Source organism: Enterococcus sp. LJL99 (genome assembly GCF_054871725.1).
Map to the genome: position 1 here is coordinate 1 of NZ_JBTXLT010000017.1, position 48,522 is coordinate 48,522.

General features: G+C 33.8%; 46 protein-coding genes. 6 read left to right on the plus strand and 40 right to left on the minus strand.

Annotated elements, in window-relative coordinates:
• Nucleotides 1–202 precede the first annotated feature (202 nt).
• Together ACYSNW_RS16815 and ACYSNW_RS16820 are read left to right on the plus strand one after the other, a co-directional pair.
• Nucleotides 203–1,525: a Y-family DNA polymerase gene (locus tag ACYSNW_RS16815; RefSeq protein WP_461746473.1), complete on the plus strand. Its 1,323-nt coding sequence runs from the start codon at nucleotides 203–205 to the stop codon at nucleotides 1,523–1,525.
• A 5-nt stretch (nucleotides 1,526–1,530) separates the two neighbouring features.
• Nucleotides 1,531–1,911 (plus strand): hypothetical protein, encoded by a 381-nt coding sequence (locus ACYSNW_RS16820; RefSeq protein ID WP_461746474.1) that lies wholly within the window; start codon nucleotides 1,531–1,533, stop codon nucleotides 1,909–1,911.
• A 73-nt stretch (nucleotides 1,912–1,984) separates the two neighbouring features.
• Here ACYSNW_RS16820 and ACYSNW_RS16825 read toward each other — a convergent pair whose 3' ends face one another.
• Nucleotides 1,985–2,908, minus strand: coding sequence for a protein kinase domain-containing protein (locus ACYSNW_RS16825; RefSeq protein WP_461746476.1), 924 nt, complete (start codon nucleotides 2,906–2,908; stop codon nucleotides 1,985–1,987).
• Nucleotides 2,909–4,097: 1,189 nt separating this feature from the next.
• On the opposite strand from ACYSNW_RS16825, the gene ACYSNW_RS16830 reads away from it, so the two are divergent.
• Nucleotides 4,098–4,478 carry a DUF1093 domain-containing protein gene (locus tag ACYSNW_RS16830; protein WP_461746478.1) on the plus strand — a complete coding sequence of 127 codons (381 nt, stop codon included), beginning with the start codon at nucleotides 4,098–4,100 and terminating at the stop codon, nucleotides 4,476–4,478.
• Between the two features lie 142 nt (nucleotides 4,479–4,620).
• On the opposite strand, the gene ACYSNW_RS16835 is transcribed toward ACYSNW_RS16830, so the two are convergent.
• Both ACYSNW_RS16835 and ACYSNW_RS16840 read right to left on the minus strand, forming a co-directional pair.
• Nucleotides 4,621–5,367 (minus strand): LytR/AlgR family response regulator transcription factor, encoded by a 747-nt coding sequence (locus ACYSNW_RS16835; protein ID WP_461746480.1) that lies wholly within the window; start codon nucleotides 5,365–5,367, stop codon nucleotides 4,621–4,623.
• A 65-nt stretch (nucleotides 5,368–5,432) separates the two neighbouring features.
• Entirely contained in the window at nucleotides 5,433–6,803 is a 1,371-nt protein-coding gene (locus tag ACYSNW_RS16840) for a sensor histidine kinase (protein WP_461746481.1), read from the minus strand.
• A 255-nt stretch (nucleotides 6,804–7,058) separates the two neighbouring features.
• On the opposite strand from ACYSNW_RS16840, the gene ACYSNW_RS16845 reads away from it, so the two are divergent.
• Nucleotides 7,059–7,910, plus strand: coding sequence for a MurR/RpiR family transcriptional regulator (locus ACYSNW_RS16845; protein ID WP_461746483.1), 852 nt, complete (start codon nucleotides 7,059–7,061; stop codon nucleotides 7,908–7,910).
• A 147-nt stretch (nucleotides 7,911–8,057) separates the two neighbouring features.
• Here ACYSNW_RS16845 and manA read toward each other — a convergent pair whose 3' ends face one another.
• The 10 genes from manA to licT all read right to left on the minus strand — a co-directional run bounded on the left by manA (nucleotide 8,058) and on the right by licT (nucleotide 20,074).
• Nucleotides 8,058–9,035: a mannose-6-phosphate isomerase, class I gene (gene manA / locus ACYSNW_RS16850; protein ID WP_461746485.1), complete on the minus strand. Its 978-nt coding sequence runs from the start codon at nucleotides 9,033–9,035 to the stop codon at nucleotides 8,058–8,060.
• Nucleotides 9,036–9,097: 62 nt separating this feature from the next.
• Entirely contained in the window at nucleotides 9,098–10,117 is a 1,020-nt protein-coding gene (locus ACYSNW_RS16855; RefSeq protein WP_461746487.1) for a serine hydrolase domain-containing protein, read from the minus strand.
• 322 nt (nucleotides 10,118–10,439) lie between these two features.
• Nucleotides 10,440–11,261 (minus strand): CppA C-terminal domain-containing protein, encoded by an 822-nt coding sequence (locus ACYSNW_RS16860; protein WP_461746489.1) that lies wholly within the window; start codon nucleotides 11,259–11,261, stop codon nucleotides 10,440–10,442.
• Nucleotides 11,262–11,416: 155 nt separating this feature from the next.
• Nucleotides 11,417–12,652 carry an ABC transporter permease gene (locus tag ACYSNW_RS16865; RefSeq protein ID WP_461746491.1) on the minus strand — a complete coding sequence of 412 codons (1,236 nt, stop codon included), beginning with the start codon at nucleotides 12,650–12,652 and terminating at the stop codon, nucleotides 11,417–11,419.
• Entirely contained in the window at nucleotides 12,649–13,359 is a 711-nt protein-coding gene (locus tag ACYSNW_RS16870) for an ABC transporter ATP-binding protein (RefSeq protein WP_461746493.1), read from the minus strand. Before ACYSNW_RS16870 ends, ACYSNW_RS16865 begins: the two co-directional genes overlap by 4 nt.
• 13 nt (nucleotides 13,360–13,372) lie before the next feature.
• Nucleotides 13,373–14,518, minus strand: a complete 1,146-nt coding sequence (locus ACYSNW_RS16875) for an efflux RND transporter periplasmic adaptor subunit (protein WP_461746495.1) — start codon at nucleotides 14,516–14,518, stop codon at nucleotides 13,373–13,375.
• Nucleotides 14,519–14,837: 319 nt separating this feature from the next.
• Entirely contained in the window at nucleotides 14,838–15,407 is a 570-nt protein-coding gene (locus tag ACYSNW_RS16880) for a guanylate kinase (RefSeq protein WP_461746497.1), read from the minus strand.
• A gap of 141 nt (nucleotides 15,408–15,548) precedes the next feature.
• Nucleotides 15,549–16,988, minus strand: a complete 1,440-nt coding sequence (locus tag ACYSNW_RS16885) for a glycoside hydrolase family 1 protein (protein ID WP_461746546.1) — start codon at nucleotides 16,986–16,988, stop codon at nucleotides 15,549–15,551.
• Between the two features lie 172 nt (nucleotides 16,989–17,160).
• The gene (locus ACYSNW_RS16890; protein WP_461746499.1) at nucleotides 17,161–19,050 is read right to left on the minus strand and encodes a beta-glucoside-specific PTS transporter subunit IIABC; all 1,890 of its coding nucleotides are present in this window, start codon (nucleotides 19,048–19,050) and stop codon (nucleotides 17,161–17,163) included.
• A 187-nt stretch (nucleotides 19,051–19,237) separates the two neighbouring features.
• Complete coding sequence (gene licT / locus ACYSNW_RS16895; RefSeq protein ID WP_461746500.1) at nucleotides 19,238–20,074, minus strand: BglG family transcription antiterminator LicT; 837 nt, start codon at nucleotides 20,072–20,074, stop codon at nucleotides 19,238–19,240.
• A 419-nt stretch (nucleotides 20,075–20,493) separates the two neighbouring features.
• Between licT and ACYSNW_RS16900 the strand changes: the two genes are divergently transcribed.
• Complete coding sequence (locus ACYSNW_RS16900) at nucleotides 20,494–21,114, plus strand: FMN-dependent NADH-azoreductase (protein ID WP_461746502.1); 621 nt, start codon at nucleotides 20,494–20,496, stop codon at nucleotides 21,112–21,114.
• 117 nt (nucleotides 21,115–21,231) lie between these two features.
• On the opposite strand, the gene ACYSNW_RS16905 is transcribed toward ACYSNW_RS16900, so the two are convergent.
• From ACYSNW_RS16905 to ACYSNW_RS17010, 22 genes are all read right to left on the minus strand, one after another.
• Entirely contained in the window at nucleotides 21,232–22,407 is a 1,176-nt protein-coding gene (locus tag ACYSNW_RS16905) for an AI-2E family transporter (protein ID WP_461746504.1), read from the minus strand.
• Between the two features lie 4 nt (nucleotides 22,408–22,411).
• Nucleotides 22,412–22,774, minus strand: coding sequence for a PTS glucitol/sorbitol transporter subunit IIA (locus ACYSNW_RS16910; RefSeq protein ID WP_461746506.1), 363 nt, complete (start codon nucleotides 22,772–22,774; stop codon nucleotides 22,412–22,414).
• A 316-nt stretch (nucleotides 22,775–23,090) separates the two neighbouring features.
• Nucleotides 23,091–23,267: a DNA-directed RNA polymerase subunit beta gene (locus ACYSNW_RS16915; protein WP_461746507.1), complete on the minus strand. Its 177-nt coding sequence runs from the start codon at nucleotides 23,265–23,267 to the stop codon at nucleotides 23,091–23,093.
• Nucleotides 23,268–23,280: 13 nt separating this feature from the next.
• Entirely contained in the window at nucleotides 23,281–24,582 is a 1,302-nt protein-coding gene (murA, locus tag ACYSNW_RS16920; protein WP_461746508.1) for a UDP-N-acetylglucosamine 1-carboxyvinyltransferase, read from the minus strand.
• A 105-nt stretch (nucleotides 24,583–24,687) separates the two neighbouring features.
• Nucleotides 24,688–24,924, minus strand: coding sequence for a DUF1146 family protein (locus tag ACYSNW_RS16925; RefSeq protein WP_461746509.1), 237 nt, complete (start codon nucleotides 24,922–24,924; stop codon nucleotides 24,688–24,690).
• Between the two features lie 266 nt (nucleotides 24,925–25,190).
• A complete protein-coding gene (locus tag ACYSNW_RS16930; protein WP_461746510.1) occupies nucleotides 25,191–25,610 on the minus strand; it encodes a F0F1 ATP synthase subunit epsilon in 420 nt (139 codons plus the stop codon).
• Between the two features lie 15 nt (nucleotides 25,611–25,625).
• Entirely contained in the window at nucleotides 25,626–27,032 is a 1,407-nt protein-coding gene (gene atpD, locus ACYSNW_RS16935; protein WP_461746512.1) for a F0F1 ATP synthase subunit beta, read from the minus strand.
• A 225-nt stretch (nucleotides 27,033–27,257) separates the two neighbouring features.
• Nucleotides 27,258–28,166: a F0F1 ATP synthase subunit gamma gene (locus ACYSNW_RS16940; protein WP_461746513.1), complete on the minus strand. Its 909-nt coding sequence runs from the start codon at nucleotides 28,164–28,166 to the stop codon at nucleotides 27,258–27,260.
• A 14-nt stretch (nucleotides 28,167–28,180) separates the two neighbouring features.
• Complete coding sequence (gene atpA / locus ACYSNW_RS16945; protein ID WP_461746514.1) at nucleotides 28,181–29,731, minus strand: F0F1 ATP synthase subunit alpha; 1,551 nt, start codon at nucleotides 29,729–29,731, stop codon at nucleotides 28,181–28,183.
• 27 nt (nucleotides 29,732–29,758) lie between these two features.
• Nucleotides 29,759–30,301 carry an ATP synthase F1 subunit delta gene (gene atpH, locus ACYSNW_RS16950; RefSeq protein WP_461746516.1) on the minus strand — a complete coding sequence of 181 codons (543 nt, stop codon included), beginning with the start codon at nucleotides 30,299–30,301 and terminating at the stop codon, nucleotides 29,759–29,761.
• Entirely contained in the window at nucleotides 30,288–30,815 is a 528-nt protein-coding gene (gene atpF / locus ACYSNW_RS16955) for a F0F1 ATP synthase subunit B (RefSeq protein WP_461746517.1), read from the minus strand. Before atpF ends, atpH begins: the two co-directional genes overlap by 14 nt.
• 225 nt (nucleotides 30,816–31,040) lie before the next feature.
• Nucleotides 31,041–31,262 (minus strand): F0F1 ATP synthase subunit C, encoded by a 222-nt coding sequence (gene atpE / locus ACYSNW_RS16960; RefSeq protein WP_461746519.1) that lies wholly within the window; start codon nucleotides 31,260–31,262, stop codon nucleotides 31,041–31,043.
• Between the two features lie 37 nt (nucleotides 31,263–31,299).
• Complete coding sequence (gene atpB / locus ACYSNW_RS16965) at nucleotides 31,300–32,016, minus strand: F0F1 ATP synthase subunit A (RefSeq protein WP_461746520.1); 717 nt, start codon at nucleotides 32,014–32,016, stop codon at nucleotides 31,300–31,302.
• A 390-nt stretch (nucleotides 32,017–32,406) separates the two neighbouring features.
• Nucleotides 32,407–32,871, minus strand: a complete 465-nt coding sequence (smpB, locus tag ACYSNW_RS16970; RefSeq protein ID WP_461746522.1) for an SsrA-binding protein SmpB — start codon at nucleotides 32,869–32,871, stop codon at nucleotides 32,407–32,409.
• Nucleotides 32,872–32,892: 21 nt separating this feature from the next.
• Nucleotides 32,893–35,244, minus strand: a complete 2,352-nt coding sequence (gene rnr, locus ACYSNW_RS16975; RefSeq protein ID WP_461746524.1) for a ribonuclease R — start codon at nucleotides 35,242–35,244, stop codon at nucleotides 32,893–32,895.
• Nucleotides 35,244–36,017 (minus strand): alpha/beta hydrolase, encoded by a 774-nt coding sequence (locus ACYSNW_RS16980; protein ID WP_461746526.1) that lies wholly within the window; start codon nucleotides 36,015–36,017, stop codon nucleotides 35,244–35,246. The genes rnr and ACYSNW_RS16980 overlap by 1 nt, the downstream gene beginning before the upstream one ends.
• 223 nt (nucleotides 36,018–36,240) lie before the next feature.
• Nucleotides 36,241–36,477 (minus strand): preprotein translocase subunit SecG, encoded by a 237-nt coding sequence (secG, locus tag ACYSNW_RS16985; RefSeq protein WP_461746528.1) that lies wholly within the window; start codon nucleotides 36,475–36,477, stop codon nucleotides 36,241–36,243.
• Between the two features lie 181 nt (nucleotides 36,478–36,658).
• Entirely contained in the window at nucleotides 36,659–39,127 is a 2,469-nt protein-coding gene (locus ACYSNW_RS16990) for a cation-translocating P-type ATPase (protein WP_461746529.1), read from the minus strand.
• Nucleotides 39,128–39,345: 218 nt separating this feature from the next.
• Nucleotides 39,346–40,173 carry an ammonia-dependent NAD(+) synthetase gene (nadE, locus tag ACYSNW_RS16995; protein WP_461746531.1) on the minus strand — a complete coding sequence of 276 codons (828 nt, stop codon included), beginning with the start codon at nucleotides 40,171–40,173 and terminating at the stop codon, nucleotides 39,346–39,348.
• A gap of 14 nt (nucleotides 40,174–40,187) precedes the next feature.
• Nucleotides 40,188–41,660, minus strand: coding sequence for a nicotinate phosphoribosyltransferase (locus ACYSNW_RS17000; protein WP_461746533.1), 1,473 nt, complete (start codon nucleotides 41,658–41,660; stop codon nucleotides 40,188–40,190).
• Between the two features lie 84 nt (nucleotides 41,661–41,744).
• Nucleotides 41,745–42,152: a GtrA family protein gene (locus tag ACYSNW_RS17005; protein ID WP_461746548.1), complete on the minus strand. Its 408-nt coding sequence runs from the start codon at nucleotides 42,150–42,152 to the stop codon at nucleotides 41,745–41,747.
• Nucleotides 42,153–42,399: 247 nt separating this feature from the next.
• On the minus strand, nucleotides 42,400–42,756 hold the full coding sequence (locus ACYSNW_RS17010) for a DUF1827 family protein (RefSeq protein WP_461746535.1): 357 nt from the start codon (nucleotides 42,754–42,756) through the stop codon (nucleotides 42,400–42,402).
• 218 nt (nucleotides 42,757–42,974) lie between these two features.
• On the opposite strand from ACYSNW_RS17010, the gene ACYSNW_RS17015 reads away from it, so the two are divergent.
• Nucleotides 42,975–43,733 carry a MerR family transcriptional regulator gene (locus tag ACYSNW_RS17015; protein WP_461746537.1) on the plus strand — a complete coding sequence of 253 codons (759 nt, stop codon included), beginning with the start codon at nucleotides 42,975–42,977 and terminating at the stop codon, nucleotides 43,731–43,733.
• A 54-nt stretch (nucleotides 43,734–43,787) separates the two neighbouring features.
• Here ACYSNW_RS17015 and ACYSNW_RS17020 read toward each other — a convergent pair whose 3' ends face one another.
• The 5 genes from ACYSNW_RS17020 to ACYSNW_RS17040 form a co-directional block, all read right to left on the minus strand.
• Nucleotides 43,788–44,423, minus strand: a complete 636-nt coding sequence (locus ACYSNW_RS17020; RefSeq protein ID WP_461746539.1) for a hypothetical protein — start codon at nucleotides 44,421–44,423, stop codon at nucleotides 43,788–43,790.
• Between the two features lie 109 nt (nucleotides 44,424–44,532).
• The gene (locus tag ACYSNW_RS17025) at nucleotides 44,533–45,384 is read right to left on the minus strand and encodes an HAD-IIB family hydrolase (protein WP_461746541.1); all 852 of its coding nucleotides are present in this window, start codon (nucleotides 45,382–45,384) and stop codon (nucleotides 44,533–44,535) included.
• Between the two features lie 95 nt (nucleotides 45,385–45,479).
• Nucleotides 45,480–46,007, minus strand: coding sequence for a GNAT family N-acetyltransferase (locus ACYSNW_RS17030; protein ID WP_461746542.1), 528 nt, complete (start codon nucleotides 46,005–46,007; stop codon nucleotides 45,480–45,482).
• 812 nt (nucleotides 46,008–46,819) lie between these two features.
• Nucleotides 46,820–47,824 (minus strand): linear amide C-N hydrolase, encoded by a 1,005-nt coding sequence (locus ACYSNW_RS17035; protein ID WP_461746544.1) that lies wholly within the window; start codon nucleotides 47,822–47,824, stop codon nucleotides 46,820–46,822.
• A gap of 114 nt (nucleotides 47,825–47,938) precedes the next feature.
• The coding region (locus ACYSNW_RS17040) for a DUF308 domain-containing protein (protein ID WP_461746545.1) at nucleotides 47,939–48,522 on the minus strand (584 nt) is incomplete at its 5' end.

The window sequence follows — 48,522 nt, forward strand, 5'->3', positions numbered from 1 at the left end:
GTAGTTTCTCCATTTTCATTTTGTATAGTGAATCCTTCTATTTTCCATTTTATCAAAGAATACAATTAGAAAAAAGAAGGTTTAAGAGAAGCAATTACAAATGTTGCACTTAATTAGACAATTCTAGTAGACAAACAGAACAAATGTTCGTATAATAAAATCAACTTCCGAAGATACCTTTTTAGTTTAGGAGTGATCATAAATGAAATTTGATTATACTAGAGAAAAAAAGCGCGCTATTCTTTGTATTGATGTAAAATCTTTTTATGCATCTGTAGAGTGCGTGCAACGAGGATTAGATCCACTAGAAACGATGTTAGTCGTCATGAGCCGGGCAGAAAATACTGGGGGATTAGTTTTAGCAGCTTCCCCAAAAGCCAAAGAAGTTCTTGGTATTTCTAACGTGACTCGAAAATATGATTTACCGAACCATCCCGAATTAAAAATAGTCTCACCACGAATGCAATTGTACATTGAACAAAATGCCCTGATTCAGGATATCTACCGTCAATATGTTACCGAACAAGATTTACTTATTTATTCAATCGATGAATCTTTTTTAGATGTCACAGCCAGTACAAGTTTGTTCGCTGCAACTACATATGATTTAGCCTTACAAATTCGTGATCGAATCAAAAAAGAAACCGGTCTTGTCGTTACAATCGGAATTGGGGACAACCCACTACTTGCGAAATTAGCGTTAGACATCGAAGCTAAACATGCAAATGATTTTATTAGTGAATGGCATTATGAGGATGTTCCAACGAAAGTCTGGTCGATTGAGCCCATCACTGAAATGTGGGGAATCGGTCATCGGACAGCAAAACGTTTAGATCGTTTAGGCATTCGAACCGTTTATGAGTTGGCTCAAGCGGACGATGCACTTTTGAAAGATCAGATTGGCATCATTGGGCAACAGCTTCGCGCGCATGCTTGGGGAATTGATCGTAGTAAACTTTCTGATACTTATACTCCTGCTGAAAAATCTTATGGAAATAGTCAAATTCTTCCTTATGATTATCAACAGCAACAGGCGATTGAAATTGTCATTCGAGAGATGGCAGACCAAGTAGCTGCTCGCTTAAGAAGACATCATACTCAAACACAATGCGTTAGTCTATTTATTGGGTATTCCAAAAACTACAGAGATCATATTGGTAAACGTGGCTTTCATCAACAATTAAAAATCCCTTCCACAAACAATAGCCAACAACTTATAGATTATTGTTTACTCCTCTTTAGGAAAAACTGGGCGCATCAAGATGTTCGTCATGTGGGCATTTCTTATTCCCGTTTGATTCATTCAAACAATGTTCAACTAGATCTTTTTCAAGAACCAGAAAAACAACTAAATCAAGAAAAATTGGACGTATTGATTGATGCGATTCGAAATAAGTATGGCTATACCGCACTTGTCCATGCAACTTCATTGATGCAAGGCGGAACAGCAATTGAACGGTCTTCATTAGTTGGCGGACATGCTGGCGGAATGGATGGTTTGCAAAATTATACTAAGAAAGAGTGAATACGATGGAAGAAAAACAAGAATTATTTGACCCTTATTTTTCAGATTATCAAGATCGTGGGATTCAAAAATGGAATGGGTTTTATTTATCTGAGCATACCTTTTCTATCAATCAAATAAAAAAAGAACAGGAAATCATTCCTCAAAAACAAAAAATGACCGAAAACGAAATTGGGCAATTACTTGAATTTGCTTTCAACAATCGTAAACAATTAGTTGTTCAACTTGAAATGACTGATTTAAATGGTCATTATTTTAAAGATACAATTGGATTTATTGAAGGATTTGATGAACTAGGATTGATGATTGGACAAACCAAGGTCCATTATGATGAAATTCGCAACATTGAACTTTTATCAAGTAAAAAATGGAGCGATGTTACTTAATTGATTACACAAAAAATGATCTGAATGCGGTTGAAATTACGACTATTTCCAACCGCATTCAGATCATTATTAGCTATTCAAGTTCTAGTGACCAAGCCTGCTCAAAATCAACAATCGTTTGAAAGCGCTCATTAGGATTTCGCGAAACAGCCTTCAATATACTATCATACAATCTCGGCGCAAGTAGCCAATCTTTTTTCTCTAACGGGATAAATTGTTGTTTTTCATACATTTTACCGATTAATTCAATTGGATAATTGCCAAACAAAGTAAACAGCAATGCGCCAAGAATAAATACATTCGTCCGCGTATCAATCTGAGCATTTAGTTGATATTCTTCTGGTGCTTTCATTCGGGCACTGCCCCAATAGTCAGCACCAATACTATTTTTTACGGGCATTTCTCTAAAAAAGTCAATATCACAAATTGTCAGTTCATCTTTTTCAAAATTATAAAGTAAACTACCATCATAAAAATCAACGACTACATAATTATTCGATTCCACAAACTTGAGAAAAGCGATTAACTGTTCGGCTACTTTTTCTTTTTTGCCTAGTGCCAATTGTCGAAACTTCATTTTAGGTGTTTGAACTTCAGGATGTGAATCATAATAGACAAAATTCCAATGATCGAATAAACATTTCCCTTCCACCCAATCAAAAACCAGATAAAAAAGATTCCCAAAAGATCCAGAAGAAACGAAATTAATTACCCATTCACAGGCTAAATCTTTATAAATTTTAACTGCTTTTTTCAGTGTTTTGACCGCTTCTATTGGTTCACAAACTGATTCTAATGTTTTAGCACCCGCAACTTTAATAAAATATTTCTCACCAGCAGCATTTTCAACACCAAAACTGATATTACCAGAGTCAGTTTGATCAAATACACAAAATACTTGCCCAAAATAATTTAAGAACGAAAAATCCGTCCATTCCTTCAAGCTAAATTTTACTGCATCTATTTCCATTTCAACTAAAAAATCTGTTTCATTCATTTTTCCTATCTCCTAATCATCGATTAGTCGATTAATTATTTAATGAAGTCGTTCCTCACCGACCAAGAAGAATCGCTTCAATTGTTTTTTACTCATGACATACCACTCCTTTGCTCCATTTATTGGCACTTAGCTTAGCATTAAAGAAAGGAACGCCTTAGCACCAATAGTTTAAACACATTATAACAAAATCTCACCAAACCATGTTTCTATTTTAAAAAAATTAAAATAAATCATTCTCTCCAGCCATTTAACAAATCCGCAAGATTTCAAAGGTAAAATTTACTGATTTTCATACTTTATTCACAATTACTCTTTATAGTTAAAGATGAGGTGAAAATGATGAAACCATACTTTCTTATTGTTTTGCTTTTGTTTGTTGGATTATTTATCTATTTATTGGGGTTCGTATTATTAGCAAAATACCCTGAAAAAAAATATAAAAAGTATTGGATGATTAGCTTGGTCTTCCTCGCCTCTATCCTACTCTTTTTTATTGTGTACTTATTAATTGGTTAAATAAATTATTTTTTGTCAAGAAACGAGCAAAAAATTTAACAATTCTTGAATAACAGACATAATTTTATCTTATTTTTTATTAAAATTACATTCTATAGACAAAACTATTTCAAAAAATAGGTCTATACTGATTAATAGTTAAGGCGTTTAAAAACTCTTTAACTGCTTAATCGATTCCTGTATTAAAACTCATTCTTTTAACAACACTAATCGATTAAGCAACTTTCCTGAATGACTAGTTAGAGTATTGTAACTTAGTACTAACAAAAGAGAACTTTTGCACATAGCTATTTTCATAAAAATTGATTCTTTTCGAAAAAGAAATAATTTTTTTACCTCTAGCAACTCTTTCAGGATTGCTTTTAAAAATCCTAAAAAAATAAACAAGCAATTTAAAATTAAATAACGAGTAAAAGTAAAGATAACTTTTTTTGAAAAAGCGATTTATCACAGAAGATTTGAACAACCCTTTCTGTGCTAGATGGCTTATTTATCTATTTATTCGCCTCTTCCGATTTCTTATCGTAGCTATCATTTTCTTGATTCCTTTCGTAACCTTCTATCGTCTTTCAACTTTGTTTTTCACCTTACAATAACGTTAGACAAATCAATGTTGCTATCTTTCATTTTTTGTTATGATTTCACTATCAAGTTGAAAGGAATGATTGTAATGAAAAAAATAATAGGATTAATTTTTCTAGCACTTATTGTAGTTGGAGGAATCGCAGGATATAAATATTACGCAGATACTTATAAATCGACTGTTGCTTATGCTCAAGTCCCAGCGACTGTTCCTGAAGAAGTTCAAACGAAAGATATGAATGGAAAAGATGTTGACGGTTTGCATTCTTATCATTACGATTTTACCTTTGTAAAAGAAGATGGCGAAATTCAAAAAGAATCTTATGATGTGACAGGAGAAAATCCAACGCCACTTGAGCCAAATACTTATGTTAAAGTGGAACTAAGTAAAAAAAGAGTCACTAAAGGACCTACAACGGTTTCTGAAACTTCTATTCCAAAAGATCTTTTACAAAAACTAGGCGCATAAATATAGTTTTCAGTACTTCCCCTTACCTTAGCTTTACATAATCAAATATTTCTCAACTTAATCTTATTCATCATCCCCCAAAATAGTATCTAACAAAAATGACTCGAACGTGGCATACATATGCACGATTCGAGTCTTTTTTTTAAAAACAGGTTAACGTTTCTTTTAGTATCTTTTTCATCCTTCTAGATACTAAGCAGGACTGCCCGGTTGTCAATTCTAATATATTTTGCTTCAAATTATAACGAGTGATATATGCTTGATTGACCAAAAAAGAACGATGGCTTCTAATAAAACCTGTGGAAAGGACTTCTTCCAATTTTTGCAAATTATCGACTATTTCAAGAGTTTGTGTTTTTGTATGGATAATCACCATATGACTCCGATTAGATGTTTCAATAAAAATAATTTCAGAGACTGATAAACGAATAATTTCATCGCCGAATTTTACTACTAATAGTTCTTCTTCATTCGTTAAATCAGGATTCGCTAACTCTCGTTCCATAATACTTGCTAAACAACTAGCGATTCTCTCAGTAATTTTTTCTGGTTGATCTTTAACAATATAATCCATTGCTTCTAAACGATATTTAAATGTTTCAAAAGCTAATTCTTCAAAGGTAGTAATAAAAATAATAAATCCTCGGGGATCGCGACGACGAATTTCTTTTCCCAACTCAAAACCATTCAATTTTGATCCAATAAGATTCACATCTAAAAAATAAATACTACTAGAATGATCAATCGATGCTGCTAAAAGCTCCTCACTATTTTTAGCTTTCAACTCAATCATTAACGGATGATCATAGTGATCAATCGCATGTTTAATAATACTGTTTATTTGCTCTCTGTAAATTAATTCGTCATCACAAAGATAAATTTTTTTCATTTTACCCTCCTTAAAGTAAAGTTTTTTTGAAATCGTTTTAAAATCAAAGTGCGTTAAACCATTCATTAATTTATTTGCATTTTCAAGACTTGTTGAAATTGGTTATCTGAAATAACTGTTTTATTTAAGACATTAGGATATTTGGATAGAATTTTTTGATAGCTACTCAGACCGACTCCTCGATTTTCTCCTTTTGTAGAATACCCTTCTTTTAAGAGTTTTGTCACTTCTTTCTGCTCGGTTAAATGATTTTTAACCAAAATAGTAACAGTGGAATCCTCACAATAAGCTAGAAAATAAACAGTTCTCTCTTTCGTTGCCGCCTCTTCTTCCATCGCATTATCCAACAAAATTCCTAAACAACGAACAAGGTCTTCTGTATCAATATTAAAAGTTGAAATCGAATCTAGTATTTCAACTTGAAATTTAATTTTTCGCTGTTCCATTTGTAACATTTTAGTCAATAACAAACTTTTCACTTCAATCACTTGAATATTATTTAAAAATCCTAATTGTTTGATATTGTAACTGACATTTTTATCAAAAGATAAGAACTTTTCTTCAAGTAAAGCCTGCGCTGCTTCAATGTTTCCTTCTTTCAACTGTAAATAAAAACTAGATAAAATATTTTTATAGTCGTGCTGAAAATGACGAATATCTTGCTGGATATCCTCTAAAACTTTGTTATATGATTGTTGTTGAATCAGCATCGTTTCGGTAGCTTTAAGTCTTTCTTGATATAGTCGAAGATAGCTAAGAAAGGCCAAAGTTACGCCAAAAATCAGACCAAATAGTGCATATACAGCAAATAAAAAAACAACTAAATTCATTTGCTTAAATAGGATAGTATAATAATTTAAAAAATAACCAATCAGAATACCCGTCATCGAAACCGCACTTAAAAAAGTAACCCAACTGACTGTTGTTGTTTGAAACAGATGTTGCATAATTCTTCTTCCTCGTTTACTTCGTAAAAAATGATTTAATAATAAACAAAGACAAACTTGCGTTCCGTAAGCACAAAAAGAGAGGATTAAAGTTTGTTCTAAGGTTTGTAAATCATAGAACGTCAATCCCATCTGATTCAAAACAATCATGTTCACAATATCACTAAATATCGTAAACGATAAATGCAATCCCGTTAGCAACAGACATGTACTAACAATTTTAAAAAAAAATAAATTTGATTTTCGCCAAATCATAGGACTAACAATAAACAAAATAATCAAAATAAAGGAAATTTTTTCAATTACAAAGCTTCCCAAAATAAAAACACAAAAACAATTCCACAAACAAAGAAGCCCTGCACTCAGTAAAAGTTTCCAACGTTTTGTTTTTATATCTAAAGCTGTATAAAAATTATAAAAATAAGCACAAAAAATCAACCACAATGGTAAAATATTGCTAAGATAGTAAACCATCAATTTGATTGCCATCCCTCCTCCACCTAATCATTATGCCATAACTAACTAATCAAATTCAAATGAAATTTAAACTTTTTCCATTTTAAAATAACTTAAAGATAATTAATTAAGTCTAATTGAATTGTATAAAAATAATAATAATAATAAAAAAGTTGATTCTCATATTTTGCTTCTCTGCTACTGCTATTATTTATTCTTTTCTCTCTTTTCAAAATTAGTTATAATTTAAGTTAAGCATCGTAATTTTAACAGAAAAGGACTAGAAAAATGAATTTTGCTCTGAAATTAAAGCACCTGACCAATCTAACCGCCAGCGAGCAATCGTTAGTTGACTACATTTTAGCTTCACCAGAAAAAGTAATTCGCTACTCACCAAAAGAATTGGCAGAACATTCTTTTGTGTCTATTTCAACGATATATCGTCTAATCAATAAATTAGATCTTGATGGACTGAATGATTTGAAATTAGCACTAGTCAATGATTTAAATGAACACAGCTCAATGAATATTATTGATATTGACTATCCCATTTCGTCAGAAGACAATAATTATGCTATTATGAGAAATTTAGAGTCTGTCTACGAACAAACCGTTCAGTCAACAATCGATAGTAATGCACTTGACTCTTTATCCAAAAATACAAAACTTTTATACGAAGCAAGTTCAATCGCTCTTTACACCACAGCTGCTAATATCTATTTTGCCAAAAATTTCCAGTTTCAAATGCAAGAAATCGGTCGTGATATTCTTGTGCCGGTTGATGATTACAGTCAAAACCTAACTGCAGCAAATACAACATCCAGTGATTTAGCTATTATCATTTCTTACGAGGGTAGAGGAACAAATGTTAAAAAAATAATGCAAATATTGAAAAAAAACCAATGTAAAATCATTCTAATTACGTCTAAAACAAGTCCTTTATTAAAAGAAAACGTGGATGGACTTTTTCTATTCCCGTCCCTTGAAAACCATTATAATAAGATTTCTTCGTTTTCAACAAGAACCTCTTTACTTTATTTACTTGATGCGTTTTACTTAAGTTATTTTAATCAAAATTATGACCATCATCTTGCCTATAAACTAGCAAACTATCAAAAATTAAATCCAGAATTAAGATAATGATTTTTAAATAATTAAGGTGTTTGCAAAAGCAATGTCTAAGAAAATAAGCAATAAATCACAAAAAATTAAACTGTGATTTATTGCTTATTTATTTTAACTTCCTACTTTTCTTTCGCCTAAATTCTCTAGAAAGTAAAAAACAATTTAATTTGCTTCTGAACCGGGTTCAGAAGCAATAATTGTTAAGTCTCCTTCAACACGCCATTTTTGAATATCAGACGGTAAAATAAAACTTGTTCCCATCACTAAATCATAACTTTCTGATTCAGTCGGCATTTCACCTTCAATTATTAATTTGCCTGCGCCATCAACGACTGTCGCTAATGTATAAGGTGCCCCTTTTTTCAGGTTTAAAATCCCTTTAACTTGCCATTCATAAACATTGAAAAAGGCAGTTTTCAAGTAGGTAATAACGCTTGATTGTCCTTGATTTTGTTGTTGAATAGATAACTCTGCTTTTTGTGCAGGAACCGTTGTTACATCAACTGATTGTTGGATATGCAACTCACGTGTATTCCCTGTATCATCTTTACGATCATAATCGTAAACTCGATAAGTTGTATCACTACTTTGTTGCGTTTCTAAAATCATGATGCCTTTCCCAATTGCATGGATAGTTCCACTTGGTACATAGAAAAAATCACCTTTTTTAACAGGAACTTTCTTTAATAAGTCATCCCAACGCCCAGCGTTAATCATTTCTTCTAATTCTTCACGTGTCTGAGCATTATGTCCATAAATGATACTTGCGCCTGGTTTTGAATCAATAATATACCAGCATTCTGTTTTTCCAAGCTCACCTTCGTTCGCCAACCCATAAGTGTCGTCTGGATGTACTTGAACCGATAGATCATCTTCTGCATCTAAAATCTTGGTCAATAATGGAAAAACGTCCCCAGATACATTACCAAATAATGCACGATGATTTTGCCATAAATCATCTAGTTTTTGTCCAGCAAATTCACCATTTTCAACAACACTAACCCCATTCGGATGTGCACTAATTGCCCAATCTTCTCCAATTCTATTACTTGGAAGGTCAAAACCGAATACCGTGCTAAGACGATCGCCTCCCCAAATTTTCTCTTGAAAAACAGGTTTTAAAAACAATGGTTGTGTCATAAAAAAGCTCCTCTCATCTACTATCGGCTCTCATTATACCACTAAAAAGAAAGCGATTCATCTTAATCCTCTAATTTTTCTTTCAAATATACATCAATAAGCTCATCTCTTTTTTCAATATAATCATTTCGCCGATCCTCAGGATGTACACGATTAGATAAAAATAAAAAAGCTTCCCTATTTGAAGGGTCCAACAACATAAAGGTTCCAGTATAACCAGTATGAAACAATAAGTTATTTTTAGTTTTGAGATCCGTTTTTAAATCCCATCCTAAAGAACGATGTCCTTTCCCATCAGGCGTACAGTCTTTAAGTAATTGTTGTATCGTTTCAGGGGTTAAAAAGATTTTTTCTCCTACTTTCCCCTTATTCAAATACATAAAAGTAAATTTTTCTAAATCAGTCATATTAGTAAATAATCCTGCATTTCCCGCGTGTTCAGCTAAAACAAACGCTTTTGGATCATGTGTTTGACCATAGATTAATCCTCTTGTAGGATGATTTTCGGTAGGAACAGTTGTTTCAATACTAGCAGGGAAAAAACAGCTTTCGGTCATCTCTAAAGGAGCCAAAACATATTCTTCAAAAATTTCCGTCGCATTTTTATGCAACACTTCTTCCAGCATAAAGCCTAGTAAAATCATTCCAGTATCCGTGTAAGAAACTTCTTTTCCTAACTTCTCTCCTGACTCTACTAACAAATACGCAGCACGTAGATCTTCTTTTGTTAATAAATCTCGATTTGGAATATAGCTTACAATATTTGCCGTATGAGTTAATAAATGACGAATCGTTATTCGTTCATCTTTAATTGCTGGATAGTATGTTTTAATGGGTCTATCCAAAGTTAGAATCCCTTTCTCAATCAACTGTAAGGTAACGGTTGTCGTACAAATCACTTTTGTTAATGAAGCAACATCAAATAAAAGAGAGTGTGTCATTTTTTTTGAACTTGGAAATGTTTGAGCTTCGCCCAAACAAAGACGTTCAATCAGCTTACTGGTGATAAAAGAAGCATTTACTCCAGAAAAGATATTTTCTGCTAGCAATTGTTCTATCTTAGTTTTAGTTTTTTCATACATATGAATTCAACCTCAATTTCAACCAATTTTTATAGTAGAATATGCTCTAGTATACGATAGAATCACAAAGAAAAAAATGACTTAAAAAATATTTATCTTCCCCTTAATAAACTAATTAGACTCAAAAAATAAGCCGATATTCACAAGTTAAGCTAAACATTTAGAAGAAGCCGCTCAAATAAAGAGTGTCCCTCCTACTTTTGTGAGTATCCACTTATTAACATTACCATTATTTTCCTATAATACTAAAAATCTGATAGTTAGAGAATGCCTGAAAACGATAGTGGCAAATAGTTTTCAGACACTCCCTAGTTTGCTCAGCTTACTTTCTTACAAACCACCATTCGATTCCATTCGGATCAAAAACGCTTAAAATCGTTTTTTTCTTATCTACAAAGAATTCAAGCTGGTTTTGCTCAAGATGTTTTTCTAATTTCTCGATTTCTTTGCTGTCATTCACATTTAATACGTAAAAATTAATCCCTACTGTGTGATCAGCTGCTTCGATTGAAAAATCATTTCCTAGTTCATTTAAATGAAACGTAACTTCTCCTTGATTTACAGCCAAACATTCCTCTTCATGAATCATTCCCAACATTTGTTCATAAAAAGCGACACTTGATTCTTCATTTACTACAGGTAAATAAACTTGATAAATCGTAACTTCTGGTGTCAATTGTGGTATGTCAGCTGTACTTTTCTCTGCTATTTTTTCAAGTGCTATTTTTTCTTTCAGCTTGCCTAAGGTACTGTCTTTGATTTCCTTACAAACAATATCAATTTGGTTTTCTTCTGGATCACTTAAGCAAATCATTTGGCATGTTTCATCTCGATAAAGCTCATTAATTGGATAATCCGTTTCAAAAATTCGCTTAGCAATACAAAAAAATTCTTCTTCTGTAGGAATTAACAATGAATAGCGAATAGGAATTCTCCTTTTCGGTTTTTCATCTTCAATTTTTTGTTCTAAAATAATCAATCGACTACGTTTTTTCTTTGAACCCAAAATAGATAAATTATTTTCTTCACTTTTTAACACAAAACCTAGCTGATTTTTATAAAACGCAATCAGCTCTTCCTTCTCTTCAACTTTAAGAGCAATTGATTGAATATGGGTGTCTTCAGGTAATCGAAAATTTTTCATTTGTTTCCTCCTTGATTATTTATTATTAAATTGTTCATTCCTCACCTACATTTGCTATAAACTTAATGAAACTGATTCAGCGTCGGTGATCTATTATAACAGCAAATTAGAAGCACTTGATTTTTGGCAAGTGCTTCTGCCTTGACTAACTGTTTTTAATTATAAATCGCTTTGATTGGATCCATTCTTGAAGCGCTGATTGCAGGAATAATCCCGAAAACCACACCAGTCAAGATGGACACACTTGTCGAGATAATGAAAATGGATGGTGTCATCACAGGTGTAATCTCAACAAAGGTTCCTAATACATTGGAAAGAAGATAACCTAATCCTACACCGATTAATCCACCAATCAAAGTAATAAACGCTGCTTCTAATAAAAACTGCATCAAAATCAGTCTTGGTTTTGCACCAATCGCTCTTCGGATACCAATTTCACGTTTTCGTTCCGTTACTGAGACATACATAATGTTCATAACCCCAATTCCTCCAACTAATAGAGAAATAGCAGTAACGGCCATCAAGAAAGTAGTAATCCCAGCAATAGATTGTTCTAGTTGCTTCTGCTGTTGTTGATCATAATCATCTTCTTTAAAAATCCCTTTAACATCAGGATGATTTTCATACATGATCGCAATAGCTTGTCCTAAAACAGCATTCTTATCAGAATCTTCTTTAAGCTTAAAATTAATGCCACTAATTGCTTTGGAGGTTGCTAATTTATTATATGAACTTCTTGAAACAAAGCTACTAAAGATTGTATTCCAATCCATAGCCATGGCTTCTGAATTACTTAATTCTTCATAATTGAATGGCTCTAAAATCCCAATCACTTTGTACATATAACCATTGATTGATACAGCTTTGTTAATCAACTCTGCTGGGTCATCCATTTTTAATTCAGTTTCAAAAACATTGTGATTCAAAATAACGACATCTTTGTTTCGATCACGTTCATCAAAATCACGACCATATTTGATTTTATTATTCCCTCTATTAGATGTTACCATCATTCCTGCTTTAGCACCAAAAAAATCCATCGTCAAATTCAAATTATCGCCTGAATAGCTATCACCATACTGAGGATATATCTCATCAATTCCATCAATTTCGCGCATTTTTTTCAAATCGATTTTAGAAAAAGTAAAATCGGGCTCTTCATAAATCATATAACCTGATGAACTTTCATCTTGCATCGTATAATGCAGTTTTACAACATCTGCGCTCATTGCACTAGAAGCTGAAACCACTTGTTTTTTCATACCAGCTCCTAAAGTCGATATCGTAACGACTGAAGTAATTCCAATAATAATCCCTACCATGGTTAGAAAAACACGTAATTTATGAGCTCGTAAACTTAAAAGCGTACTAATCAATAAATTAGCTATCATCGAATCACCTCTTCTTCCAAAAAGCGACCATCTTTCATATGGATAACTCTTGTTGCATATTTTTTCATATCTGCATCATGAGTAACCATTACAATCGTTTTGCCTTGCCGATTTAATTCGGAGAGTAATTCCATAATTTCCGTCCCAGTTTCACTATCTAACGCACCTGTTGGTTCATCTGCCATGATTAAAAGTGGATCATTCACTAACGAACGAGCAATAGCTACACGCTGTTGTTGCCCACCTGATAATTCATTGACTTTCGCTTTAGTCTTAGCACCTAAACCCACTAATTCTAAATATTTTTTTGCAATTTTTCTTTTTTCTTCATTGCTTTTCTTTCCTTCATAAACACAAGGTAGTTGAACATTTTGACTCACATTTAATGAATTAATTAGAAAAAATTGTTGAAAAATGAAGCCTAAGTATTCGTTTCTAAATTCTGATTTTTTATTTTCTGATAAAGTTGAAACATCTTTTTCTTTAAAAAGATAGGTTCCATCAGAAACTCGATCTAGAAAACCGATAATATTCATCAGTGTCGTCTTACCACTTCCAGATTTTCCCATGATCATGATAAATTCACCTTCATTAATAGTTAAATCCAAGGATTTCAAGACATGTAATTTTTCTTTGCCTACAGGAAAATATTTATTGATTCCTTGCATTTGGATTAGAGGGCGCTGGCTTTTTTCTACTTCCATCATTTAAGCTCCCTCCTTATTTTTCTGTTGAAGCATCTACTTGAGTTGTGTCATCAACAAGATCGCCTTCTTTAACTTCTTTTTTAGCTGAGACAATCACACGATCCGCTGATTCAAGACCAGAATTAATAATAATCATCTCTCCTTTTTCTTCTCCAGCTTGAACATCACGACGAATAATAGAGCCAAAGTCGTTTACTAAAACATACTTTTTCCCTTCTTGTTCATGAATCGCTTTTTTAGGAATCTCAATCGGTTCATTGCCACCTAAATCAATCGTCGCTTGAATATGATAGCCATTTTTGATTCCTTCCAAGCTATCTAAAGCCAACTTCACGTCATAGCTAGACATTGTTCCAGCTTCGCTAGTATTCTCCCCTTGAGTTGCTTTTGTTTCTGGCGGATTATCATTAATATAAGAAATTTTTCCTGTAACAGTCGTTCCACTAGAAATCACTGAAAGATTCGCTTTTTGATCAACAGCAATTTTCATTAAATCTTTTTCATTGACTTTACCTGCTACATATAAGCCGTCAGAAGTCAGGCTTAAAATAGGTGCATTTTCATCTTTAACCTCAGGAATAGAAACACGCCCTTTAAATTTAGCAGTCGTAGAAACATACTGTTTTTCAGCTAAATCACTGATCGTTTCATTAGAAAAGTAAATTTCTTCATCTACGCTATCAATCTCGGATTGATGTTGCTCTTCGATTGCCGCTTTCGTAGTGGTTCGTTCTTCTTCGCTCGTTTGATTGAACGTTGCTAGCGCTCGATCCCATTTATTGTAAATATTCTGTCTTTTGGTATACAGTTTATTTAAGGTATTATTTTGATTTTCAATTTCTTTTGTTATTTCTTTGTCTTCATAAGTATATAGTTCTGTCCCTGGCTCAACAATATCCCCGTTTTTCACTTTTATATTTGGTTCACTCGTCATTTTTGCATCCTTAGCAAATGACTCAGCCTGATCAGGTTGAACAATTCCGTTAATATATACCTGTTCAATATCTGGTACTTCAAAATATTCAATTCCAAAATCCTCTCCAACTGGAGCATTTTCTGCTTCAAACGTTTTGTTTCCTCCAAAAAGCTTAGATAAAACAAAAACAATGACTATCAATCCTACAACAATCCCAATAATAATTTTCAATTTCTTTTTCATTGATTTCTCCTTTTCATTCTATTCGAAATATAAATCGTACTCTATATTAATTTAACCATTATTGGATGAATGATACAAGTTACAATTCATTTTTTAATATAAAATTTTGGTTATTTTTAAAAAATACTTAAATGATATTTAACTAATTTGACTTGCTTTTATGCTAAAAATGGCGCTACGACCTTGTTTTTTTACTTCTGTAAATAGTCATTTTTTATTTCACTATTTTCAGAATATTTTTCCAATTTTAGCCAAATGATGTCTTAATTTCAGCAGATGTTTAGCTTAAGCTAAACATCCACTCCCAATATAGTATTTTTCAAAAAGATTTTATAGCGTTTCTCAGTTGCTGAGCGACAAGTTTAAATGAACTATTTGCATCAATAAACAGCGCATTAGAATAGTCTTTTAGTCGTTCTTTCACAACTATTTCTTCATCGTACATAAGCAACCGCTCAGCAATTTTTACAGCATCTGTTTCTCTATTTTTTAATCTCAAAGAAACATTTTCTCTTGATACCTCAAAATAAATAGGGATTACTTTATCACCAAAAACTTTTTCAATTGCAGCAAAACCATTAAACGTTAAGACATCATAGGCTACATGTTTCTCAGTTGCTGCTATAATATCTGCAATTGCAACACCATAGTGATAACCATTAAAAGAATCATGTTCCGCTAAAGCCTCAGCAGCTAATAAGGCAGCAAAACTTTGCTGTGTTTCAAAATAATAATCTTTTCCTTCAATTTCACCCATTCGCTTTGGTCTTGTTGTATGAGAGACTACTTTATAGGCATTTGGAAACACGGCTGCTGTAATTTCAGTTTTCCCTGAACCACTAGGTCCCATAATCACAAAGAATAAATGGTTTAATTGTTTTTTATTCATGAATAGTCCCTCCTATATTCCATTTTATTATAAATAGCTAAAAAAAATAAAGCAAAAAATCATATACTTTTATTTGTATGGATAAATAAAACCCCTGTAATAAATCAGTAAACTAATTCATTTTACAGAGGTTTTTCTATTTTATTTTAGATTTTCACCATTCGTTTCAATCACTTGTTTATACCAAGTAAATGATTTTTTCTCGTAACGATTCATCGTGCCTTGACCATTATCATCTAAATCAACATAAATGAAACCATAACGTTTACTCATTTCTCCTGTTGATGCACTGACTAAATCAATACAGCCCCAAGGAGTGTAACCTATTAAGTCTACACCATCATGTATAGCCTCGGACATCGCTTCAATATGACGACGTAAATAATCAATCCGATAATCATCTTCTACATAGAAATTAGCATCCACTTGATCAATTGCCCCTAAACCATTCTCCACAATAAACAACGGTATTTGATAACGATCATACAGTTCGTTTAGCGCAATTCTTAATCCTTCTGGATCAATTTGCCAACCCCATTCACTCGCTTCTAAAAATGGATTGCGAACACCACCCAATAGATTTCCTTCCACGGCGTCTACTTCATTCGCTGTCTCATTAATCGCTGAGGACATATAGTAACTAAAACCAATGTAATCAACTGTATGTTCTTTGATTAGCGCTAAATCTTCCGGTTCAATTTCAAGATTCGTTACATTATATTTTTCAAACATTCTTTTTTGATACGCTGGGTATTCTCCACGAACCTGAACATCTGTACAATAAAAATTAAATTCTTGATTTTGTTCTAAGGTTGCCATTTGATTGATTGGGTTCGCATCAATACTATACGTTGTTGCATAGATAATCATACAACCGATTTGAATGGCTGGATTAATTTCATGAGCGATTTTTACCGCTTTTGCACTGGCTACAAATTGGTTATGCCATGCTTGGAAAACATTTTGATAATCGCCCGCACCCGTTGCTTTCACCAAGCCTTGACTAAGTCCTGGAAAATGGAATGCCGAATTGATTTCATTAAACGTCATCCAATAATTCACTTTTTTTCCAAAACGAGTCAAAACAGTCGTTGCATACCGTTCAAAGAAGTCAATTAATTGACGGTTCTTCCAACCACCATATTCTTTCGCTAAATACAAAGGCATTTCATAATGAGAAATTGTGATTACAGGTTCAATATTATACTTCAAGCACTCATCAATGATTTGCTCATAAAACGCCAAGCCTTTTTCATTAGGCGAAAGTTCATCACCTTTAGGGAAGATTCTTGACCAAGCAATGGAAAAGCGATAGCATTTAAAGCCCATTTTTGCAAACAACGCAATATCTTCTTTAAACCGATGGTAATGATCGATTCCGCGATGATTGGGATACACATAGCTTGCTTCATCTATTTCCCAATTAAACGTATCGCTGCCAATGATTTCAAATCTTTTCTTTCCACCTGGCATTGCATCGGCAACAGATAGTCCTTTGCCATCCGTTAAATACGCACCTTCTAATTGATTCGCGGCAGTCGCGCCACCCCATAAAAAGCCCTTTGGAAAAATCGTTTTCATGTTTGTCAAATGAATCTCCTCCTATAATTTAAACTTAGAAGTTGTTTATCTCAACCTCAAGTTTTTAACCTTGAATAGAAAATGGGAAAAATTTTGGTACATACTTAAAACTCTTTGACTACATAATCGATTTGAGTTCAACAGCTCAATCATCTATGACTGTTTTCTCATTTTATCGTACTATCGCTAAAAAGTCCTCTCCATTTAAAACATCTGTTTGTTCCATATCTAATACATCTAAATAATCGCCACTATTTGTCACAACCACAGGCGTGATAACAGAATAACCAGCTTCTTTGATTTTATCGATATCAAATTTCACTAGCAAATCGCCTTTTTTCACTTGCTCACCTTGCTTCACAAACGTTTCAAACCCTACGCCATTAAGTTCTACAGTATCCATTCCAATGTGCATCAAAACTTCTACACCGTCAGTCGTTGTTAAGCCAATGGCATGTCCTGTCGGGAATAGAGTTGTTACTTCTGCATCACTTGGCGCATAAACTTCACCTTTACTAGGTTCAATTGCCACACCTTTTCCTAAAGCACCTGAAGAAAAGACTTGATCTTCTACTTTATCTAAAGAAATCACTTTTCCTTCAATAGGACTAGCTAAAATTATTTTATCACCTTTTGCAGTAGAATGGTTGGATTGACTCTTATTATCTCCACCAACGGTTTCCAAGGCTTGATCTTCTGTTGTTTCGTCAAATTTCAATACAAAGGTTAAAACAAAAGCGACTACTACAGCAATCATTGTTCCAATAAGGGCTGAAATTACACCAGACATATCTTGTGTACCACTTGGTATAAAGCTTGGTAAACTTAACAAACTAATCAAACCAAAGGTAAAGTTTTGAACATGACTAAAACCAACATATGCTCCACCAATTGCCCCACCAATACAAGCTGCGATAAATGGTTTTTTCAATGGTAACGTAACTCCGTAAACGGTTGGCTCTGTAATACCAAAAATGGAAGTAATTGAAGATGATAAAGCTAGTCCTTTCAATTTCACATCTTTTGTCATAAAGAACACGGCCATTGCTGCACCACCTTGAGCTAAAACAGCTGGTAAAAGCATCGGTGCCATTGTATCCACACCTGTACCTGAAGAAGATAGGTTTAACATGATGATTGGCACAAAGCCCCAATGCATCCCAAACATAACGAATACTTGCCATAAACCACCCATAACTGCACCAGCAATAATTGGGCTTAGTGCATAAATAAAGTTGTATCCTTCTCCTAACCAGTTACCAATTACTGTACCGATAGGACCAATTGCGATAAATGTAACAGGAGCCATTACTAAAAAGATTCCTAGAGGCACACAAATGATTTGTAAGAAAGACGGAATAATTTTTTTAAAGAATCGTTCAACATAACTTTGAACATATACCGCTAAAATAATTGGAATAACGGAAGAAGTATAAGCACTAGCACCAATAATTACTGGAATTCCTAGAAAATCCATTGGTTGACCAGCCGCCGCTGTTATACTTGGATAGACTAGAGCCATTGCCAAACAAACGGCTAAATATTGATTTGTCTTGAATTTTTTTGCCGCAGTAAAAGCTAGCATAATCGGCAAATATGTGAAAATTCCATCTGCAATTGCAAACAAAATAGTATAGAAGCCACTTTCAGGATTCACCCAATTGAACGCTGTAGCCATCGTTAAAAATCCTTTTAAAACCCCAGCTCCTGCCATCGCTCCTAAAAATGGTGTAAAAATAGATGAAATAATATCGATTAATTGATTTAAGACACTGCCTTTTTTCCCTTCATTTGATGAAGCTTCATTTTCGCCTAAATTACTATGAGCCATTAATTCTTTATAAACATCACTAACATGACTCCCTATGACTACTTGATATTGTCCGCCACTGCGAACAACTTGGATTACATCTGGGTCTTGATTTAATTTCTGAGTATTTGCTTTTTCTTCATCTTTCAAATTGAAACGCAATCTTGTCGCACAATGTACCACACTATTGACATTTCCTTCCCCACCAACAAGCGTTAATACGCGTTCTGCTATTTCTTGATTTTTACTCATTTTTATTTCTCCTTTGCTATTTTTTTATATAAAAAAACCTAAATTGAAAAAACAGTGATTTACTATTTCAAAAAAATAGAAAATCGTTTGTTTTTTCAATCTAGGTTTTGCCTGCTTGACCAGTAACAATCCACTACGATCAAAGATTTTAAGATAGATAATGATAATAGTTTAGAATAATAGCACGTTATTTATCCCCAATGACTCGTTGAATATGAATCGTCAAATAAATTTGTTCTGCTTCATCAATTGGTTTGTTATACGTTTTTACTAAATAGTCATTAATTCGTTGAACAGAATTAAAGGCCTTCGGATACTTACTTTGAATCAATTCATACAAGAAAACATCTTCTTCATCATGTGATTCGTTCTGTAAATAGCGTTGAGCAAAATATTGTAAATGAGTCACAATTCTTTGATAATTCAACGCTTCTTCATCAAATGGTTTCCCAAAAAAGCGACTGATGATTGTTAAGACATCACGAACAATTTCCGTTGCAGCCATTGTTACTTCCATATTACCATTTGCTTGTTCACTATTTACGATATGAAATGCAATAAATCCGGCTTCACTTTCCGCAAAATCAATCGAAAAAGTTTCTTTAATTAGTTCCAATGCTTTTTTGGCAACTGCAAATTCTTTAGGATAAAACTTTTTTGTTTCAAAAACTAACGGATTTGGCATGACTAACCCTTCTTTTGAACGCTCAATCGCATAATGAATATGGTCGGTCAAAGTCAAATAAATATTGGGTGATAATTCTGTAGCTAAGTCTCTTTCGGCCATATCAATAATCTTTTTGATTACTTCAACTTCCTCGATTGGGATATCAGCAAACAATTGCTGAAATTGCCCTGATGCAACAGAATCTTTTAGAATAAACTCTTTTTCTATAAAAGCAGGATCAATAGGATCGCCAACTTTTTTCTTAAAAGCTAAACCTCGACCCATACAAACAATTTCGTCGCCAGTTTCATTTTTAGCTGTCACTACATTATTGTTTAAAATCTTTTCAATAATCATATACAACCCCACTTTTTACAAATAAAAAAAACCTAGATTCCACCTATCTATTCTATGATGGCTAATCTTGGTTTTGCCTGCCGAACAGTAACAATCCTTATTTCTAGTTCATCATAACATCATTTTTATTTCTTTGCAACCCTTTCCAAATATTTCTCTTTTTTTCTTGCTGCTCCCTTATTACTTGTTGTCCTTTAGAACCAAAATTCTTTCGATTTTCAAGCTTCAACTGGTAATCAAACTAAATCCATCACCAACTAAAAATCATCTATTTAATTTATATAGTTAATCCATTCAATTATTTTATTCTATATACTTGTTAACTATTTTTCCAACAAGCAAATAACTTGATTCCCTTACTTTTTATTAGTAAAATAACCTTCGTTACATTAATTTAATTTTTTAAAGGGGACTAGAATATGTCAAAATTATTAGTTATCAAGGGACACCCACTTACAAAAGAAGAATCTCGTTCTATAAATGCATTAGAAACTTTTTTAGAAAGCTATCAAACACAAAATCCAAACGATGAAATTACTTTTCTAGATTTATATACTGATTTTATTCCTGAAATCGATGAAGAACTTCTTTCTGGTTGGAATGCACTAAGAGCTGGTACTGAATTTACTGATTTAAATGAAAGTCAACAAAATAAAATTGCCCGTTTCAATGAATTAACAGAGCAATTCTTAGCTACTGATAAAGTGGTTATTGCAAATGCGCTTTGGAATTTAAACGTCCCAACACGTTTGAAAGCTTGGATTGATACAATCAATGTTGCTGGAAAAACATTTGCCTATACTGAAGAAGGACCAAAAGGTTTGACTGAAAATAAAAAAGCATTACACATTCAATCAAATGGTGGTTTTTATGAAGGGCAAGATTTTGCTTCACAATACATTAAAGGTATTTTGAACTTCATTGGCGTTTCTGAAGTTGAACAATTATTTATTGAAGGTATTGATCATCAACCAGAAAAAGCAGAAGAATTGTTAGCAATTGCTGCTAATAAAGCAACTCTTTTAGGTCAAACATTCTAATACTCCTTAAACACAAAAAAAGAGTAGTCGATAAACAGATTTTCTGATTATTGTCTACTCTTTTTTGGTATCTTACATTTAGCTATAACTTCAATTAAGAGAACAATAGTGATTGTCTTACGAATCGCTCTCAACTTCCTGTTCTTCCTCTTCATCATAATAAAGTTTGGATACTTCTTTATACCATTCAAAGAAATGCGTAATCACGACTTTTAAGGCTGCATAAACAGGGATCCCTAAAATCACACCTACAATTCCAAAAAGCTTCCCAGAAGTAAGTAAAACAACTAAAATCGTCACAGGATGAATAGATAATTGATTCCCTAAAACTAAAGGTGAAATAAAACGACCTTCCAGGGTTTGCTCAATCACAAAAACAATCACAACCTTAATAAGTAACACAGGACCTCCAACAATTCCTAGAAAAACAGCTGGAATCATCGCTAAAAACGAACCCAAATATGGAATTAAATTTAAAATGCCTGCTGTAATTCCTAATGTTACTGCATAATCTAAGCCAATAATTGAAAAACCAATAATGAACATTATCGCAACTGCAAAAGCAACAGTCAACTGCCCACGAATATAAGAAGACACTTGATCGTTTACTTCACTAAGAACTTGTAAAGTTGGTTTTCTCATTTTGTTCGGTAAAAATTTCATCAAATAGGACGGTAATTTTTTGCCGTCTTTTAATAAGTAGAACAGAATAAATGGCATAGTAATAAGTGCCACTACGACTGTAGCAATAGCTCCAAAAAAGCTACCTAATCCTTGGAAAGTAAATGTAGAAACATTTTTTAAAATATCGCCAATCGAATTTTCAACTTTTGTCCCTGCGCTCTCTAATTGAACTCGTATCTGAGAAAATGATGGATTAGCTAAAATTTCATTTGTTTTTTCTTTCACCGTTTCAACATATTGAGGAAAATTATCTGTAAAACTAATGGTTTGTTCTTGAATTTTAGGGACAATCACAACAATTCCCCAAACAATCAAAGCAACAACTAAAATAAACAAGCCAATAATACTCCAAATTCTATGAATATTTCGTTTTTCAAAATAATCAACGATCGGATTCATTAAATAATAAAAAATTCCAGCCATTATTATTGGTAACCCTACCACTCCTAAAAATTGCCAAAGTGGTTTAAATAGATAGGCTACTTTTGTAAAAACCAATAAAATCAACAAGGACAATAACACAATCAAAAGAACAGTTACGATTTTGTTATTTAAAAACCAGCGCCAAAACCAAGAAGCTGATTTCTCTTTTCTATTTTTTTGATCCATTTAATCACACTCCATGCGAGATATATTCGATTGTCGTTCCTTCCTCTACTGTAGGTAAGTCGAAAGGTGAAAGATATAAACCATTTGCAATAGGATCCTCTTTTGGTACTTCACTGAATACTAAAGTAACATGGGAGATACTACTTAAATTACTATTAGCAAAAGAACCAACATGGCTGATTGTATATTCTTTTTCACCAATCCTTAATTGATCATTTTCTTTTATCGCTAATGTTTCTTCCGCTTCAAATTTTTGAATAACAGAATACTCTTTCAATGCCTCCGTTGCATTTTCACCAAAAAGAATAATTAATGGTTCTTTCCCATCCAATGCATGTTGCCCAACCTCTGTAACTATCGCTCTCATTAATGTTCGCATCCCTTCGTTTAAATCAATTATTATTATAACATAGAAAACAAGCTAAAAAACAAAGGGAGCTGCTCAACAACTTCTTTGATTTTTAGCTTGTTCAGAGTAGTTAAATCCAAAATCGACTGACCTACCATCACTATTGGTATCTCTTGATTTTTTCTTTAAGCTTCTCTTTAATTTTTCAATAAAGTATAATTCCTATAAAATCGCTATAATTGAACCAATACCGGTAAATCAAATGCGATTTTAGGCGTTCAGCAATAAAGAATTTGACCATCTTCAATTATAGAAAATGTTCTACTTCTTTTAATTATTTAAAAAATTCCATAATATGAGCCCAAATGTCTTCCTTAAATACATCTTTTGCATTTCCTCCACCGACAACTCCGTAACCAATCATCGTACCAGCTACAAATAAGATAATCACTAAAGAAATCACAACTAAAATTTTTAATAAAGTCACTATAATATAGCGTGTCGAACTCATCTTATATCCCCTTCTAACTAACGCTAGACGCTGTCTTTTCTGTTATTTCGTTCGTTTCTTCCGTACGTTCTACTTTAGCACCTAATTTTTGAAGTTTTTTATGGAACTCATAGTAGCCACGATCTAGATATTCTAAATGAGAAACACGAGTTACTCCATTTGCTCTTAGGCCAATTAAAATCAAGGCTGCCGCTGCTCGTAAATCGGTTGCAGCTACTTCAGCACCTTGTAAAGTTCGTCCACCGTTAATAATTGCTACATTCCCGTCAATTTGAACCTCAGCGTCCATGTTGCGCATTTCATCTAAATGCTGGAAACGATTTTCAAAAACCGTTTCTGTAACGATACTCGTGCCTTCTGCTACCATTTGCATAGCAGTAATCTGCGCTTGCATATCGGTTGGAAATCCTGGATGAGGCATTGTTTTAACATCTGTCGGTTTAATTACTTTAGGTCCAATCACTCGAAGTCCATCACGTTCTTCACGGATAATTGCACCCATTTCAGTCAGTTTAGAAATCAACGGACGATTATGTTCAGAGATTGCTTCTTCGATTAAAACATTCCCTTGAGTCATTGCCGCAGCGACCATAAAGGTTCCAGCTTCAATTCGATCTTGAACAATCGAATGTTCTACTGCATGTAATTTATCGACTCCTTCAATACGCATTGTTTCAGTTCCAGCACCGACAATATGAGCGCCCATTTTGTTAAGCACATTCGCTAAATCAACAATTTCAGGTTCTCTAGCTACATTTTCAATTATTGTTGTTCCTTTGGCTTTAACAGCGGCCATCATAATATTTTGAGTAGCTCCAACACTTGGGAAATCTAAATAAATAGTATTTCCAATTAATTCATCTGCAATAGCTTCGATGTAGCCATTTTTTTGAATGATTTTAGCCCCTAAGGCTTGGAACCCTTTCAAATGTAAATCGATTGGGCGTTTTCCGATAGCACAGCCACCTGGCATAGCTACTTTTGCATGACCATTACGAGCCAAAAGTGGCCCCATAACAACGATTGATGCTCTCATTTTACTAACATATTCATAATTCGCTTCAACATCCAATGGTTGTGTTGCATCTATTATTACTTGATTTTTATCTTGGTTAAACTCAACTGTTGTGTTTAAGTGTTTAATTACTTGATTCATTGTAAATACATCTGATAGAATAGGTACATTTTTTAATGTAGTGATTCCTTCTTCAGCTAAAAGACTTGCTGCTAAAATAGGTAAAACCGCATTTTTTGCCCCTTCAATTTTTACAGTTCCTTCTAAATGGTTGCCACCATGAACAATAATTTGTTCCATTATGTTCCCTCCAAAAATAGAGTAGGATATTTATCTATCCAAAATCTTTTCCATTATACCATTATTTAGCAACAATTAGTATCTTTTCTTCTTTTTTTCTTTATTTTAAGGAAAAAGCCCGATAAATAGGTTTCGACAAAGAGCTAAAAATTCTAAGAAAAACGAACTAACGGTAAAACCAATTACAATTGAAAAGAAGACCAATAATAATCTAACTTGGCGATTATGGTGCATTTTAAAAAATTGATCTAATCGAATGGATTGTAGTGTCCAAAATGTTGCATAAATAAATAATAAGTGAGAGACAATTCGTACCATTGCATCCACTCCATAAAATTGCATCATATTTTCTCCTTTTATTCTTTTAACAATAGTTTAACATAAATAGAGGCTGAGATAGAAGTATGAATACTTAAAAAGAATTCCCTAATACTAGCATGGATATCCATACTAAAAGTCTTTTTTGAAGATTACTAGATTATTCTAAAAAAAAACAACTTTTATCCTAGACTCTATTTATGTGGTTATTCTATGATTTAGAAATAGGCCGAATGACTTATTCAAGTTTTTGAATAAAGTTTCGACCTATTTTTACTTAATATTTTATGTTATGTGTGTTTAGAAACGTTGATTCGATTGATTGCTCTATGCAACGCAACAGTTGCTCTTCGAAGTTCGTCACTATTTGCATTTTCTTTCGCTTTTTCAATCATACGCTCTGCGCGAATTTTTGCTCGTTCAGCACGTGAAACATCAATATCTCGTTCACGCTCCGCACTATCGGCAATAATTGATACAACATTATCACGAACTTCCATTATTCCTCCGTTAACTGCAATCCAGTCAACATGAGTATCAGAATCTGTCCGTTTCACACGAACTTCATCAATAGCCAGAGGAACAATGATTGGTGCATGTTTAGGCAAAATCCCAATCTCACCATCAGTTGTTTTTGCAACAAGGATTGTGGCATGATGATCATACATCAAACCATCCGGAGTTACCACGTTTACTGTTAAAGCATCCATGTTATTTTCTCCCCTCTAATAGTTCAATGTTTTTGCTTTTTCAATCGCATCTTCAATTTTTCCGACACTACGGAATGCTTCTTCTGGTAATTCATCATGTTTACCATCAAGAATTTCTCTAAAGCCTCTAACTGTTTCGGCTACAGGAACATAAGAACCAGGTTGTCCGGTAAATTGTTCTGCTACATTGAAGTTTTGTGATAAGAAAAATTGGATACGACGAGCGCGGCCCACTAAAACTTTTTCTTGATCAGATAATTCATCCATCCCTAAGATAGCGATAATATCTTGTAATTCGCGATAGCGTTGTAAAACATGTTGTACTTCTGTTGCGACTTCATAGTGTTCTTCCCCTACGATTTCAGGTGCTAACGCACTTGAAGAAGAAGCTAACGGATCAACTGCTGGGTAAATTCCTTGCTCGGTCAAACGACGTTCCAAGTTGGTTGTAGCATCCAAATGGGCAAATGCTGTTGCTGGCGCTGGGTCAGTATAGTCATCGGCTGGAACGTAAATTGCTTGAATCGAAGTGATTGAACCTTTTTTCGTTGAAGTAATCCGTTCTTGTAATTGTCCCATTTCAGTTGCAAGCGTTGGTTGATACCCAACGGCTGAAGGCATACGACCTAGTAAAGCCGATACTTCTGAACCCGCTTGAGTGAAACGGAAAATATTATCAATAAACAGTAAAACATCTTGCCCTTCAACGTCACGGAAATACTCAGCGATAGTTAATCCAGTTAAGGCAACACGCATACGAGCACCAGGCGGTTCGTTCATTTGACCAAACACCATGGCAGTTTTTTCAATAACGCCAGAATCCTTCATTTCGTAATAAAGGTCATTTCCTTCACGAGTTCGTTCCCCAACACCTGTAAACACAGAAATCCCACCATGTTCTTGAGCAATATTGTGGATCAATTCTTGGATCAAAACGGTTTTTCCAACACCGGCACCACCGAATAGACCAACTTTCCCACCTTTTAAATAAGGGGCTAATAAATCAATAACTTTAATTCCTGTTTCCAAGATTTCGTTACTTGTACTTAATTCATCAAACGCAGGGGCCTTTTTGTGGATACCACTACGTTCAGCATCTTCTGGAAAAGGTTGCTCTAAATCAATCGTATCACCTAAAACATTAAATACGCGACCTAAGGTTTCTTTACCTACAGGAACTGAAATTGGTTTTCCTGTGTCAATGACTTCCATACCACGTTGTAAGCCATCCGTTGATTCCATTGCAATTGATCTGATTACGCCGTCTCCAAGTTCTAAAGCAACTTCAAGGACAACTTTTTGTTTGCTTTCATCGTTTTTATATACGACTAAAGCGTTGTTTATATCTGGTAAAGATTGATCTAATGAAAATTCCACGTCAACAACAGGACCAATTACTTCAACAATCTTTCCTGAACTCATCTTTTTTCCTCCGTTCATAGTAAGAGGTCATAAAAAAATCGCTCTGGTTTATGCAGTTGGAATCAAAATAGAATAAATAATCTTCTATTTTAGGTAAAACTGCCGAAAAGTCTGATTCTTTTATACCATTAAAAATTAGTCAAAACATTTTTTGTTTAAACTTGTTTGCTTATGTGAAACCAGCTACAGGTTTTCTATAAAATAATTTAGCTTCTTATTTGAATTTTATTCAAGAGCAGCTGCTCCAGCAACGATTTCAGTGATTTCCTGCGTAATTGCGCCTTGACGGGCACGGTTATACGAAATCGTCAAATCACTGATAATATTGCGTGCATTATCTGTCGCAGTTTTCATCGCTGTCATTCCTGCTGCATGTTCAGCTGTCTTAGCATCAATAATAGCGCCATAAATCAAGCTTTCAGCATACTGAGGTAATAATTGATCTAAAATTGCTTCTTCAGAAGGCTCTAAAATATATTCTTGTTCATAAGTCGCTGCTTCTTCAGGATCTAAATCCGATATTGGCAACATTTTCTCAACACGAAACTGACTAGTTAATGAATTGATATGGTGGTTGTAACAAACATATAATTCATCAAAAACTTCGTTCTCATACATTGTTGTTGCTGCCGAAACAATTTTTCTCACTTCATCAAAGCTAGGTTGATCCGTTAACCCACGTAATTCATAGGCAACATTAACCCCACGAGCTTTGAAAAAATCGGCTCCAACTCCACCAATAGTAATCAAAACAAATTCTTCATTTGATTCATGATCATCATTAAACATCGTCATAGTTTGTTTTAAAATTGAGCTATTATAGCCTCCTACTAAACCTTTATCTGAAGTAATAACAATATATCCTGTCTTTTTTACAGGTCTGGAAGCTAACATTGCATGATAATCTCCAGACTCTGAATCAAATGAATCGGCTTGTTCAAGATCCGTCAGTTGAGCCGCTACAAGATGAGTAACGATCGAACGAATTTTGGCCGCATATTCTTGAAAGTTTTTAGAGGCCGCTTCTGACTTCGTTAATTTAGAAGCAGAAACCATTTGCATCGCATTTGTAATTTGACTTGTCTTTTTTGTAGACGTAATGCGTTGTTTTATTTCATTTAATGAAGCTCCCAATTCTGTTCACCTCTCTACGCATTTTGAATAAATGGCTTAATTGCTGCATCACCATTTGAATTTGATGCATTGAAAATGTCTTTGAATTCTTTGATTGCTGCATCTAGTTCTTCTTCTTTTGGTAAATCTTTCGTTGTACGGATTGTTTCAAAGATTTCAGGGTGCTTGCCATCTAGATAATCAAATAAATCTGATTCAAATTCTAATATTTTTGCTACGCTGATACTATCTAAGAAACCATGAGTCAATGCATATAAAATAACGACTTGTTTTTCAACAGCTAGCGGCGCATGTAATTTTTGTTTTAGAATTTCAACTGTTCTACGACCACGATTCAATTTCGCTTGTGTTGCTGCATCTAAATCAGAACCAAATTGCGTAAAGGCTTCTAATTCACGATAACTTGCTAAATCTAAACGTAATGTTCCAGCAACTCGCTTCATCGCTTTGATTTGAGCTGAACCACCTACCCGAGAAACAGAAAGTCCTGCATCCACGGCTGGTCGTGTTCCCGCATAGAACAAATCACTTTCTAAGAAAATTTGTCCGTCGGTAATAGAGATTACGTTTGTTGGAATATAGGCTGAAATATCCCCTGCTTGCGTTTCAACGAATGGTAAAGCCGTCATTGAACCACCGCCCAAATCGTCACTTAACTTAGCCGCACGCTCTAATAAACGTGAATGTAAGTAAAAGACATCTCCTGGGTATGCTTCACGACCTGGAGGACGACGTAATAGTAATGAAAGTTCACGATAAGCTACCGCTTGTTTTGATAAATCATCAAAGATAATCAAAACATGTTTGCCATTATACATGAATTCTTCACCCATCGCAGTTCCAGCATAAGGTGCAATATATAACAACGGTGCAGGTTGAGACGCTCCTGCTGTCACGACGATTGTGTAATCCATCGCACCAAACTGTTTAAGTGTTTCCACTTGAGTTCTTACCGTTGATTCTTTTTGACCAATCGCAACATAAATACAAATCACATCTTGACCTTTTTGATTAATAATCGTATCAATCGCAATCGAAGTTTTACCTGTTTTTCGGTCACCAATGACTAATTCACGTTGTCCGCGACCAATCGGAACCAAGGCATCAATCGCTTTTAGACCTGTTTGCATCGGTTCATTAACCGATTTACGCTGCATAACGCCTGGAGCTGCTGCTTCAACTGGACGTTTCTTATCAGATTTAATTTCTCCGAGTCCATCGATTGCTTGTCCAAGTGGGTTCACAACACGACCGATTAAAGCTTCTCCAACAGGAACTTCCATGATTTTTCCAGTCCGTTTTACTTTATCTCCCTCACGAATCGTTTCAAAATCGCCTAGGATAATAATACCAACATCATTCATTTCTAAGTTTTGCGCCATTCCATAAGAACCATTTGAAAATTCTAATAATTCGCCACTCATGGCATTTTCTAGTCCATGTGCCCGCGCAATTCCATCTCCAACATAAGTCACTGTCCCAACTTCTTCAACAGCAAGTTCGTGTTGATAATTTTCTATTTGTTCTTTGATCAAGGCACTGATTTCTTCTGCTTTGATAGCCATTCAATTCACCTCTTAATTATGCTAGCATTAGTTTGATAGTAACTTCCGAATACTTTCTAATTGTCTATCAATACTACCGTCAATAACTTTATTATTCGCTTCAATAACTACTCCACCAACAATTTTTGGATCAATCAAGTTAATCAGATTTGCTTTTTCAAATCCAAATAAACGAGCGGTCTGTTCTTCAATTTTTTGGTGTTGATTTTTTGTTAGTGGTACAGCAGTGATCACAGTCCCCAGTACCAATTGTTGATAATCATCATATCGACGTTCATATTCATCAATCATCAATAGCAAATCATTCATACGACTATAAGAATAAACGACAAGTAAAAAATTCTTCGTAATTCCTTCAAAACCGCTGACCAATTTATCCATGATTTCATCTTTTTCGTAGGGTTCAAGGCGAACATCACTTAAAATATCACCTAAACCTGGAACTTCATGATAAATTTCTCTAAGCGCCAATAAGTCTTGATAAATGCTATCCGCTTGCTCCATTTTTATCGCCAATTCAAACAAAGCTTTGCCGTAGCGTTTTCCTACTGTATATTTATCTAATTTCATTGGCTTTACCTAAGTCATCAATATATGAATTGATTAATGTTTCATGAGTATCTGCACTCAATTCACTACTTAGAATTTTTTCTGCAATTTTTAAAGATAAAGTAGCCACTTCATCTTTTACAGAAGCAAGGGCTTCATCATGTTCCTGAGAAATATCTTGACGCGCTTTCTCTCTTAGGCGTGATACTTCTTCATTGGTTTCAATCAAAGCTTTTTGACGATTTTGTTCCCCGCTCTCTTTTGCAGTTTTAATTATATCTGCCGCTTCTGATTTTGAAGAAAGTAGCTTTTGTTGACGCTCCTTTTCTAATTTAGCAGCAGAAATTCTAGATTGCTCTGCAGAATCCAAATCGTTGGCGATTGTTTCTTCACGTTTTTGTAAAATATCTGTAATAGCTTCCCAAGCAAACTTCTTGATAAGAAGCATCAAGATCAAAAAGGCGCCACTAACAACGATAATCGTGCCTAATGTTGTGCTTTGTTCCGCTTCACCGAGAACTAAATAATTAAGCATGAAGCTTCAACTTCCTTTCCTACATCCTTCGTGTTATACGCTATAAGAGTGTAGCATTTCTTTAAATACAAGTAACGATCAATCAGCTTTTTGCCTTTTCACTAGCATAAAACCGATTCTAATCTAAGGTTAAATTCATTTCATAAATGCCAATTAGTGTCTTTCCGCAAAGAACAGAAAGCAGTGACGCTTGTTCAATGAATCATCGCCCTGCCTTCTATGTCTTTATTTAAATACTAATAACAAGGCAATAACTACTCCTAAAATAGGCACCGCTTCAATCAAGGCAACTCCGATAAACATTGTTGTTCTTAATTGACCAGCCATTTCAGGTTGTCTTGTCATTGATTCGATTGTTTTTGAAATAACTTTCCCATTACCATAAGCTGCTCCGACAGCTGCTCCAAAGATTGCAATTGCTGCTGCGATATAATTTAATCCGTCCATTTTTGTTTCCTCCTAAAGATATTGTATGTTTTTTATTTTATTCTTCAACTTCAATTTTATGTGCCATGTACACCATTGATAATGTTACAAAAATGAAGGCTTGAATAGATCCAATAAATAGTGAAAATGCTAACCAAATCATTTCTAATGGAATCGCTATAGGAATCGCCCACAACCCTGTTGCAGAAACGATACTAGCAATTAAACCTAAAAGAACTTCCCCTGCAAAAATATTCCCGTAAAGACGTAAGCCCAATGTAAGTAAATTAGTAAATTCTTCCATTAACTTAATTGGTAATAAAAAGCCTACTGGTTTCAAAAAGCTATTGACAAAATAGCCTTTTAAGCCAAAACGACGAACACTAAATAAATGGGTTAATAAAATCATGATAAAAGCGAGTGTCAGCGTAACAATTGGATCGGCTGTTGGACTTTTCCAATAAGAATAGTCACCAATAACGATTTTAGTTACCAGCCCAATGATATTTGCCACTAGGACAAATAGAAACATCGTGAAAGAAAGTAGGTGAAAATTTGACAATTCTTTACTTGGTAGATTATCGGTAATGATTTTCCTGACAAAATCGATAACCCACTCAATCACATTTTGCTTCCCTTTGGGTTTCATTTGTAAATTTCTAGTACAGAAATATACAAGGGCGAAAACAATCACACAACTTAACAAAACCATCAAGCAAATTGTTTTATCAAACCAAATTGGACCGATATTAAAGCGTGCTGTTTTCTCTTCCAAATCTTTTCACCTCTTTTCGAGCAATATCCCGAAGCTTTAAAGGCTTCATTTTCCTGACCATCCGTATCATACCACCACAGTTGAAAAAATTCAAAAAATTTTCACTCTTTTAAGACATTTTTTCAAGTTTGACCAAAAAAGACAAAAACAGCAGTTATTTAGTTAACTATTTATAGTAAACAATCAATCGATACAGACTACATGAAACATGCAGGAAATCACTAAAAACTAATCAAAGTTTTCAGTTTCCTATACACTCTAACAAATTTTCAACGTAATATAAAGCAAAGTTATGAAATATGCGAAAAAGAATAAAATTGCTACTTTATAGAAAAAAACTTTAGTTCTTTTTCGTATATAAATTATAAACAGCAATACAAAAACAAAAGTTTAGCGAGAATTATTTTTCAACGTTCGACTAATTTGACGATCTACTTCTTTTCGTTTTAAATCTTCACGTTTATCATATTGTTTCTTTCCTTTGGCTAAACCAATCAATACTTTTGCATAACCATCTCGAATATAAACTTTTAATGGAATAATCGTTATTCCTGTATTTTTTGTTTCACCAATCAATTTAGCAATTTGTTTTTTGTGTAATAATAATTTTCTCGTCCGTAATGGATCGTGGTTGAAGATATTCCCTTGTTCGTAAGGACTGATATGAACATTATATAGGTATGCTTCGCCATTTCTTACACGAGCAAAACCGTCTTTCAAATTGATTCGACCATTGCGAATCGATTTGATCTCCGTTCCTTGCAAAACAATTCCTGCCTCCATAGTATCAACAACTGTGTAGTCGTGTCTAGCCTTACGATTCTGGGCAATTAATTTGCCTTCTCCTTTTGGCATCTACATTCCTCCTGCTTCTCTCTATTTTTTCTTTTTCCCTTTTTTCTTCTTAGCAACCTCTTTATAAAAAGGCTTTTTCCCTTTCTTTTTCACTTTTTTGCGTTCAAAGGTTTGCTTATCTTCTTTCTTGCGCGATTGTTTTTTTCTTTCGTGTTGGCGATTCGTCGCTTTTCGACGTGTATTTTTGGGTGTTTCTAAAGGTTGCACCGCTTCAGCTTCAAGCAATTCAAAATCGATTTCTCGCGTTTCTGGATCAGCTTTTTCCACTTTGATTCGAACTTTTTGTCCAATTTTCAAAGTCATACCCGTCCGTTCACCAACTAAAGCCATATGATTTTCAATAAAATGGAAATAATCTTGTTTCAAACTATTTACATGAATTAAACCTTCAATTGTGTTAGGTAATTCAATAAATAAACCAAACTTAGTAACTGAGCTAATGATCCCATCGTACTCTTCACCAATTTTATCAGCCATAAATTCAGCTTTTTTCATTGCATCAACTTCACGTTCAGCTTCAACAGCTCGTCGTTCCATTTTTGAACTATGATCTGCAATATCAGGAAGATGCATTGACCATTTTTCTCTCACCGCGTCTGAGTGATCCTCGCTATAATTTCGAATCAATCGGTGAACAATCAAATCAGGATAACGACGAATTGGAGAGGTGAAATGTGTATAAAACTCAGCAGCTAAACCATAATGCCCATAATTATCTTCAGAATAGCGAGCTTGTTGCATGCTACGTAACAACATGGTGTTAATCACTGGTTCTTCTGGTCGCTCATTCACTTGTTTCAAAACATTTTGTAAATCTTTTGGTGTGATATCCGTTTTAGTTCCTTTGACTAGAATACCAAATACTGCCGCAAAATCGAAGAAACGTTGCATTTTTTCTTCTTTTGGTTGCTCATGAATCCGATATAAAAAAGGAACGTTCAAATCATGAAAATGTTTCGCGACCGTTTCATTGGCTACTAACATAAAGGACTCAATCAAACGCTCACCCGTCCCTCTTGAACGAAGTAAAATTTCTTCTGGATGACCTTCAGCATCGACTAAAACTCTTGCTTCACGATCTTCAAATGAGATACCACCACGATGTTCTCTCATTGCTTCTAAAATATGATGTAGTTCTCCCATCTCTTTAAACATAGGAACTAAAGCTTGATATTTAGCAATCGTTTCATCATTTTCATCTTCTAGAATTTCATTAACAGCCGTATAGGTCATTCGTTCTGTGGTTTGAATCACACTTGGAAAAATTTCATGCTTTATCACTTGTCCATCAGTAGTAATCTCCATTTCACAACTCATAGTCAATCGAGGGACTTTTGGATTTAAAGAACAAATCCCATTAGAAAGTCTTTGCGGAATCATTGGAACAACTCGATCCGTTAGATAAACACTCGTTCCTCGTTCATAGGCTTCTAGATCAAGAGGATTTCCTTCTGTAACATAATAAGAAACATCTGCTATATGAACGCCTAAAAAATAATTTCCATTCGTCAATTTCTTTACAGTTACCGCATCATCTAAATCTTTTGCATCTTCACCATCAATTGTTACGATGACTTGATCTCTTAAATCTCTACGGCCTTCTATATCTGAAGCAGAAATAGCATCTGGTACTTGATCAGCCGCTTCGATTACCTCATCAGGAAAAGCAATTGGAATCCCATGCGCCACAATAATCGACATAATATCCATTCCAGGATCATTTTTATGACCCACTACTTTCTTAACCAATCCCTCTAAACTTTTTGGATATTCTCGTTCTGGGTAGTGAGTGATTTCTGTAATTACAATACTCCCGTCAACAGGCTTAATTCCTTCCGCCGCAATGTTAACGGTTAATGTATTGATTTTTTTATCTTTAGGTATCACATACCCGTATAAATCATACTCCGCAATTTCTTCTTCATTATAAGCAACAAATTCACCCACAATTTGATTAATTGCTCTTTTTTTGATTTCGACAACTTTCCCTTCAGCACCTCGGTCTGAAAAGGGGTCTGAAGTTTGAATAATATCTACTGAGACAGTATCTCCATTCATTGCAAAATTCGTATGTTCTTTTGGAATATAAATATCATCCTCTTCTGGATCAATCGTTACAAAACCAAAACCTCGTTCATTTCCTCTAAAAATTCCTTCTACTAAAATATCTTTTTGAGACAATCGAATTTTCCCTTTACGATTTAATTCAATTGTTTGTTCTCTTTCCATCGCAGCAATTGTTTGAACTAATGCTTTAAAATCATTGCTCTTTTGCAAGTTTAGTCCTTCTGCAATTTCTTCCATAGAGAAGCTTTGTTTCTTTTGACTTTCTATGAAAAATAGGATTTGCTCCTTAATTGTTTTTTTTGTCATTATTTCTCCTCATTCCAAGATAGCGAGTTTAAAAAATCCACTATGTCTTGTTCTAATTGTTTATGATCTGGACCGACCGTAATCACATGACCACTATTCGGATACCAGTTTAATGTAAATTGTGTTTGCTGAAGTTGTTCAGCTGTTTTAAAAACGCCTGTACTATCAATCATCTCGTCTTGCCCTGCTTGCGCTAGAAAAACAGGTTGTTTTACTTGAGATAATGAATCAGCCGTTTGCTGTGAAAAGGTCTCTATTTCATTTAATTGATCAAAAACAGCTTCTTTGATAAACACTAATCGTTCCGTTTTCTCTTCTTTAGGTGTCCCAGCAATCGTTAATACATTTTCTGCGTATAATAAAAAATTTTCAGGTACATGATTTTTAACTGGGAAGAGTGGCGAACAGAAACAGCCGCCGCCTACGATACCTGATAATTGTTCCGTTAAGGTTCTCATTGCAAAAATACCACCCATTGATAAACCTAAAACCGCAATTTGTTCATATCCCTTTTCATGTAAAAAATTAATACCTTCAATTGTATCTTGCCACCAAATAGTGGGTGACTTCGTTAAAATATCTTCTGGGGAAAGTGTTGCGTGTCCAGAAAAATTAGGTGAATAAACAGTAAATGATTCATTCTCTAGATAGCGACTTAACATGCGAACATCATTACTACTGCCAGAATACGCATGTAGAAGTAACACTGCACGGGAGCCATTTTCGGTAAACAATGGCTTTGGTAAATTTATTTTTCTTTCCACTCTACTCACCTCCTCCTCATTTTATCACATTTTAGATATAAAACCTTGTGAAAAGTCGCTTCCCTATTAAAAAGGATTGGTCAAAAAAATGAGCTTCTGCCAAAGTTAGAATCCTTTCCTTCTCGTTGATATTCCTTTTATTCTTTTAAAAGAAAAAGGACAAATTTTTTCAAATCTGAATTTTTTTCGATAAAAAAAGCCTCTCAAATTTTTATGAGAGACTTTTACTGTTTTATTTTGATGATAACAATACTAAAACAAATAACAAGGCCATCCAAACTGCTCCGATAATCGCTGTTGCTCTTTGCATAACAGCTTCAAAACCACGAGCTTTTTGTTTACCAAAAAGTTTATCAGCACCGCCGGTAAAAGCACTTGCTGCACTATTTTGTTTACTTGGCTGCATCATAACGACAATCACTAAAACGATTGACAAGATGATGACTAAAGTCAAAATAAAATTATACATAGCTTCTATTCTCCCTTACTCACAAAATACATCTATTACACTTTAGCATATTTTCTTACTAAATACTAGTCCAATTAGGCAAATCATTACTTTCCTATTATAAAGATAGTTAAAGGTTTGTTTTATCACTAAAAAGTGACCGGAAACAATGTAACGCTATCGTTTTCAGTCACTCACTTGTTTAGATAACTCGTTTCTTTTTCCTATTTTTTCGATTTGTTTTTAATTTATCTACTTCATAAATTAAACGAGTCATAAATAATGAAATATAATTAAAAATTGAGCGACTACCTAAAAGCAATGGTAGATAGAAAAAGATGTTTCTTGAAAATAGCGAAGTCAACATAAAGAAATCGCCAAAAATAAGGAAACAAACAAGAAAGGCAATCAATAAGACAGCAATCATTATTTTCTTTTTCAGATCAAGCGGACGTGCAGCTCTTAACAATACTTGGAAACCAACTGCCCCTGTTAGCAACACACACATTGTTGAAACATCATTTTGTGATAAGCTAAACCAAACACCAGCCAGCTGGAAAACTAAAATATTAAAGACAACCGTTAGTGCACCTGGAACTGAAATCCTTAAGATATTAGTCAAAAAATGTCCTTTAATTCGTTGATAATTAGGCTCCAACGCCAAAATAAATGAAGGAATTCCAACAGTCAAGGTATTAATCGGTGTTAACTGTAACGGTGCAAATGGATAAGGCAAGACTAAGAAAATAAATGTTACTGCTAAAATCGCAGAGTAAATTGTTTTAACCATATACATTGATGCAACTCGTTCAACATTATTAATGACACGACGACCTTCATTCAAAACTTGAATCATTGAACTAAAATCAGAATTCAACAAAACAACATCTGCCACCGCTCGGGCAGCATCACTTCCACTTGCCATAGCAACACTTACATCTGCTTCTCTTAACGACAAAATATCATTTACGCCATCACCAGTCATACAAGTCGTATGTCCATTTTCTTTCAAGGCTTGAATCAATTCTCTTTTTTGATACGGAGTCACACGGCCAAAAACGGTCGTTTCTTCTACTAATTTAGTAAAATCAGTATTCGCAGAAACTTGACTCATGTCCACAAAATTTTCTGCTCCATGAATGCCAGCTTGTTTGGCAATTTGAGATACGGTGATAGGATTATCACCCGAAATAACTTTCAAGGTAACATCTTGTTCAACAAAATAAGAAAATGTATCAACCGCATTTTCCCGAATTGTATCTGAAATAACAAAAATTCCTACTGTTTCAATTCTAGATGGTAAGGTGAAATTTTCAACACTTCCATAAAAATGAACCAAAATCAATACGCGGTTTCCTTGTTCTGTATAGGGTGTGATAACTTCTTTCAATTCTTTAGGAACTTTGGCATAGATAAACTCAGGTGCGCCAATGATAAATGATCCTTTTTCTTCAAAAGTCACTCCACTCCATTTTCTTTCAGATGAAAATGGAATCACTTGTTTTACTTTCCATTCATCTTTTAATAATGGAAACCGATCTCTAAGTACTTTAGCTGTAGCATTTTGATCTGATAATCCAGCCATTACAGCTCCCATCGCGCGTTCAAGTTCTCTGATAGGAAAACCGCCCTGAGGAATCAGCTCTTTAAACGTCATTGTCCCATCGGTGATTGTTCCCGTTTTATCTAAACAAATCGTATCCACACGAGCTAATGTCTCGATACAAGCTAAGCGTTGAATCAAGGTTTGTTTTCTAGCTAAATTCGCCGCTCCAACAGCAAAAGCCACGCTGGTCAACAGCATTAAGCCTTCTGGAATCATACTTACTAACGCACCCGAAACACCTAAAACACTTTGTTGAATGGAATGCGTTGATCGATATTGCGACCAAAACAACAGTAAACCGATTGGGATAATCGCAAAAGTTAAGCCTTTGATCAAAAGATTCAAAGAGTTCATCAATTCAGAGGTTGATTTCTTCTCAGATTTAGCTTCTTTAGACAGTTTAGAAACAAAGTTATCTTCACCAACTGCCGTAATTTTTACGAAAGCCAAACCAGCAGTGATAAAACTACCGCTCATAACTTCATCGTCGACCTTTTTGGTGATTTTATCTGATTCACCTGTTAGTAAAGATTCATCAACTTCCAAACCTTCAGAATAAATGACAATCCCATCAGAAGGAACTTGGTTCCCTAAAGATACAACCAAAACATCCCCTAAAACAATCTCTTCTTGAAAAATAGTTTCTAATTTTCCATCTCTTAAAACAGTGACTTCTGTCTTATTAACAATGGATAATTTGTCAATCGTCTTTTTTGCATGTATCTCTTGAAACACACCAATACAAGTATTAATGATAATAATCCAGAAAAACAGCGCGTTTTTTGGATACCCAGCTAAGAATACACAAACAGCTAAAAATAAGTTAATAAAATTAAATAAAGTTAAAGAGTTATCTAAAATAATCTGTTTCGTCGTTCTTGATAGATCCTCTACTTCTTTATTGTAATTCCCCTCATCATAACGAGTTTGAACTTGTTGCTTCGTCAAGCCTACCACATTAGGCGGTATTCGCGTCGTCAGATTATCCTCTGTCGGACCGGGCTCATTTACATCTGTATCAAAATTTCTTTTTTTGAATACGTTCTTTCTAAACCATTTTTTCATTTTTTTAATCTCTTTCTTATTGCTCTTTCTTATTAATTTTAGTTGATAATCGTCTTTTTTTCAGTTATTTGAAGATATTTTAGATATTCTTAAAGTATTATTGAATAGCTGTAAAAAAGCTAAAAAAGAAGTTTCCCACTTACAATAAAATGGAAGTATCGATTTTTTTAATTGATACCAACGTTAATAAAAAATTTTCCTTGAACACACCCAAACAATTATTTCCAAAAGTCATCAAAAATTGAAATTGGTAAATGTCTTTTGTGTTGAGTTTTATTGTACCAATTTTCTATCGTTGTTTCCGCTTCTTGAGAAATTTTTTTTCCTTCTAAATAGTCATCGATATCATTGTACGTAACACCTAAAGCCACTTCATCTGCTACCAATGGTTTATCATCTTCTAAATCCGCTGTAGGTATTTTTTCATAAATTGCTGGCGAGGCACCTAATTCTTTAAGCAATGCTTTACCTTGACGTTTATCTAAACGAAATAATGGTAAAATATCCGCACCGCCATCACCATACTTCGTAAAGAAACCAGTGATGTTTTCTGCTGCATGGTCTGTCCCTATTACCGCTCCAGCCTTTTCACCAGCAATCGCATATTGAACAATCATTCGTTGACGAGCTTTCATATTGCCTTTATTGAAATCACTAATTGGGATTTCAGCTTCAACCAATGAATTTTGGCAAGCATCAACCGCAGGTTTAATATTAACTCTAAGAGAAATATCAGGTTGGATAAAAGCTAAAGCCTGCATCGCATCTGCTTCATCTACTTGTTCACCATAAGGTAAGCGCACTGCAATAAATTGATAGGTTTCGTCTTTCGTTTCAGCCCGCATTTCTTCCATTGTCAATTGAGCTAAGCGTCCTGCTAAAGATGAGTCTTGACCCCCACTAATTCCTAAAACAAAGCTTTTTAAAAAAGGATTTTTATACAGATAACTCTTCATAAAATCAATACTTTTACGAATTTCTTCTTTTGGATCAATCGTAGGTTTTACCCCTAATTCTTCAATAATTGCTTTTTGCAGTGAGCTCATTTCAATTCCTCCGTTTAATTATTTTCACTTAATGCTTTGACATCTACACGAACTTTTTCTAACAAACGCATTTTATGATTCCAACACTCCGTTGACAAATCAACTGGATATTTTTGGGGATTTAAGTCACGTTTGTATTCTTCCCACAATGAATCCAAATTATTCTTTGCGTAGTGTTTTATTTCATCTAAACTAGGTAATTCATAAACTAACTCGCCATCTACAAAAATATCCTGCAAGACCGCTCGTGCATTGAAGTCACGAACTGTTTTATTAATAAAGGTGTGAACTGGATGGAACATATAAATCTCTTCTTGATTGCGTGGATCTTCATCCCATAATGTCACATAATCTCCTTCAGATTTCTCATCTGATTTACGAGTAATACGCCAAACTTGTTTTTTCCCAGGAGTGGTTACCTTTTCGGCATTACTAGATAATTTTATTGTATCCTTCATCGTGCCATCACTATCTTCTATAGAAACTAATTTGAACACCGCTCCTAAAGCTGGCTGATCATATGCCGTGATGAGTTTTGTTCCAACACCCCAAACATCGATTTTCGCTTTTTGCATTTTTAAACTTAGGATTGTATTTTCATCCAAATCATTTGAAGCATAGATTTGCGCCTCTGTATAGCCTGCTTCATCTAGTTGTTCCCTTACTCGTTTAGAAATGTAAGCCATATCCCCACTATCAAGACGAACGCCTAAGAAATTAATCTTATCACCCATTTCTTTGGCAACACGAATCGCACTTGGTACACCGGATTTTAATGTATCATACGTATCAACCAAGAAAACACAATCTTTGTGCGTTTGAGCGTAAGCAGAAAACGCATCATAATCATTTCCATACGCTTGTACGAGTGAATGTGCATGTGTTCCACTGACTGGAATCCCGAAAATTTTTCCTGCACGGACATTACTTGTTGCATCTGCTCCACCAATATAAGCTGCACGCGTTCCCCAAATTGCAGCATCCAATTCTTGGGCACGTCTAGTTCCAAATTCCATCAACGGATCATCACCAATCACTGATTTGATTCGCGCCGCTTTTGTTGCAATCAACGTTTGGAAGTTGACCATATTTAAAAGAGCTGTTTCGACTAACTGACATTGCGCCAATGGGCCCTCCACTTGAATTAGTGGTTCATTATTGAAAACTAAATCACCTTCTAAAGCAGATCGAACACTACAGGTAAATTTGAAGTCTTTTAAATAAGTTAGAAAATCTTCAGGATAATGCTCCACTTCTCTAAGGTAAGCAAGGTCAGATTCTGAGAATGTAAGGTTTGATAAATAATCGATTAATCGTTCTAAACCAGCAAAAATCGCATAGCCATGATTGAACGGCATTTCACGAAAATAACATTCAAAAACTGCGTGTAAATCAGCTCTACCAAGTTTCCAATACGTTTGCATCATATTAATTTGATACAAATCAGTATGCAGCGTTAAGCTATCATCCTTATAAATTTCTTTCATTTTACTAACTCCTATTCTTTATTAAAAAATCTTAAGTTATATTATAACAAAAAGGGACATTTTCACCTAAGCAGAATGCCTAGATCACGCTTCTTTTTTGAAAATAAAAAACTTACTGAAAAAATAATTTAACACAACGACCACAACTTGAGTTATCATTTTAGCCCAAAAATCACTGGTATGAATATATTCGATTAAAACAATCATCATTGCCATATCAATAATAAAAGACAAAATACGATACCAGTAAAACAAAATCATTTCTTTGAAAAAGCCAGCTCTATCCTCATGTTTACTCTCAAAAACAAAATACTTATTCGTTACAAAAGCGAATAGTACAGATATAAACCAGCCAATTGCATTACTCACTCGATAATCTATCTGTAATGCATTATTACAGATAAAGAATACACCCATATTTACTAATGTAGTCGCGACACCAAAAAATAGATATCCTAGCACTTCTCTATGCTTTTGAATCATTTCTTTCACTAATCTCATCCTTTCACTCTTTCTATTTTATCAAAAGCATGAAAAAAATCTACCGCTTTTCACTGTTTCGACTTGATATGATAGTAAAAAAAGATCGAAACAAGACGAATGAGTCGTTTTGTCTCGATTTTTAACACAATTCTCTTTGAAAAAAAGCTCAAAAAAGGAGGGAATATAAGGACAATGCAAAACTTTTCGTCCCTATCTTTTTCGGCGATTCCCTAGACATCAGATTTTTCAAGTAAGTTCAGTCAGTAGATTGTTCTTTTTGAATCAAAAGAATATCTTTTCTAGGTTCATTCAAGGTCACACCATTGACCTGCATTTCATGCTTTAAATCAAGATAAATTTTGACCTCATCTCTTGTTGCATGTAATAGTTTTTTAATTGCAAAATCAATTTCTTGCTTTTTAATTTTTCGTTTCTTTCCTATCATAATCACGTTTACTTTATCAAAAGTATCTACATAAATGATACTGACATGATCCAACGAATACAATTTATAATATTTGATTGCTTTTTTCCCAAAAACATAACTTGTAATATTCGGATAAAGGTTTTCTAAATTGATATTTGACGTAATCGGCGTTTCAACTAATTTCATATGGTCAACTCCTCTTTTTATTAGGAAATTTGAAAGTCGTCATTCATCCACGAAATTCAAATACCCTTTATCATATTTACTGATGTTTAGCTATCTTAATTTTACTCCCAAAACTTGATTTTTCACAGTGATTTAATAAAAAAATATGCTAAAATGAAAAAACACTTGACCTTAACGCAACGTAAAGGTTTATGCTATTTGTAACAGGAGGGATATAGATGGAATATACAATTAAAAAAATCGCTACTTTATCAGGAGTCAGCACGCGAACACTTAGATATTACGATGAACTCGACTTGCTAAAACCCGCTCGTATTAATTCAGCAGGTTATCGAATTTATGGGACAGAGGAAATTGACCGATTGCAACAAATTCTTTTTTATCGTTCCTTAGATATGAAATTAGAAGATATAAAAAAGATTACTACTGATTCAGACTTTGATTTTCAAAAAGCGTTACTTTCCCATCACCAACAACTAGTTGAGCGACGTGAGCAAATTAACCATCTGATCCAGACTGTTGAAAAAACATTAAGTTATCAAAAAGGAGAAACGATTATGACAAACAAAGAAAAATTTGAAGGCTTTAAAAAGGCGGCTTTGGAGAAAAACGAAACCTTATATGGAAAAGAAATTAGAGAAAAATATGGCGAAAAAGAAGTTGAAGCGTCTAATAAGAAATGGGCAAACTTGACCGAAACTCAATTTAAAGCGATGGAAGCCACTGAAAAAGATCTTTTTGAATCATTGGCAATCGTTATTGAATCACAAGATATAACTTCTGTTGAAGCACAACGAGCTTTTAAAAAACATAAAGAATGGTTGGAATTCGCTGGCGCAACTTATTCTTCTGAATATCATGCTTGTCTTGGTGAGATGTACAGCGCAGATGAACGATTTGCTGAATACTATAATTCTCGCGTTGGTATAGGTGCAGCTCAAACGCTAAGTGCGATCATCAAAGAATACACAAAATAGTAAAACGTCTAGAGAATGAACTTAATCATTTTCTAGACGTTTTTTTATCTCTTCTCAACCAAAATAAAACAGTAAAAATAAAATAATAAGTATTACTAAAGAATATAAAAAAGACTTTACTCTTCTTCTGGTTCGTTTAGCAAGAAAATTGGTATTTTTGACTAACTCTTTTTTATAATTCTCTGAATACGAAATCCGAGTAATATCGTAATAAAAAAAATAAAGCGGTTTTTTCAGCGTTTCTTTATCTATATCATTTGAAAAACCAACTAAAAGCGTATATTGCGGAATTTTTGAAGGAAAGTTCCTCGTATTTTTCTTATTTAATTTCACAAGAGAATCATTTACTGAAAAATAATAAGCCTGATCATCTTCTTGAATAGTCATTTTTTCCATATCACTAAATGCTACTGGTAATTTTTCTGTTGTTTGTTCAAAAAAATGATGAAATGTTTCTGCACTCATCAATCGTAGCAAATAGACTAAACTTGCTATCTCAACTAACAATAAAAGACCTGCTAAAAGTCTGCCAAATGACGTATACGAGGCAATCGCCGTAATTGTAGCTAGAATGATTACGACCAAAACTATAAAGTATTTCTGATAGTATTTCGCATATAATTGTTTGATTCCAGACTGATAATACGCTAAATCATTTAAAATCAGCTGCCTTGTTTCTTTTTTATCCATAAAGATTCCTCCTAGAATTATGAAATCTCAGTTATTGATTATTAATGAAGTATAGCATAAAATACTTTTCTATTTCCGTTTCTTGATTTCAATTTACTAGGGTAAAAATTCAATCGATAAGCTCTGCAAAAATAAATTGTCCAACACTACCTGTTTCACAAGCACCAATAATTTTTTGACATTGCTCTTTCACTATTTGTTTGGCATTATCCACTGCTATTGGAACATTCACAACTTCTAGCATTGCTAGATCATTTTCTCCATCACCAATCCCATAACTAGTCGCTCCAGGAAATCTTTGCATAAACTCTTTGACCGCTTCCCCTTTACTACTTAATGGATCCGCAATTTCTAAACATTGAACAAACGATGAAAAAATATATGTCGTTTCACTTTTCAATAACTCTCTCAATTCCAAATGAACCGTATCATCTGCTTCCATTAGCTCAATTTTCATCACTTTGACTTCTGGATGCTCTCTAAGATAAGCTATAGGTTCTTCCACATGCTGACATTCTTCTGCAAAAAAAGTTTCTTTGAAATCCATAATTTGTTTCCCTGTTTCACCCATTGGGAGTAATTTTTCTCGAAGAGCCAGAATATTCGCTTGATAATTCTTTATTGGTTTCAACAAAATTCCTTGATTTGTATGTAAATGATAAAAAAGATTGCGTGCTTCCAAAATAGCTAAAGTTTTCTCACAAGTTTCTATTGACAAACAATGATTATAGCTAACGGGCTGGCCAACTCGTTTAAACCCTCCGCCATTACTAAATATGACGTCACATTCTGTTTCTAACCCTTCCATTAACTCACTTAATTGTTCATATCCTCTACCTGTAATGAAAACAAAATGATCCCCTTGCCTCTGTAGCGCATGAACTGCATCAAAATTAATTTGCGGAACTGGTTCCCCCATTTCCTGAAAAGTTCCATCAATATCACAAAATACTACGTTCATTTATTTACGCTCCTTTTTTCGTTTCTTCTATCATAAGTATAGCATAATGAGAACAATTAAATCTTTGCCTTAATTTCGATGCTTTATATAGTAAATTATAATGAAATCCAATACCTTTGAATAACTTCTTGTCCGTTCTCATCAAATAATTCATTTTCTAAGATACCGCCATTGAACTGAATGACTTTTGCAGAAGCAGGATTACTTTTATCACAGGTCAGTAAAACTTTTTCTAAAGGAAGAGTTTGACAATAGTTCAACGCTTGAGCCAATATTTCTTTTGCGTATCCCTGATTCCTCTCACTTTTGCGAACACTATAGCCAATATGCCCTCCAATTCGAAACAAATAATCATTTAATGTATGACGAATATCCACCATTCCGATTAACTTATTATCAGACTCACGAACAGCAAGAAATTCAGTGGCCACAACTAAACCATCTGCCACTGTTTCTTCATGATGATTCTTTTCAATAAATCTTAACCATTTATTAACATCAGAAAATTCAGCTAAAAATGACGTTCCATCCATACTATCTTGATGAGCTAAAAATTCTTCACGATAGGAAATAATTTGATCCTCATAATTTAACGATGGTTCTACTAATTTAATTTTTCGCATAAATACTCTCCTTTTCTATATGAAGTGACTGTCCAACTCATCGCTTATTAGCTAGATCTTCACTATTTTATTGTTTCTCACTATCATACCGTAGTAGTACCTTTGTGACTACCTCTTTTTATCAGATAAAAAAGAAATTATATTGCTCAATCGTCAAATTACCAAATGACTTTTAAGCTATATAATTTCTCATGATTAACTTTTTTAAAAACATTTTGGAGGTTCATTTTTTTGTGATTTTAGGCTTATTCCCGAGAAAATTACTTTTGTTTCCTCTACGACGAATCCCAATTAAATTCTGTATCTATTTATTGCTATAGTCTTCAGACGCATCGTAATTAATAATCAAGTTTTCTCTATTTTTTTAATTACTTGTTTAGACCAATTAAATGATACTTTCTTTGTCTGTTTAAGCGATCCTTATCCTTCATCATTCAACTCCACATAAAGAACCTTGTAACGTTTACTCATTTTACCTGTTGAAGCAAAAACCAAATCAATAAATCGTTATAATCTATGACCTATTATGTTAATATCCTCTACTAAAGTACATTCAATTACTTAAATTTGATTTTTTTAAGTAAAAAAATGCATGTATTAATTGTTATATGACTAAAAAACTAAAACGAAAAGAAATTAAGTACGATGAATCATATTACTTTTCATGATGCATCGTACCAATAAACAGTTTATCAGAACCATTCATTTTTATAAGTATTATATCACTAATATAACGTTCAAAGTTCAAACGTAAGTTTATTCTAAGGAGTTTTCTTAACTCTAATTCTATTACTATTATAAACTAATTATTTTTAAATATTTATTTGAATTTCATCATACGAAATTTCTGTTGCACTACAATCTAATTGTTTCTTCGTAAAAGCTAATCCTTTTCCTGTTTGAACATATAGCGTTCTCTCTTTTAAATCATAACCAGACCAATATCTTGTGAAATCAGAAACTTCTGGATTTTTTTTGTTACGTTCTAACCCCTGAGGGATAATAACAGATCTAAAAACAGAATACAATGCATTAATTCCTTGTTCTTTCTCAAATGAATTTAACGCATTGGATAAGCAGAAAGCTCGAACTAATCTTGATGGTGAAGTATAATCACCTGGTAATCCAAACATTCCATAACCAGTTCCACCTTCAATCGGGCTTATTACCATTCCATTCTTCAATGTTTTATCTTCCTTCATATTGATATTACTCATCCCAATGTAATTTCTGATATTTACTTCGTGATAATCATATCTTGGGCTATTAGTCATAACATTCATATAATTAAACGTAACAAAACTTCCGTCTTCTAAAGTTTCTAATACGATTCCATCTCCTGATTCATCAATAAAAGAGAAATGTACCGGAAAATGAAAACTTGCTCCTCCATAATTATATGGTTGATTTAGCAAAGCAAACTGATCAATATTTGCTCTAATTTCCTCTACAGATTTAAATGTTGTTAAAATGAAGGTTACAAATTCTTCTGCAATTAAAGGTTTTTTTTGTTTACTTGTTATTTCATCTTGTTCTCCCCATCCACACTCTTTTAATACTTGTAAATCGCCAGTTAAACCATGTTCATTGATACCATCAAATAGGACCGATGATCCCTTCATTCCCACACCTAAAACGGCATAATTACTTTTCCAATTTTTCAATTGGCTACTTATTTCAGTATTCGCAGGTAAATTAGTTAACATACATGGAAGGTAAAAACCTGATTCATCTGGAAACATTGGCATATCCAGATCCATTGTTCTTCCCCAAAACAATTCGCCACTTTTTGATTTGATTTTTATATTTGTACACATGATATACACGTCCTTTAATTTTTTTTTGTTTTAGATTGTTGTTTTTGTTGATAAGCTTAGTATATAGAGTATTTACTTCTATAAATTTTGAATTCTGTCGAAAAAAGCGACACTTTATTTTTCTAAGGTATGCAAATTATGTTTGTTAATTACGCCGCCAATTAATTTAATAAAGCCGAACATTAAGAAATAATAACTGATTAAGGCTGGAACACTAATGATTGTTGTTTCATTGGCAATCAATAAAATCAAGCCGATTAATCCACCAAGCAGATCCACAACCAAAGAAACATAGTAGTAAGGCATGGAAATTCTTTTTGCTAAATCTAACAGGAAAAACGAAATCACTGCGTCACTGATAAACCAGATGCCGAATAACATTGCTAACGAGGGGAGATCCAATGAGATATCAACCACTAAAATCAAACCGACAATCAGGTCAACAACGCCTAAAAGAATCGCTGATGTTTGTTTATGATGGGTACGTTGCGCAATTCTGTCTCGATTCATAATATTGAAGAAACCTTTAATCAATGCGAAGACACCAATTAATTGGACGGCTTCCACAATATTTTCTTCTGTATACCTCATCGCTAAAACAGCCATGAGGAGATACAGAATTCCTGTTAAAACTTGTAGAAAACGATAGGATTTAAAAAATTTTGTTGTGTTATTCATCTTTTTTACCTTCTTTCGCA

What these genes read in the sequence shown, in the direction of transcription:
- ACYSNW_RS17010 (WP_461746535.1), bottom strand. Translation starts at nt 42,756, where the DNA reads ATGAAATTAGTTGAAACGCCGATTACGTCAAATATCAATTTAGAAAAC.
- ACYSNW_RS16915 (WP_461746507.1), bottom strand. Translation starts at nt 23,267, where the DNA reads ATGAGTTCGACACGCTATATTATAGTGACTTTATTAAAAATTTTAGTT.
- atpA (WP_461746514.1), bottom strand. Translation starts at nt 29,731, where the DNA reads ATGGCTATCAAAGCAGAAGAAATCAGTGCCTTGATCAAAGAACAAATA.
- secG (WP_461746528.1), bottom strand. Translation starts at nt 36,477, where the DNA reads ATGTATAATTTTATTTTGACTTTAGTCATCATCTTGTCAATCGTTTTA.
- ACYSNW_RS16815 (WP_461746473.1), top strand. Translation starts at nt 203, where the DNA reads ATGAAATTTGATTATACTAGAGAAAAAAAGCGCGCTATTCTTTGTATT.
- ACYSNW_RS16830 (WP_461746478.1), top strand. Translation starts at nt 4,098, where the DNA reads ATGAAAAAAATAATAGGATTAATTTTTCTAGCACTTATTGTAGTTGGA.
- ACYSNW_RS16875 (WP_461746495.1), bottom strand. Translation starts at nt 14,518, where the DNA reads ATGAAAAAGAAATTGAAAATTATTATTGGGATTGTTGTAGGATTGATA.
- smpB (WP_461746522.1), bottom strand. Translation starts at nt 32,871, where the DNA reads ATGCCAAAAGGAGAAGGCAAATTAATTGCCCAGAATCGTAAGGCTAGA.
- ACYSNW_RS16880 (WP_461746497.1), bottom strand. Translation starts at nt 15,407, where the DNA reads ATGAATAAAAAACAATTAAACCATTTATTCTTTGTGATTATGGGACCT.
- licT (WP_461746500.1), bottom strand. Translation starts at nt 20,074, where the DNA reads ATGATTATTGAAAAGATTTTAAACAATAATGTAGTGACAGCTAAAAAT.
- nadE (WP_461746531.1), bottom strand. Translation starts at nt 40,173, where the DNA reads ATGAGCTCACTGCAAAAAGCAATTATTGAAGAATTAGGGGTAAAACCT.
- ACYSNW_RS16860 (WP_461746489.1), bottom strand. Translation starts at nt 11,261, where the DNA reads ATGAAAAATTTTCGATTACCTGAAGACACCCATATTCAATCAATTGCT.
- ACYSNW_RS16885 (WP_461746546.1), bottom strand. Translation starts at nt 16,988, where the DNA reads ATGAAAACGATTTTTCCAAAGGGCTTTTTATGGGGTGGCGCGACTGCC.
- ACYSNW_RS17015 (WP_461746537.1), top strand. Translation starts at nt 42,975, where the DNA reads ATGGAATATACAATTAAAAAAATCGCTACTTTATCAGGAGTCAGCACG.
- ACYSNW_RS16990 (WP_461746529.1), bottom strand. Translation starts at nt 39,127, where the DNA reads ATGAAAAAATGGTTTAGAAAGAACGTATTCAAAAAAAGAAATTTTGAT.
- ACYSNW_RS16825 (WP_461746476.1), bottom strand. Translation starts at nt 2,908, where the DNA reads ATGAATGAAACAGATTTTTTAGTTGAAATGGAAATAGATGCAGTAAAA.
- ACYSNW_RS16930 (WP_461746510.1), bottom strand. Translation starts at nt 25,610, where the DNA reads ATGGATGCTTTAACAGTAAACGTGGTAACTCCGGATGGTTTGATGTAT.
- ACYSNW_RS16840 (WP_461746481.1), bottom strand. Translation starts at nt 6,803, where the DNA reads ATGGCAATCAAATTGATGGTTTACTATCTTAGCAATATTTTACCATTG.
- ACYSNW_RS17025 (WP_461746541.1), bottom strand. Translation starts at nt 45,384, where the DNA reads ATGAACGTAGTATTTTGTGATATTGATGGAACTTTTCAGGAAATGGGG.
- ACYSNW_RS16925 (WP_461746509.1), bottom strand. Translation starts at nt 24,924, where the DNA reads ATGCAATTTTATGGAGTGGATGCAATGGTACGAATTGTCTCTCACTTA.
- atpD (WP_461746512.1), bottom strand. Translation starts at nt 27,032, where the DNA reads ATGAGTTCAGGAAAGATTGTTGAAGTAATTGGTCCTGTTGTTGACGTG.
- manA (WP_461746485.1), bottom strand. Translation starts at nt 9,035, where the DNA reads ATGACACAACCATTGTTTTTAAAACCTGTTTTTCAAGAGAAAATTTGG.
- ACYSNW_RS16900 (WP_461746502.1), top strand. Translation starts at nt 20,494, where the DNA reads ATGTCAAAATTATTAGTTATCAAGGGACACCCACTTACAAAAGAAGAA.
- ACYSNW_RS16855 (WP_461746487.1), bottom strand. Translation starts at nt 10,117, where the DNA reads ATGTATGAAAAAACTAAAACTAAGATAGAACAATTGCTAGCAGAAAAT.
- ACYSNW_RS16890 (WP_461746499.1), bottom strand. Translation starts at nt 19,050, where the DNA reads ATGAGTAAAAATCAAGAAATAGCAGAACGCGTATTAACGCTTGTTGGT.
- ACYSNW_RS17035 (WP_461746544.1), bottom strand. Translation starts at nt 47,824, where the DNA reads ATGTGTACAAATATAAAAATCAAATCAAAAAGTGGCGAATTGTTTTGG.
- rnr (WP_461746524.1), bottom strand. Translation starts at nt 35,244, where the DNA reads ATGACAAAAAAAACAATTAAGGAGCAAATCCTATTTTTCATAGAAAGT.
- ACYSNW_RS16865 (WP_461746491.1), bottom strand. Translation starts at nt 12,652, where the DNA reads ATGATAGCTAATTTATTGATTAGTACGCTTTTAAGTTTACGAGCTCAT.
- ACYSNW_RS16905 (WP_461746504.1), bottom strand. Translation starts at nt 22,407, where the DNA reads ATGGATCAAAAAAATAGAAAAGAGAAATCAGCTTCTTGGTTTTGGCGC.
- atpE (WP_461746519.1), bottom strand. Translation starts at nt 31,262, where the DNA reads ATGGACGGATTAAATTATATCGCAGCAGCAATTGCAATCTTTGGAGCA.
- ACYSNW_RS16835 (WP_461746480.1), bottom strand. Translation starts at nt 5,367, where the DNA reads ATGAAAAAAATTTATCTTTGTGATGACGAATTAATTTACAGAGAGCAA.
- ACYSNW_RS16820 (WP_461746474.1), top strand. Translation starts at nt 1,531, where the DNA reads ATGGAAGAAAAACAAGAATTATTTGACCCTTATTTTTCAGATTATCAA.
- ACYSNW_RS16910 (WP_461746506.1), bottom strand. Translation starts at nt 22,774, where the DNA reads ATGAGAGCGATAGTTACAGAGGTTGGGCAACATGCATTGGATGGGAAA.
- ACYSNW_RS16870 (WP_461746493.1), bottom strand. Translation starts at nt 13,359, where the DNA reads ATGATGGAAGTAGAAAAAAGCCAGCGCCCTCTAATCCAAATGCAAGGA.
- atpF (WP_461746517.1), bottom strand. Translation starts at nt 30,815, where the DNA reads ATGCTTAATTATTTAGTTCTCGGTGAAGCGGAACAAAGCACAACATTA.
- ACYSNW_RS16845 (WP_461746483.1), top strand. Translation starts at nt 7,059, where the DNA reads ATGAATTTTGCTCTGAAATTAAAGCACCTGACCAATCTAACCGCCAGC.
- ACYSNW_RS17020 (WP_461746539.1), bottom strand. Translation starts at nt 44,423, where the DNA reads ATGGATAAAAAAGAAACAAGGCAGCTGATTTTAAATGATTTAGCGTAT.
- ACYSNW_RS17030 (WP_461746542.1), bottom strand. Translation starts at nt 46,007, where the DNA reads ATGCGAAAAATTAAATTAGTAGAACCATCGTTAAATTATGAGGATCAA.
- atpH (WP_461746516.1), bottom strand. Translation starts at nt 30,301, where the DNA reads ATGAAATTAGATAAATATACAGTAGGAAAACGCTACGGCAAAGCTTTG.
- ACYSNW_RS17000 (WP_461746533.1), bottom strand. Translation starts at nt 41,660, where the DNA reads ATGAAAGAAATTTATAAGGATGATAGCTTAACGCTGCATACTGATTTG.
- murA (WP_461746508.1), bottom strand. Translation starts at nt 24,582, where the DNA reads ATGGAACAAATTATTGTTCATGGTGGCAACCATTTAGAAGGAACTGTA.